Genomic DNA, 57,671 nt, shown 5'->3' with positions numbered 1-57,671 from the left:
ACGTCAGGAACCGTGGCCTCCAACACGGCACCTCCGGCCACCGTATTTCTTCTCGGCATGAATGTGTGGGGTCCGGGAGGTCGGGGCACCCGGCTTTCTGAGGAAGCGTCACCGAATTCGATGACGTCGGTAACTCCGCAGTTCGGCTGCGGCAGCAGCAAGGAATCTCGATAAAGGAGCCGTTCTTTATGAGTGACAGCATCTGGGGCTACCAGCCGACCGCCGGCTACACCGCGGGCACTGACCTGACCGGATGGAAGGTCGAGGCCACCGACGGCAGCATCGGGAAGGTCGACAAGCACTCGGACGACGTCAGCTCCTCGTACCTCGTCGTCGACACCGGTGTGTGGATCTTCGGCAAGCACGTTCTGCTGCCGGCCGGGACCGTGAAAACGGTCGACCTGACCGAGCGGAAGATCTACGTCGACCTCACGAGGGACCAGATCAAGGACTCCCCCGAGTTCGACAAGGACAAGCACGTCGGCGACGCCGGCTACCACGAGCAGGTCGGCGGCTACTACCAGACCCGCCGAGGTGTCTGACCTCGCGCACCAGCCCAGAGGTGGGGCCCGCCGGAGACGCTCCGGCGGGCCCCATTTCTCGTAGCCGCGACCAGCGCACCGGGTGAAAGCCGGGTGCGCTGGGTCGGCTGTAAAATCAGCCGGCATGCATTCTTCGAACTCGGGTACGCCGTCTGTTGCCGCCACACAAGAGGCTGGTGACGCGAAGGCTGAATCACACAGGAGGGGCCTGACATGACAGTGACGAAGACGGCAGAGGCACGGACCGTGGCGCTGCCCGAGATCGCGGACCCGTCGCAGGTCGCCCCCAGGGACGCCCGGCAACTGTCCAGGCTGTTCTTCGACCAGCTCGCCGTGCTCGAGGAGGGCACACCCGAGTACCAGTACGCGCGCAACACGCTCATCGAAATGAACATGTCCCTCGTCCAGTACGCGGCCGGGCGCTTCCGCAGCCGGGGCCAGGACGAGATGGAAGACATCGTCCAGGTCGGCACGATCGGGCTGATCAAGGCGATCGATCGGTTCGAGCTGTCCCGCGAGGTCGAGTTCACCTCCTTCGCGGTCCCCTACATCGTCGGTGAGATCAAGCGCTTCTTCCGCGACACCTCCTGGGCGGTCCATGTCCCCCGCCGCCTGCAGGAAGCGCGCATCCAGCTCGCCAAAGCCACCGAGGAACTCCGCAGCCGACTGGGGCGCATGCCCAGCGTCAGAGAACTCTCGCAGCTCATGTGCCTGAGCGAGGAGGAGGTCAACGAAGCGCGCCTGGCTTCCAACGGCTACAACTCCTCCTCCCTCGACGCCACCATCAGCTCCAGTGAGGACGGCGAAGCGGCGCTGGCCGACTTCATCGGCATCGAAGACAACGCTCTCTCGCTCGTCGAGGACTTCAACGCCCTCGCCCCGATGATCGCCGAACTCGATGACCGCGAGCGGCGCATCATCCACATGCGGTTCGTCGAGGAACTCACCCAGGCCCAGATCGGCGAGCACCTCGGTATCTCCCAGATGCACGTCTCCCGTCTGCTCAACCGCACCCTCGCCAAGCTCCGCGAAGGCATGCTCACCACCAGCTGACCGCAGCTGCCAGCAGCGAACCGGTGGTGTTTCCCTCCCCCACCAGGGAGGGAGGCACCGCCGGTTCGCGTCACGGCATGTCGGTGAGGGCGCCTTCCTCCACCTCACGTGTGGATCTTTGGGCGGACAAATCTGGCTGATCGGTGTACCGGCATGCTGGGGGCCGGGCTGAGTCTCTCTCGTGGCGTCGGCGCGGGTGGGGAGTCCTCGGGGACGAGGCGGAGCATGAGCTGGTCGATCAGTGCTTACCGCAGTCCCGCAAGACCTTCGGTCACTGTGGTGCGCTGGTGGCTGGGCGTGCTGTCGAGGGCTGGCGCACGGGGTCATGCGTTATCCATCCGCGGGGCCTGGTCCCTGATCAGGGTCATGCACGCGTCGTCGGACGGCGCCAGAGTCCGATCCGGCCAGACGAGACCCTTGGCCGTCGGCGTGGCCGACGAGTAGGCCGCGCTCTGACGTATGACGATATGCCAGCCCTTGGGGCTCGGTCAGAGCGCCGGCCCCGGATGTGTGTGCCTGCCTCACGCGCTTCTCCAGCTCCGCCAATGATTGCGTGTACGGGTGCCCGAGCAGCGCATCCGTACCACCGCCACTCCAGGGCGACCGGCTTCTGGCATCAGTGCCGCAGCAGAGCACAACCGCCGATCGGGAGCGCTCCGGTGTTCAGTGGTGGTCCTCACCGGCCTGGCGGAGTTGGTCGGCGTGGTGGGTGATGGCGGCGATGCGGGCTGCGAGGTCGGGGTGCGTGGCCTCGAGGTGTGTGTGGGTGTCTGCGAGTGGATCGATGAGGTGGGCGGCATCGCTGTCGGCGAGGGCGTTGGCGAGCCGGGCCAACGGCGTGCGGGCACGGGCCGGGAGGTCCGTGAGCGCGGAGACCTGGCCGGCGAGCTGGCGTAGTTCGGCGGCGTTGGCCCGGGCCCAGGTGGTGGTGGTGCGGTCGGCGGCTCGGCGGTTACGGGTGGCCTGTACGCGCTGTTCGCCGGTGGTGCCGGGTGTGGGGCGTACGCGCAGGTAGCGGCGCTCGGCGGCCTGGCGGCTGGCGACGCCCAGCGGGTGGGCGAGGTCCGCCCAGCTGGAGCCCGCGGCCCGGGCTGCCTCGATCAGTCCAGGTTCCCAGCGTGCGAGTTCGTAGACGGCGACGGGGGCGTCGATGGACTTGCCCCGGTTGGGTATGCCGCGCCAGTCGGCGTGCTGCTTGCCGCGTGCCTGGGCCTCCAGGATCACCGCGGTGGGGGTGTGGTGGACGTGGTGCAGGTCGTGCTCCAGGTCGGGGAAGGCGGCCTTGAGTTCGGCGAAAGTCGCCCTTCTTGATGGCTTCTTCACCGATCAGCGGTCCTTCTCCGAAGGCCTGGATGCGGTAGACGCCGCCGGTCGGCCAACTGGCGGGGCCCGGCCTCATGGACCGCATCCTCGCCCAGCTCCCGTCCGGATACGCGCTGTTGTTCGGCCGCGCCGAACTCACCCAGGCCGCCTGAGAAGAGCACAGCCGATCAGACGTTGAAACGGCCTGCAGTCGAGGCCGAGCTGCCGAGCCAGCGCATTGGCCGGGCAGGCAACAGCAAACCAATGGCAGGGCAAACGGTGATGACGTCAGCAGAGTCTCTTCCCGTTCCTACCGCGCCCTGTTGGCTGGAGGGAAGGTGAGCGGGGGCATGATGCCCCCGCTTCACACGGTCGTCAGCTGCATGACTGAGTACTGGACCGGGAGGCGGAATTGCTGGTCCAAAGCGCGTCAGGTGGCGGCCGTCGAGTTCGCTGATGCGGCGGCGCGGCGGTGTTCGGCGTTGATGCGCTGGGCCTCTTCGAGCTGGTCTTCGAGGATGACGATGCGGCAGGCGGCCTCGATGGGTGTGCCCTGATCGACGAGTTCCCGGGCGCGGGCGGCGATGCGCAGCTGGTAGCGGGAGTAGCGGCGGTGCCCGCCCGCGGAGCGCAGCGGAGTGATCAGGCGGGCTTCGCCGATGGCACGGAGGAAGCCCTGGGTGGTGCCGAGCAACTCGGCGGCCCGGCCCATCGTGTAGGCGGGGTAGTCGTCGTCATCGAGCCGGCCGAACGAATCGTCTGCTGTCATCGCACCTCTCTACGGAACGCGTCGAGGGGCCCTGGTGCCGTACTGGCACCAGGGCCCCGAAGGAACTTCTACACCATCTACCGGCCCTGATACTGCGCCGGCCTTCTGTGTCCGCACGTCCGCCCGGGAGAGGACGGGGAATGCGGGGATCGCGGTTGCTCGACCGGAGACCACCTCACTATCGATGTCCTGCGGTACCCGGGCTCAGCAATTCCGCCCGGGCGATCCTGATGGCGCTCGGCCCCTCCGTTCCATCCCTCTGGGTTCGATCACTTACCGAACGGGAACTGCGTACTGCTGGTGATACGCACCACACAGTGGCCTCTCCCAGCGCCACTCTTCGGCAGCCAGCCCCGTCGCCCGTCCTGCGACTGCTCCGGCTCAGAACCCCACTGCCGAACCTCCCGGTGCGCGCGCCCGCAGCCGACGCCTTCACCGAGGTACTGCCCACCGACTTCACTGCGGGGTACCACGAACTGCACTTACGGGTGGTGCCACTGCGGTCCCGCTCACGGCGGCCCCTGATCACTGCGGCCACCCGGTCCGGTCGTCAGCCCCGTCGCCGTCCTGCAACAAACCTGGCTCCGAAACTCCACCACCGCACCGCCCTGCGCACTGCAACTGCGTACTGCCACCTGGCAGTTCGTATCTGCCGGGTCCCGCTGTCTTCCTGACTACGAGAGAAACCATAACCAAGCCACAACCCAATGTCTACTCCGGCCAACATAGATTTCCGCATGGCCCGTGAGAAGGTAATCGAGCTCGAACAACCACGGCCGCTCACCCGGCACCGCCGCGGCACAACACAGGAGCAGTGCCAGCCGCTCCGAGTTCAGGTCGATACCATCACCAGCCGTCGTACCCCGCGGACGCGTGCCGGGACGGGCTGCCGCACACGCTGCGGCGGACGTCAATCCGGCCCGGCACGACCTACGGCGACGTCACCGTCCGATCCCGACAGTGGAGAGAGAGTTCCGTGGCCAGCGAACCGAGCCCCCAGATGTCAGCTGAGCTCGCGAGGCGGGCGGGTCACTATGCCGCTGCTGTCGCCGAGTGCCTCCTGGAAGCGGATCTGCCGGTGACCGGGATTCAGAGTTGCGGTCCCTGGCGCGACACGGACGGCGAGTACCTCGACGTCGAGGCCGGCATCTCGTTCACGCAGGCATTCCAGGACCAGCATGGCGGGGGCGACTGCGGGCTCCACTGGGCGGGCACGTCCGGCTGGTGTCTCTACACCACCGACAAAGAGGACCGGTACCTGTCCGGTGTCCGGTGGCCCGGGGCCGGCCTGCTTCCCGGGCCCCGGCTCGTCACGGCCTTCCTCGACGCTTTCCGACTCGACCCGGGCGGGGCCGGCAGCAGCGAACAGCCGTCCTACCGACAGGAGGGCCAGGACATCACCACGCTGCTGGACGGCCTGGCCCCCTACCTTCCCGCCCAGCCCTACCTGTTCGAGGAACCCCAGATCCGCTTCGCCGACCTGCACAGACGCGCCTACGAAAACCGCGTGCGCCGGGCACTGGTCTCCGGCGTCTCCGCCCCCCTGACCCACCTGCACCTCCGCCAGGGTGAGCTCACAGCCCTCCTGCACATGCTCGAGTATGCCGAAAGCAGCAACTCCAGCCCCCTCAACAGGCTGCTGGCGGCCGACCTCGGCGCCCGCGCGGGCCGGCCCCCCGAAGCCGCGGAGACATACAAGGGTGCCCTCCAGGAAGCGGACCAACGACGACAAGCGCCTTGAGAGCACGGAGCGCAGACGCAGAACGCGCCGGCCGGCCGCCCCCTCTCTGCGCCGCCCCGGCAGCTTCCCGCTCCACACGACCCCGCTCGGCGCGACGACGCGGGCGGAGCGGGGTCAGGTGCCAGGTCCGCGAGACCCCGCCCCGCGGGCGCTCGGGGAAACGTGCCGGGGTGGGAGATCATCCCAGACCGCCCAACGACCAGACGGACCAACCGGTTTACAGCCCGGCAGCCCAACGGTGCCGCACCTCGCCGAGGGAGGACGGTGGCCGAGGTCGTTCCCAGCGAACCAGGAAGGGTGTCCAAGAGAGCGGCCGGATCGTTTTGACGAACGTGACGGATGATCATTGGACGACCTCCAGCCAGGGCACACAGGCAGGCAGTGGCAAACGCAGAGCCGACGCCCGTCTTCCTGGACAAACGCGCCGAAGGCACCCCGCGCACGCCCGTGGCCAGACCCCAGCAGAAGCCCCGGACCAGGACACGCCCGTGTACACACAGCTCGCCAAGGAGTGGGCCGCCCGCGGCGCCACCGTCCCCTGCCGCCCCGACCCGCTGTGGCAGCGTCTGGCTTCTCCCGACCACCTCAGGCACGAGACAGAAAGCACCTTGCGCCAACTACACCTGGAAGGGAACGCCCACCCCGCCGACCGCACACCCGATCTACCTCAACCGGAAACACCCCGCCGTGCCGATCGATGAGCCCTGCCGAAACGTCCCCTGCAGAAATCCTCCCACGCGGCAACCGCTGTCGACGCGTGGCGCGCTGCCCCTCGACGCATTCCCGCATGCCTCCGCCTTCCAGGCGGAGGCATGCGGGGTAGGTCCGTATCCTGACGCTTCATCAGAGCAAGCGTCACGCTTCATCAGAACAGGCGCCAAAAGAGCATCGCGGCGACATCACGCGCGTGGTGACGGAGGGCGGCGGCGATGTCTCCGACACCGCCCAGCCGGAGCCGGGCTGCGATCAGTATCGAGAAGGGCTGCGACGCGGCGGGCCGCAGTCATCCCGCCACGGCTCTTCGGTTTTCAGGTGCGGACCGTCTCGCCAGTAATCTTTTCGGGGGTGATGAGAGCATCGCGCTCGTAGGTGTGGAGAGCGAGGCCGAGGGCGAAGAATGTGGCCGCCCATTCGCCGACGAAAATTCCCCAGCGGTCGGCTCGCTCGATGCCGCGTGCCTCGGCCTTCACTGAAGCGAACCAGGAAACAACAGATAGACCGATGGACGCAAACCCCGCGGTATAGGCATGCTCGCTGGTCATCCCGGCCTCATGTAGCTTTTTCACGAACATAGCTGCTCCCAAGACGCTAGAGAGAACGATGGGAAGGGGTTCCGGCGTAGCCACATCTAGGCTGGCCCGGGCACAGACCCGTAGTTCCAGGAGACCACCAGCACTCCGAACGGGCCACCGGAGCACCCGCCGGGGTTCCCCTGGCGTAGCGTGCCTACCTTCTGCTGCCTCCTGATGGCACGGCTGGTGGCAGCGCACCCCCTCCCGTCCCGGCCTTTGCACGTCGCCTTGGGGGTGTTCCGGCTACGCCTCCGTTGACGAGTCCCAGTACTCGCGGTGGACGTGCGGCCTGAGGGGGTTGGCCGTCAGAACGTCCATGTAGCGGTTCAAGATCACGGCAGGGGTGCTCGCCCAGGATGTACTGATCAGCTGCTGGATGCCGGGAGGAACCCGCTCGTCGCCGGGGGACGGACTGCCGTGTCGCGGAGCGGAGGTGGCGGGGGCGTACAGGTGCCGTGCTGCGTCCAGGTCGAGCTGGAGGACGCGAGCGAGGGCATCAAGGACGGCTGGTGAGGGGTTTTGATCGCGTCCTTGCTCGAGGCGCAGGTGTACTCGCTGCTGATGCCGGCGAGCAGGGCGACCTCCTCGCGGCGCAGGCCGGGCACGCGGCGGCGGCCCCCGCCGGGCAGGCCGACATCCTTGGGGTCAACGAGGTCTCGACGCGCTCGCGGGTAGCTGCCGAGGTGGTTGGCGCTCACGTGCTCCACGGTACGAGGCATTCGGCACCCACGCGGGTCGCCTCCGTCGGCTGATGATCTGTGGCCCGGTTTCCTGGTCCTGGCACTACCAGTGTTGATGCGGCCCTGGCTGGGGTCGAGACGCAGAGCAACGATGACGGGGACAAGAAGTACGGAATGTTCCGGTCCCCCGTGTACGTGACCCCATCTGGAAGGTGGCCACAGGGAGCAGCCCTGAACAGCAACGTTTGGCCGTCGGCTTCATCGGACGGGGAGACCAGGGCGCCCCCATGGCCCAGGCGATCGGAGACCGTGGTCCCGACCTCCACCTGTGGGCCCGACGCCCGACGTCGGTGGCAGACGCCCGCGTACCGTTCACACCACGGTCGTCGATCTCGTGGCCGCCAGCGACATCCTCGCGCTGTGCCTGCTCGACGACAACGACATCCGGGACGTTCTGAATACCCCAGGGGGACGCGAGCATCTCCGGCCGGGGACGGTAGTCGTCAATCACGGCACCGGAGATCCGGGCGAGACGTGAAGATCGCCGAATCCCTGTGCAGCCTTGGCGCCTCTGGATGCCCCGGTCAACGGCGGCGGCCCGGGGGCGAAGGCCCTGCACGCACCCTGACCACATTCGTCGGCGGCGACGAGGGCGCCTTCCTTCTCCACCCGCGTCAGCCACATGGGCCCGGTCGGAAGCGGTCAGATGACCAAACTCCTCAACAACGTCATGACGATGTCGAACCTCAAGAACGCCGTGGACCTGGTCCGCCTCGCCCAGCAGCTCAACGTGGACATCCCGGCCGTCCTCGACGTGATCTCCGACAGCAGCGGAGGCAGCGCCTCACTGCGCACACTGGGCACTGTCATCACCCCCCACCTGCAGGGCCTGATGCGCAAGGACATCGAGCACTTCGCCGATGCCGTAAGAGCCCAGGGTTTCGACCCTGCGGAACTGCGCCGCCGTGCACTGGCTGGCGCCGACGGCCTGGTGAAGGCGGTCGCCCTCGCAACCGCACCGGGCCACGCGGCCTGACCCCCCTCACCGTCTGATCCCCACCGCGCCCCTCTCCGCACCGGCACCCCGAACTTCCGCTCCCACGCTCCCGACCGGTATCACCTGCGCCGGCACCGCGAGCACGACCCGGCGTCCCGGTTGTGTGCCTGTTCCAGGCGATCCAGGAGCTCGGCCATCAGGGCACCCCTCAACATGCCACCAGGTGATTCCCCCTCCGCTGTCGGCCGGCTTCGTTCGCGCGTCCGGATTCATGGGGCGACGTTCGGCCGGCGCAGGAGCGCCGACCCCGCCAGGCTCGTCGAGGACTTCGAAGGCGTGAACCGGGACCGGCCGGGCGAGGAGTTCCCTCGGTGGGCCGTTCGGCTCTTGTTCGTGAGGTGTGGCGCCACCGTCCGCGTACGGCAAGACCCCGGACCGGCCCGAACTGCCCGCCCGGCCCCTGATGGGTACCGACCGGCCCAAGCGGACGGCAACTGTCACGCCCAGGATGGACATACAAGGTCAACCCATGCGTGGGACGGTCGCCGCGCGGCGTTCCGCTCACCGTCGGAGACCAACGGTGGTCGCGGGCCACGGTGAAGCCGCATGCCGCCTCCGCCGTCACCGGCGAGGGCCAGGCACAGAAAAGGGGTGTCATGAGAGCACTCGTGTTCCATGGTTCCGGAAAATCCGCGTGGCAGGGCGTCGCGGATCCCGCAATCCAGAACGCCACCGATGCGATCGTCCGCGTCGACGCGGTCACCATCTGCGGGACTGACCTGCACATCCTCAAGGGTGACGTACCGGAGGTCCGTCCCGGCACGGTGCTCGGACACGAGGCTGTCGGAGAGATCGCCCTCCATCGCCTCCAACGGGAAGGTATGGGTCACCAGGGACGACGTGGGCAGATGAGGCCTATGACGTCTTCTCGGGGGCCGCGGACACCGGCGCCCTGAAGATCGTCCTCGGCGGGCCGCAGCACGACGCCCTGACGGTCACGACATCCTGAGACGAGGAAGTGAACGGCCATGCCGGAACAGACATCGACGCCCGCGTCGTCCGCCACCGTGGACCACGCGTCGGGCGACATCGGGCACCGTATCGCCCGACGACGCGAGGAACTCGGCCTGACCCAGGAAGAGACCGCCTCCCGCGCGGGTACTGCTCCCGGATACATCAGGTACCTGGAGGAACAGTGCACCGCCATGCCAGGCATGAGCGTACTCATCCGCCTCGCCGACGTCCTCGAGACCAGTGTGGCGGCCCTGCGTGGCGGTGAAGCCGACCTGCCACCAGGGATCGGCAAGGCCGCCCGCCACTCCGAGCTGGTGGAACTGAGCGCCGAGGAGTGCCGGGCACGGCTGTCGACACACGGCGTCGGAAGACTCGCGACGGACACTGCCGGCGGACCGCTCGTCGTCCCCCTCAACTACACAGTCGTCGACGATGCGATCGTCTTCCGGACGGCACCCGGCTCGGTGCCCGCCGAAGTGGTCGGCAGCGACGTGGCGTTCGAGGTCGATCACATCGACGAAGCGCTCAGCCAGGGCTGGAGTGTCCTCGTACGCGGCCGTGCCCGGGCCGTGACGGACGCGGACGGCGTGCGTCGGCTGGAGGAACTCGCGTACAGCGCTCCGTGGGCCGGTGGCGAACGATCCCTGTGGGTGTGCGTCGATCCGGCCGCCGTCACCGGGCGTCGGATCGACGTGCCCTGAGTGTCGGTACCGGCGGCCGCCGCTCCGTCGTCCGGCGGGGACCGGTCGGCCCCGCGGCGTGCCGTTCCACAGGCGGCAACGCATGCCACCGCACGCCTTGAGAGTTGGACCCCGCGATGAATCCCCACGACGGCTTCCGTGAACTCGACCGCGAGGAGTGCCTGCGTCTGTTGTCGCGGGTCCCGATAGGCCGCGTCGTCCACACGCGCCATGCCCTGCCCGCCGTTCTGCCGGTCAACTTCAGCCTGGACACCGATTCCGCTGTGGTGATGCGGACTTCGGCCGACTCGGAACTGGTCGCCGCGATCGACGGTGCGGTGATCGCTTTCGAAGCGGACGAGGTGGATGCGGCAGCCCGTTCCGGCTGGAGCGTCGTGGTCACCGGACGCGCCGCGATGGTGACTGATCCAGCCGAGCATGGCCGGCTCGCCCGTACCGGCCCGCGCTCCTGGGTGGCCTCGCCCGAGGAGGTGTTCATCCGGGTCGAGCCCGAACTGGTGACCGGCCGTCAGCTGGTAGGGGGCCGCTCCGTCCACGGGCTGGGGCTGTCCTCCTCCTGATCATCGCTTCGGCACGCGAAATGCTCCGTGCTGCGGTCGAGCGACTCTCCTGAGGCATGCGCATGAGCCGAATCGGTGCCCTCCGGACGAACGGCATCAACCAGCACGATCGAACACCTATTTCTTCCGTCACCCGGCCCCGTCCGACCACAGGAGCAGCAACGTCATGAACACCTTCCATGTCGACTCCGAAGTCGGTCACCTCCGCCAGGTGATCCTTCACCGCCCCGGACCCGAACTCGCACGCCTGACCCCGCCGGGCGTGACAGCCCCAGAGCGGCGATGAGTATGACCAAGCAGCAGAGCCGACATAGCGAACCCGGTCGGTATCCCGCACCGCGGGACGGTATCCCCGTCTCCGGAGGTGGGGCAGGGTGAGCGACCTTGCCGGGGCGCAGCCGCCTGTACTCGCGCCCGGAGCGGTGTCGGCGGCGGCTTTGCCGGCGGACGACGTCCTTCGGGCGCTGGGTGTCGTGGCCAGGGAGGGACTGGGGGGCGAGGAGGTCGCGCGACGGCTGGCGCAGTTCGGGCCCAACGCGGTCGCCACGCACCGTGCCCGTGTGTTCCCCGTGCTCTGGCATCAGCTCCGGTCCCCGCTGCTCGGGCTTCTGGTGGCGGCCGCGGTCGCGTCCTTTCTGGTGGGGGAGCGAAGCGATGCGGTGATCATCGGGCTGATCGTGAGCGCGTCCGTGGGACTGGGCTTCGTCAACGAGTACCGGGCCGAGAGGGCAGCCGAGGCGCTGCACTCCCAGATCCACCACCAGACCGTGGCGCTGCGCGACGGCCGGGCCACCATGGTGGATGTCACGGCGCTGGTCCCAGGTGATCTGGTGGAACTGCGGCTGGGTGACATCGTGCCGGCGGACCTGCGGTTGACGGACGTCACGGGATTGGAGTGCGACGAGTCGGTGCTGACGGGCGAGTCGCTTCCGGTCGACAAGCACCTCGCTCCGGTCGCCGCCGGGACCCCGCTTGCCGAACTGTCCGGTTGTGCCCTGATGGGTACGGTCGTGCGGACCGGCGCCGCCCGCGGGGTCGTGGTCGCCACCGGGGCACACACCGAGTTCGGCAAGATCGCCGCCGGGCTCGACACCCATCCGCTCGACACCGAGTTCCAGGTGGGCCTGCGGCGCTTCTCTCTGCTGCTGGTCTACGTCGCGGGCGCGTTGACCACCTCGATCTTCGTGATCAACGTAGCCCTGCACAAGCCGATCATCGACGCGCTGCTGTTCTCACTGGCCATCGCGGTCGGCATCACGCCACAGCTGCTGCCCGCCGTCGTCTCGACCAGCCTTGCCGCCGGGTCGCGCCGGATGAGCCTGCGCAAGGTGCTGGTCAAGCGGCTGGTCTGCATCGAGGACCTGGGTGATGTCGATGTCCTGTTCACCGACAAGACCGGCACGCTCACCATGGGCCGCATCGAGTACATGCGCGCCGTTCCCGCGGGCGGCCACGGCCCCGACGCGGTGGTGAGGTGGGGCCTGCTCAGTACCGAGAACGCGGCACGCGACGCGGAGGACGTCGGCGGGAACCCGCTGGACCAGGCCCTGTGGCGGTCTCCGGCCGCCGCGGGCGAGCGGGCCGCGCTGGACGCGTACACACAGGTCGCGATGGTGCCTTTCGACCACGAACGGCGCATGATCTCGGTCCTGGTGCGGGATGGGGACGGCTGTTCGAGCCTGGTGACCAAGGGGGCCCCGGAGACCGTCCTGGACCGGTGCGTCGACGTCCCACCCGCGGCCCGTGACGCGCTGGCGGCGGAGTTCTCCGCGGGCAACCGGGTGGTCGCCGTCGCCACCCGGCCCGTCGACCCTGCGACGGAGGCCGTCGGGCCCGAGGACGAGTGGAGGCTGAGCCTGGCCGGACTGCTGGTGTTCCTCGACCCGCCCAAGCCGGACGCTTCCGCGGCGCTGCGCAGGCTCTCCGGCCTCGGCATCGCGGTGAAGGTGGTCACCGGCGACAACGCCGCGGTCGCCGCCAAGGTCTGCCGTGACCTGGGGCTCACCGACGCGGGCGCGATGACCGGCAGCGAGATCGACGCCCTGGACGACGCACGACTGGCCGAGGCGATCACCGGGACCACCGTCTTCGCGCGCGTGAGTCCCGAGGCCAAGGCACGTATCGTGCATACACAGCGCCGCAGCCGCGGCGGCGTGGCTTTCCTGGGCGACGGGGTCAATGACGCACTGGCCCTGCACGCCGCCGACGTGGGCATCTCCGTCGACTCGGCGACGGACGTCGCCAAGGACGCGGCCGACGTCATCCTGCTGGAGAAGGACCTCGACGTCCTCGCGGACGGTGTGGCCGAGGGCCGCCGGATCTTCGCCAACACCATCAAGTACGTGTTGATGGGTACCTCGAGCAACTTCGGCAACATGGCCTCCGCCGCGGGTGCCTCGCTGTTCCTGTCCTTCCTGCCGATGCTGCCCTCGCAGATCCTGCTGAACAACCTGCTCTACGACAGCAGTCAGCTGGCCATCCCGACAGACAACGTCGACGATGACCAGCTGCGGAAACCCTCGCACTGGGACATCGCCTTCATCCGCCGTTTCATGATCTCCTTCGGCCCGCTCAGCTCGGTGTTCGACTTCGTCACCTTCGGCGTCATGCTCTGGGTCTTCCACTCCGGACCGGCCCAGTTCCGCACGGGCTGGTTCGTCGAATCGCTGGCCACCCAGACGCTGGTGATCTTCGCCATTCGCACCCGGCGCATCCCGTTCTTCCGCAGCCACCCCAGCCTGCCACTGACCCTCGCCGCGCTCGCCGTCGTCACGGTCGGCGCAGTACTGCCGGCCACCGCACTCGCCCACACCCTGGGCTTCCAGCCGCTGCCAGGGGCGTTCTTCGCCACGCTGGTCGGCATGATCCTCGCCTACCTGGTCCTCATCGAGATCGGTAAACGACTCTTCTACGGGGCCGCGGCCGTGCCACCTTCACTTCCCGGGCACTACACAGGCCGCCGTCACCTGCGACGCCGTGCCGCTCACTTCAGCACTGCCGGGCCCCGTCCCACGCCGGTCGACGGCCCGCCTTGATGCCGACCTTCGGTCCTGCCCCGAGTTGTCGCACGCGACGCGGGCGGTGGGCGGTGGGCGGCGGGAACGCGGCCAGTGCCTCCACGGGCCTTCTCGGCCTGCGTCTCCTGGACGAAGGCGAATCCGGCGTTCAGGAGGATCACGGCCACAACAGCGACCGAGAGCGCCGGTGTTCCTCCGGCCCAGGCCGGAACGGCGGCGAGGGCGAGCAAGATCGCCAGTGGCTGGGTGAACCGGGAGAGCAGCTCGCCGGTCCAGCACCTGCTCCCGGATCGGGTCAGCCCGTTCGGGCCGTGGACCAGTTGCCTGCGGGCGGCCTCCGGCCGGTGAGGCCCGAGGGGGAGGCGCGCAAGCCGCGGAAGAGTACTGCCGGTGGCCGCAGTTCGTCGGCCTGCTCGGCGTTGTCCCGCTCACCGGCCGGGCACGCCTCTCCCCGATCAGTGCGTGAAGACCGGGCCATGAAGAACCTTCCCCGGTATGGAACGTGCCTGAGATGATGCGGATACGCCTCGCAGCCGTTGCCATCAGGTCAAACAGCTTCGCAGCCAAACGCCGTTGGGGTTCTCAGCCGGGTCGACTCCGCGTCGCTCGGGTCACGGTTCGGGGATGACGACGACCGGGCAGGGCGCGTGCTGCACGCAGTGCTGGCTGACCGAGCCGAGCAGGATGCCGGAGAAGGTACCGTGACCCCGGCTGCCCAGGACGAGCAGTTGTGCGTTGCGAGCCGCGTCCATCAGTACCTGCGCGGCATGGCCCTCGGCCACCCGGATCGACACCTCGGCAGGGTGGTCAAGCTGGCCGCGCACCGTGGTGACGGTTTCCTGCAGGGCGTGTTCGGCGGCCTTGGCGAACTTGCCTCCTTCGGGCATCGAAGGGTCCCATCCATAGCTGTACCCGTACACCTCGGGGTACTGCCACGCGGCGATCGCCTCGACGGTGCTGCCGGTCAGCTTGGCCTGTGCTAGTCCCCACCTCAGTGCCGCCTGCGAGCCGGTCGATCCGTCGACACCCACGACGACGGGCCAGGGTTTCTCGTCTGTGTGCTGGTGCATGGCGTTCTCCTGCCGATCGGTCGAGAACTGAGCCGACGCGCGAAGCGCACCGCGGGCCCGTGTCACCGGACTTTCGACGGCGGCGCCGATACATGGGTGCCGGCCCGTCGCTGGGAGACCGGAGACACGGCATCACGCTACATACTCTCGCCGAACCCGCTGACGACCAACCGGCCTCGGTACGAGGGCCGTTCGGGCCTGTCTTTCGGGTCCTGCACGTCGGCCGACGACGCTGCACGGAATCGGGGACCGTTCGGCCCCTGTCCGTGCCGCGGGAAGCGAGTCATGCTCGGGACACGGCACGAACGGCCGAGTCGGCCAGACCCGCCGCTACGGGTCATTCGCCCCTTCGGGCCCGGGAGCACCGACCGGCTTCTGTGTCTTTCGCGCTCCGGCTGGAGCGCGAAAGACCAAAGGTCTCGTGCCCTATCTGAGGAGCAGCACATGGGAGTACTGATTTTCCTGATCATCGTGGTGGCCGTGCTGGTCGTCGTGGCGATCGGCATGGCCATCAAGGTCGTCAAGCAGTTCGAGAAGGGGGTGCTGTTCCGCTTCGGAAGGCTGGTCGGGCCTCGCTCTCCCGGTCTGCGCTTCATTGTTCCGTTCGTCGATGTCCTGCACCGGGTCTCGCTGCGGATCGTCACGATGCCCATTCAGTCGCAGGGGATCATCACGCGCGACAACGTCAGCGTCGACGTGTCGGCGGTGGCCTACTTCCGTGTCGTGGACGCCGTGAAGTCGGTCATCGCGATCGAGAACGTGCACGCGGCGATCAACCAGATCGCCCAGACCACGCTGCGCAAGGTCGTCGGACAGCACACCCTGGACGAGACACTGTCGGAGACCGACCGCATCAACCTGGACATCCGCGAGATCCTCGACGTCGCCACCGTCGAATGGGGTGTCGAGGTCACCCTGGTCGAGCTCAAGGACATCCAACTGCCCGACAGCATGAAGCGCGCGATGGCCCGCCAGGCCGAGGCCGAGCGGGAGAAGAGGGCGAAGATCATCAACGCTCAGGGCGAGTCACTGGCCGCAGCAGCGCTCGGGGACGCGTCGGACATCATGATGGACCACCCCTTGGCCCTCCAACTGCGCAATCTGCAAAGCCTGGTGGAGATCGGTGTCGACAAGAACACCACCGTCGTCTTCCCCGCCCCGCTGATGAGCACGATCGGTGAGCTCGGCTCCTTCCTCGCCCGCGAGTCCGCGGCCGCAGGCACGGGCGCCGCGACAACGCCGCCGCCGGCCGACCGCGCCACGCCCGACCCGGAGCCCGCATGGAACGGGGCACCCATGCCGGTCTGATCCAACGCGTCGCCGTGGTGGCCTGCCAGGACAAGCGTTCTGACAGGCCACTGCCCTCGCCCGCGAGGGTGGTGCCCCTGTGCCCCACCTGAATGGGGCCAGTCTGAGGGGCAGACGTCCCGGACCCCGGCGACTCACTGCCAGCTGACACGGATGCACCGCAGTGGCTTGCTACGGCCACACGACGCGTCCCCAGCGGCCGCCGGCCCGATCCCGACTCTCCCTGCCGTAGGCCGCATTCACGCACGGCTGCGCTGCGCGTGGCACCCACGACCGTGTGTCCTGAGGCATCAGCAGGGTCCGGTGCTCCGGTCCTCGTCTCCCGAAGACCCGCCCACCTGCCTTCCACAACAGTGCCGGCCCACCGCTTACAGATAGCGGCACCATGCCTGCCCCTCAGGTACTCACGGCGCATCCGCACGGCAGCGAAGGCCCTGGACTGAGCAGTCGGACAGGCGGATCCGGCAGCGATCCGATCGCGCGCATCGGACCTGGCCGACCGCCTTGGCCGTCCACTCAGCCGCCGAACTCAGCCCCCGGAGTCGGCTGTGGTGACCACACCGGACAGGACCCGAACCGCGGACACACCACCCGGTGAGCGCCAGATCGAGCGTCTCCTCGCCCGCCGACGCTCGATCGTCGCCTGGTGCGACCGTCACCTGATGGCCATCCACGCCCTGTCCGCCCTCATGACGGACGACCCTGGCGTTGTCGACGCGGCCCTGTCCGAGGTGCTCAGCCATCCCGTGGAGCCTGCCCACGGCTACACCCAAGGAGAGGATCACGCCCCGTCCGTGACCACCACCCACCGAGCGTTCTCACAGCCCGCTCCCCGACACCTGCCCGCCACACGCGACCACTGTCCCCATATAGCCGCCTCCCCGTACGACCGCATCGAACTCGCTCTCCACCTCGTCGGAGAACGCTCCTGCACCGGCGTCTCCCGAATCCTGGGGCTCCCCGAACGCGCCGTCGCCGCCCGGCTGCGGTCGGGACTGTGGATGCTGTTCACCCCCTGTGACGGCGATTCCGACAAGATCAGGCTGCTTTGACTGTCTGGTTACTGGCCAGAGCCTCGTGGGTGCGGCCGCCGGGAAGTCCTACGGACCGAGGCGGTCGCATCGTGGACGCGAAGCGATGTCCGTACCGCGGGACCTTCGGCCCCATGGTGTGTACCCGTCGGCCCTCGTCATCCGGGTTCGGGGTGAGGAGGCTGGGCGGGACCGGCATGCAGGCGCTGCCAACTGAATGCGAGTCCCCCGATGGCCACCGTTCCCGTATCCAGTTCCCATGGTCTCAAGCCTGTCGTCGTCGGCGTCGGCCCGTCGGAGGCAAGCAGGGCCGGTGTTGCCTGGGCTGCGGAGGAAGCGGTACTGCGGCGTCTGCCGCTGCGCCTGGTGCATGCCCTTGAATGGCCCCCGGGGGCAGAACCCCATCCGCATGTGGCGCACCCCGAGCGCACCTGGAGCGCTCATTTCCGCGCGGGCGGTGAGATGGTGCTGCGCGAGGCAGCGGACCTCGTTCGCGAGCGGCATCCGGATCTTGAGGTCGATGCGCGTACTGCTGATGGTCCGCGCGCCCGCGTGCTGGTTCAGCAGGGAGCGGAGGCGGCCCTGCTGGTGGTGGGGGCGAAGCCGTTGAACGTGGTGGAACAGCTGTTCGTGGTCTCTCCGCTGGGTGTCACTCTGACCGCGCATGCGGGGTGTCCGGTAGCGGTGGCACGCCGGCAGCAGGTGACGGCCGTCGATCCGCACCTGGTCGTCATCGGTGTCGATGGTTCGGCCAACTCCCGTGAAGCCATGACGTTCGCCTTCGAGGAGGCGGCTCTGTCCGGTGCGCGCCTGAGGGCGGTTACGGTGCGCCACCTTCATCCCGGCCGTCCGACAGGCGGCGAAGGAGACGACGTGGAGAACCAGTCCCGGGCCGAACTCTCGGAGGCGACCGCAGAATGGCGGGAGAAGTACCCGCGGGTGGAGATCGAGTACCGGGTGAAGTACGGACACCCGGCGCGAGCCCTCGCACACACGGCTGCACACGCCCGGTGCCTGGTGGTCGGCTCCCGGGGGCTCGGCGGCTTTCGGGGCATGCTGGTCGGCTCGGTGAGCCACGTTCTCCTGCATCAGGCAATCTGCCCGCTGATAGTCGTTCCCCCTCAGGGCGGGCCGGCTGCGTACTGACCCGCCGCTTCCGGCGTGCGCCCTGTGCCGTGGGGAGGGCATGCCGAGGCCCTCACCTGCCAGGGGGAGGGGCATGACGATGGCCGCGCCACGCACACGGCACTCTCCATACGTCTCGTGGCTGCCTGAGAGGGGCAGTTCTGATGCCGCTGGGCGCCCGTCGGGGCCATCTCCGATGGGCGAGTTCGGGCTTCGCCAACGCGGTGACCAGTCACGCCGAGGAGGCTTGCAGTGAATCCGCCGCAACCGTTTGCCGCTCTGGCGCCGGAATCCGCGATCGACACCGGTCTGAGCCATGAGGAGGCCGATCGCCTCCTCGAACGGTACGGACCCAACGAACTGAGGGAGCAGGAGAAGACAGCGCTCCGGTCCCGGATCTTCGCCCAACTGCGCGATCCTCTGATTCTCGTACTGCTGGTGGCCGCTGGCCTGACCGTGGCCACCGGGGACTTCGCCGATGCCGTGGTCATCTGCGTGGTCATCTTCTTCAACACCACGGTCGGTGTGGCGCAAGAGGTACGAGCGGACACCGCCGTCGCCGCGCTCTCCGCCATGACCGCTCCCACCGCTCGCGTCACACGAGACGGCGTGGAACAGCAGATCCCGTCGTCCACCGTGGTTCCCGGTGACGCCCTCGTCCTGGCTGAGGGAGACATCGTCCCCGCCGACGCGACCCTCACGTACGCTGCGGCCCTGCTCGTGGACGAGTCCGCACTGACCGGGGAATCGGTGCCCGTGGACAAGGACACCCACGGCACAGACCCGCAGACCGGCCAGTTGCATGCCGGGACCGTCGTGCTGCGCGGCAGGGCGGTCGCAACCGTGACCGCCACCGGTGCACACAGCGCACTGGGCCGGATCGCCACCTCCCTGCACCCCCGACAGCAACTCACCCCGCTGCAAAAGCGTCTGGCAGGACTCGGACGCATACTGGCCCTTGTCACGGTAGGGCTGTGCCTGCTCGTCCTTACCCTCGGGCTCGTACGTGGTCAGTCCCTGGAAACCATGGCGGTCACAGCCATCAGCCTCGTCGTTGCCGCGGTGCCCGAATCCCTGCCGGCCGTCGTCACCCTCGGGCTGGCACTCGGTGCCCGGCGGATGGCCGCACGCAACGCCGTGGTGCGCCGTCTGTCCGCTGTGGAGACGCTCGGATCGGTGACCGTACTGGCCACCGACAAGACCGGCACCCTGACCGAAGGCCGCATGGTCGTGGAGCGCGTGTGGACCCCACAAGGGACCGCCGCCCTGGGTGGCACCGGATACGAGCCGGCCGGCGACTTCAAGGCCCTGGACCAGGACGACAACCGAGCGCCTGGCAGCATCGGGGCGGCGCGAGAACTACTTGTTGCGGCGACGCTGTGCAACGACGCCTCGCTGATCCCGCCGGAACCAGACAGCCCGCAGTGGTCAGCACTCGGCGACCCCACAGAAGCCGCGCTCCTGGCCGCCGCTGCGAAAGCGGGCTGTGCACACGATGACCTCGTCCGCACCCATCCACGAATTGGCGAAATCCCCTTCGACAGCCTCCGCAAGCGCATGCTGACCGTACACAACACCCCTTCGGGCGCGGTCCAGTCCTTCCTCAAAGGTGCGCCGGAAATGGTGCTCGACAGTGCACTGCTCGGCGACAGCCCGGCCCTGCTGGAGCAGGCGCGCCGCGAAGCCGCTGCGCTGTCGGCGTTGGGGTACCGGGTACTGGCGGTGGCATCCGGCGACCTCGACACGGTTCCTGACCCCATCGAGGACGCCGAGAGCGGGCTACGGCTCCTGGGTCTGACCGCTATCAGTGACCCGCCCAAACCGACCGCGGTCACCACCGTGGAAGCCTGCCGGCGCGCGGGGATCACCCCCGTGCTCATCACAGGGGACCACCCGGCCACCGCCCGCGCGATCGCGATCCGCGTGGGCATCCTCACTAGGGAGGACACCGAATCGGCCCATCGCATCGCCACCGGAGCGGAGTTGACCGCCGGACACGTGCCGGATCTCACCGTGGTCAGGGTGTTCGCCCGGACTACCCCGCAGCAGAAGCTGGACATCATCCAGGCATGGCAGGACCGTGGCGAAGTCACCGCGATGACGGGCGACGGGGTCAACGACGGGCCGGCCTTGAGGCAGTCGGACATCGGCGTGGCGATGGGCCGCCGCGGTACCGAGGTGGCCCGACAGGCAGCGGATCTTGTCCTCGCCGGCGACGAACTGCCCTCGGTGATTTCAGCGGTGGAGGAGGGCCGTCGTGTCTATGCCAACATCCGGCGCTTCCTCGTCTACGCCCTGGCCGGCGGGGCGGCGGAGATCCTGGTCATGCTCACCGGACCGCTGTTCGGCCTCGCCCTCCCGCTGCGTGCGGGACAGATCCTCTGGATCAATCTGCTGACCCATGGCCTGACCGGTGTCGCGATGGGTGCCGAACCCGTTTCACCGGATGCCATGCGACAGCCGCCCAGGCCGCCTCAGCAGCACATCCTCGGCGACGGGCTATGGCAACGGGTACTGCGCCTGTCGCTGCTGGTGACCGCCGTAAGCCTTGCCGCGAGCCTATGGGTCCGGCACTCCGGTGGGCCGTGGCAGACCGTGCTCTTCCTTGCGTTGCTGGCCGCTCAGCTCGGCGTGTCCCTCGGTCTCAGGGAGAGACTGTTCACCCGCCATAACCTGTACCTGCCGACAGCGGTCGCGGCGGCTGCGGCGCTTGGTGCGGCAGCGCTCTACGTGCCGTTCCTGGCGGACATCCTGGAGACCTCGCGGCCCACCGGGACCGGCCTGGCACTTCCCGCAGCCGCCGGCCTCGCCGGGTTCGCAGCCGCGCGCGCGGAGGCCCTGTGGGGTCGTACCCACCGGGCGAGCCTCCGCGCGTCTGCGCAGTGATCCCAACGGGACCAAGTCCGCAGCGCCTTCAGGGACTTCGAGACCCGGTTCGCCGACCTGATGACCGGCGTGGTCGTCCAGCCGCTGGCCGCACGCGGCACCGAGCTGTTCGCGGGAGTCGTGCAGGACGAGGTCTTCGGCCCGCTCGTGCTCTTCGGACTCGGCGGCACCGAGACCGAGGTCCTGGCCGACCACGCCGCCCGCATCGCCCCGCTGACCGACCTCGACGTGCACGACCTGATCACCGCCCCGCGCTGCGCACCACTCCTCTTCGGGGCAAGCGGCAGCGGCCCCGTCGACCTCGAGAGCCTCGAGCAACTGCTCCTGCGTCTGTCCCGCATGGCGGGCGACCTGCCCCAGCTCGCCGAAGCCGACTTCAACCCCGTCCTCGCGACGCCTGACGCGGTCAGCGTGCTCGACGCACGCGTTCGCCTGCTCCCCCGCGGGGCTCAGCACCCCTATCTGCGCCGACTGCGCTGAGGAGGAACAGACATGAAGCACGACAAGGTCGGATCCGTGATGGCGACAGTGGTCGTTCGGGCGCTGTACGGCGCCCGTTGAAGGAGGTCGCCGGCCTCCTCTCCGAGCACCAAATCAGCGGACTACCGGTGGTCGACGAGGACGAGAAGGTCATCGGGGTGATCTCCGAGACGGACCTCATGGTCCGGCAGGCGGAGACAACCGACCCGGTCAGGCCGAAGCGCCGATTTCGGCTCACCGAACTGACCCGCGGCGCACGCAGGCAGGCCACAAAGACGCAGGCCCCTACCGCCGGACAGCCGATGTCCGTCCCTCCGGTCACCGTGCGCGCCGACAACACCGTTGCCGAGGCCGCCCGAGCCATGACACAGAACCGCGTGAAGCGGCTGCCGGTGGTGGACGAGGAAAACCGGCTCATCGGTATCGTCACCCGCCGCGACCTGATCCGGGTCTTTTCGCAGCCCGACGACGAGATCCGCCGCGAGGTGATCGACGAGGTGCTGGTCCGCTCGCTGTGGCTGGCGCCGTCGAGCGCGGAGATCGCCGTGGACGACGGAGTCGTGACGCTCGCGGAGCATGTGGAGCGCAAGAGCGAGGCGGAGATCGCCTTCGCCATGATCCACCGCATCAACGGCGTCGTCGCGGTGGTTGACGAGCTCACCTACCGGCTGGAGGACTCGCACCTGAGGCCGGACGAGCTGGCCGTGCACGGTGTGACCGGGGAATGGCCGCGGAGGCCGTGAGAGGAAGGCGCACCGTCATGCTGAGCACCGCGCTGGTTGCCTACGGAACGACGAACGGTTCGACCGCGCGGATCGCCGAGACGATCGCCGAAGTCCTGCGCCAGGAAGGAGTGTCGGTCGAGGCGGTGTCCGCCCGGTCCGTGACGGACCTGGAGTCCTACGACGCCGTGGTGGTGGGTGGCGGGCTGTACGCGGGGCGCTGGCACAAGGACGCCCGCCGTTTCGTCCGCCGTCACGGCCGTGCGCTGGCCGACCGTCCGCTGTGGTTCTTCAGCAGCGGCCCGCTCGACGCCACGGCCTCGGAACGGGACATCCCGCCCGTGCCCGGTGTGCAGCGGGCCATGGCCCGGCTCGACGCCAGGGGACACATCACGTTCGGCGGCTGTCTCGAAGAGGGAGCGACAGGATTCATCGCCCGGAAGATCGTCTCCTCCGGAAAGGGCGGTGACTTCCGCGACTGCGGACAGATCGAGGGGTGGGCCGCGCGGATCGGTACCGAATGCGCGGCCGCGCCACAAGAGAGCTGAACCATCCGGGCTTTCCCCGCCCCCGGTCGCCGTCTTTCTGATGGGCCCGTCCGCCGGACTTCGCCACGGCGGACGCGCTTGTCCCGGTCAGGGGCCCGGAGCTGCTGGCGGAGCGCGAGCGCGCCGTGGTCGCCGCGCTGCGCCCCTGGTGCGACAAGTTCCCCGAGGTCACCGTCGTCGAGAACGTCACCGAAGGGCGTGCGGCCGACGAGCTGATCAGCGCCTCGGCCGGCGCGGCGCTCGTCGTGGTGGGACGCCGGATGCGCGCATCCCGTCTCGGCACCCACCTCGGCCCTGTCACCCACGCGGCGCTGCACCACGCGCCCTGCCCCGTCGCCGTCGTCCCGCACGCCTGAACAAGCCCAGAGCGTCCTTCTTCCGAAGCCCGGTCCGAAGTTCGGCGTCTGCGGAGAACACGGCGGCGCGCGGACTCCATCCAGTTCTTCCGCGACACCGGCCTCGACCACGTCTCCTGCTCGCCGTCCCGCGCCCCGGCCGCCCGTCCCGAAGCGGGCCGAGCCGCCCTCGCGAACCGGGCCGACGGCATGTCGGCGGCCACCTGGACAGCACCAGCCGAGGGAAGGGACAGACATGACCACCCGTCATGTGACAGTAGGCGTGGACGGTTCGCTCGTCGCCGTACGGGCGCTGGACCGGGCTTCCGAGGAGGCCGTGCTGCGCGGCGCCGTGCTGGACATCGTGTACGCCGTGCCCGACCTCGACGAGGCCGGTCCGATACTGGCTTCCGCCGTCTCACGGGTGCGTGATCGCCACCCCGGTCTGCCGGTCACGGCCTGTGCCGTCGAGGGCGGACCGGTCCGGGCACTGGTGCGTCACGGCCGGGACTCCGAGCTCACCGTGGTCGGCACCCGCGGGCTGGGCAGCGTAGCCGGTCTGCTGTTCGGCTCGGTGGGTCTGCGGCTGGCCGCGCACACGTACGGCCCGCTGCTCATCATACGAGGAGACCGCCGGCCCACGAGTCGTGGCGAGGTGTTGCTCGGCCTGGAGAGCAACACCGATGCGGACGCCGCCGTGTTCGCCTTCGCGGAGGTTGCGCGGCGCGGAGCCCGGCTGCGCGTACTGGACGCCCGGCCACGTCGACACCTGGCGCCCGAACTCGCCTCCCTGGCGCCCGGGCGTCAGGTGGCGAACGACGGCGCCAGGCATGTTCGTCTTGCGGTGGCCGGGCCAGGGCAGCGCTCTGAGGGAGCGACCCGCGCCTTCCGAAACGGTCCGGCGACCGAGCTGCTGGAGGCTACCCGCGAGGCCGCTGTCGTGGTCGTCAGTGCCCGTCGCGGACCCCAACGGCTCGGTCGGCAACTGAGCACAGTCACCCACGCCGTGCTGAACCACTCCCATTGCCCGGTCGTGGTCGTCCCCACTCGGGCGGGCCGGCCGCGAGGGGGCGAGAAGTCACGGACGCCCTGAGGGTGACGGAGGGATCCACAGGCTCCGCGACATCGCCGTCGGCCTGGACGGCACACCGGCGAGCCTCGTCGGCCTCCAGGGTCCTCTCGGAGGGGGCAGACACGAGCTCGCCCCAGGCGTGAGTCCGCCCGAAGGGGGAGGCGCGACAGAGACGATCGCAGGGCCCGGTCCGGCAGCCGTGCGGCTTCGCGAGCGGTAAGGGGAAGGGACGTTCGGCCCCTGCGACGGTACCTGTGGGCCCCTGTGGCCCGACTGGTCCGGGCAGGACATTGAACTCAGCACGACGACGGCACGCGCACAGATATCGCGTTACGCCTACCAGAGCCCAGACAGGGATGAACATCATGGCAGTACACGAAACTCCCGGCCGGCGCACGGGATTCCACCTCCCGTCGCGGCATCGGGCCAGGACGACCCGGAGGTCCGGCGAGACCACTACCGACACCACGGCCACGGCCATGGCCGCCCAGGTCTTCGCGGGGCTGCGGATCGTGACCGGGTTCGTCTTCCTGTGGGCATTCCTCGACAAGACCTTCGGCTGGAGCTACGCCACCCCGTCCGGCAAGGGCTGGGCCGACGGCGGTTCACCCACCCAGGGCTTCCTCAGCGGCGTCGCCGCCGGACCCATGCAGTCCACGTTCCACTCCTGGGCCGGAGCGGGCTGGGCGAACTGGCTGTTCATGCTCGGCCTGCTCGGCGTCGGCCTCGCCCTGATCAGCGGCATCGCACTGCGGCTCGCCGCGATCGCCGGCACCGCCCTGATGGCGTTCATGTGGATCGCCGAATGGCCGCCCGCCAAGCACCTGGCCGATGGCTCGCCGAGCATGTCCAGCAACCCGCTCATCGACTACCACGTCCTGTACGCCGTCGTCCTGATCGCCCTCGCGGTCGCGGGCGCAGGCGTCACCTGGGGACTCGGCAGGACCTGGGCCGCCCTCCCCGTGGTCCGCGACCACCCATGGCTCCGCTGACCGCGGCACGCGGCACGCATGCCGCGGGACCGTCGATCCGGTCCCCACGACCCACTTCTGACCGTGAGCAGCAGAACCGCGGGGTCGCACCGGGCAGGGCCGGATGGGCTGGTCCTCCCCGGCCGCCGACAACGTAGCCGACGGCAACACCTCTACTCGACAGGGAAGTTGGCAGCATGTCTCGTATCATCACCGCAGGCCTGGACGGCTCGCGGGAAAGCCTCGCTGCCGCGGACTGGGCGGCCCGTGAGTCCCTGCTCCGTGATCTGCCCTGCCGCCTCGTACATGCATGGGAACTGCAGTCGTACAACTACCCGACCGCCTACGCGCCGTCGGTGGGGCCGGCCCTGCAGCGCAACTGGGCGGAGCGCGTGCCGCGCGAGGCCGAGGAGGATCTGCGTCGCCGCTACCCCGACCTGCGGATCAGCGCCGACCAGGTCGACGGGCAGCCCGTCCCGGTTCTGCTGGCGGCCGCCGCCGACGCCGAACTACTGGTCCTCGGGTCGCGGGGGCTGAGCAGCATCGGTGGATTCATGGTCGGCTCGGTGGCCCTCTCGGTGGTGGCCCGCGCCGCCAACCCGGTGGTCCTGGTCCGCGCCGAGGAGCCGAACGGCTCCGACCCTCGCCCGACGGAGCCCCCGTTCGGCGAGGTCGTCCTCGGCCTGGACCTGCGGCGGCCCGCCCACGCGCTGTTCGAGTTCGCCTTCGACGCCGCCGCCCGACGCGCGTCGGCGCTGACGGTCGTGCACGGCTGGACCCTGCCGGCCTATTACGGCCTGGACGCCGGTTTCGGTTACACCTCCGGCGCCGTCACTCCGGGGCTGGGCGGTGAACTGGCCGTGCAGGAGGCGATCGGGCTGACCGACGCGCTGCGCCCGTGGCGGGAGAAGTTCCCCGGAGTCGAGGTGACGGAGAAGTCCGTAAGCGGCGGGGCCGCCCACCACCTGGTGGAGGCCGCTTCCGGCGCAGGTCTCGTGGTCATCGGCCGCCGTAGCCGGGATTCGGCGATCGGTACGCACCTCGGCCCGGTCGCGCATGCGGTGATGCACCATGCCGCGGCCCCGGTCGTGGTCGTCCCGCACGACTGACCCAGGCAGCCCGGGCCCCGTATCCACCCCCACGACGGGCGGGTCAGCGGACGCTGACCCGGCGTCCGGTGGGGTGCACGCCTTCGCGCGCCGCTGACAGGCGACGGGGCCGCTCGCCGAGTTCTACGACCGGCTGCGCGACCGCGTGCGGGAGAAGGAGGGCCGGGCGGTGGACCCGACGGCCGCGGACTCGCAGTCACTGCGGGCGGCGGCGAACATCCCGCGGGCGGCGTCGAGCTGGGACGGCGGGAAGGAAATCGGCGGCCGCAAGCGGCATGTGGTGGTCGACTGCCTCGGCCTGGTCCTGGCCGTCACCGTGACCGCGGCGAGCGTCCAGGACCGCGATGCCGCCGCCTGCCTGCTCGAGCGGCTGCGCACGATCTACTTCTCGATCGGTCTGGTGTGGGCGGACGGCGGGTATGCCGGGAGGCTGGTCGACTGGGCGGCCGAGGCCCTCCAGCTCACCCTGGAGGTCGTCAGGCGCCGCGACGACACTGCGGGATTCATGGTGCTGCCCCGCAGGTGGCTGGCGGAGAGGACGCTCAGCTGGCTGATGCGTTCGCGCCGCCTGGTCTGCGACTACGAGACCCTGCCCGTCATGCACGAGGCCATGGTCCTGTGGCCGATGACCATGCTCATGAGCGGCCGCCTCGCCGACCGGCGCCCGACCGGGTTCAGGCGGCCTGCTCCAGGGCGGTGAACACTCCCGGCCGCACCTGACGGATCCAGCCCCGCTCCGCCAGCCGCTGGTAGTCCACTGCCAGCACGGATGCCGCCATGCCCGCGGGACAGGCCCCCTCACCAAGATCCGGGCCATACACGGCCCAACCCCACTTCACCACCTACGCTTTCACTCATTTCCGCAGGTCAGAAGCGGTCAAGACCATGTACCACCAGCAGACCAAGAATCTGCTGGTGAGCTACTCGCCGAAGAAGCTGGGCTTCTTCTAGGCCCAGAAGAGGGGCGCCCGACCTGGGTTTTCATCCGTCAGGCGCCCTTCGCCCACTCCACTCTCCACCGAACCCGGCTCGCGCGCCGACTCCCGGTTCCTCCAACCCTCGACCCTCACCAGAGGCGTGACCCAGGAAGTACGGGTCTGGTTGTCGTCACCTCGGGCTCCTGGAGGTCCCTCGTGTGTCGGTCCGAGTCCGGGGTGGTCCCCGCGGCCTCCGGCCCCCCGACGTCGGGATCCGAGACGACGGCACCGGGCCCGTCGTGGCTCCGTCCGGCTCAGCCGGTCGCGGTGAGCAGGCCGCCGGGGAGGAAGTCGTCCCAGTGACCCGCGGGGAACAGGTCGTGTGCCAGCTGCAGCAGACGTCGCAGCGGCTCATCCACCCCGGTGACGGTCAGTATCCGCCCCGCTTCCTGGCAGCCCTGGCGCAGATGCACCAGGAGGTGCAGGCCCGCGACATCCATGAACCGTGTCTGCCGCAGGTCCCACGTCACCTCGGTGACCGACGGCGGGAGCTGCTGGAGAAAGGCGTGCAGGCTGGGTGAGGTGACGAAGTCGATCTCTCCCTGGGGAGTGATGACCGCCGTGACGCCGTCGCCGGTGATGGTGAAGAGCATGAGGGGCAACCCCCTTCAAGAGGGTCGTGAGCCCAAAGACGCCAGAACGCGAGCAAGAGCGGCCCGGCAGCGATGGCGGAACCCGGATGCCCGTGAAGGGGGCGATTCCCGGAACCCGTCAACCAGCCCCCCGCCACCACAGCCAGTACGGCGGCCAGGACACCGGTCGATCTCTTGTCCCTCCACTGTGGCACAGCCCTCACCCTCGCAGGCACCGTGCGCGGTGCTGTCATCACCACGGGTGACCACGATCGGCCGGGGCGCGGTCAGCCTTGCCGTTAGTGCGGGAAGCTTCGGGGTGGGCGAGTGACTACGGATTCGCGGAATTCGGCGATCCGCGCGTGGACTTGGCGCATCAGATGGGTGTCCTCGATCCGGTCCAGGTAGAGGCAGCGGGCTGCCAGGCCCGGCAGGTCGAAGGCGAAGTACAGGGACATCAACGGGTTCACGAACAACTCGCTGCCCCGGGTGCGGTCAGTGAACCGGACATCGCCGAACGCGCCGCGCACGGCGGCCGCGATGGAACCGTTCACGATGCTGGGGTGCTCCGGGGTGTGGCGCTGAGCGTGCGTCACCGCGTCGAGGTAGAGCGCGCCCTCACGGGTGGCGCGCGGTATCGAGAACGCACCGAGATAGGCGCCGTCGCGCTCCAGGGCGGCGATGTTCTCCAAGACCTGTACGTGGTTCACGCCGTGGTACGCGTCCACACCGAAGCCGACCGACACGACGAGCCGGGTCGGAATGTCGTCCAGTGCGGCCAGCGCCGCCACGCTCGTCAGGTCCTCCTCCGGAGTGCCCAGCCCGGCTTCATCGCCACGCATCAAAATGTCCGTACCGCCGTCGACCAGCACCACGGCGTCGACGCGGTGCAGCTCGATCAGTGCTTGGTAGGCGGCGCGCAGCGGGCGTACCCCGGTCTGGGGGAAGGCGTACACGGTGGACGGGCAGCCGTGCCGGTCCAGCCACTGGGCGAGCGTTCGCTCCGGGAAGTAGCCCTGGTGCAACGCGGAGTCGGGAGTGACGGCGGCCAGGTCGGGCGCGACCCAGTGGTCGATCGGGAGACCGGCGAGTGCGCTGAAGGAGAGGTTCGCGAGATGTACCTGCTTGCCCTGATGCATGAGGGAGAGCGCCAACGGCAGGCCGGAGTAGATGTCGAAGCCACCGCCCGCGCCCGCGACGAGGATCCGTTCGGCATCAGCGAGCCTCGTGAAGAGCGGGTTGGAGTGGAGAGACGTCATGACGATCATTGTCCGGGGACCCGCCCCTGGGCGCTCCCGAGTTGTCGACGCGACGGCGGGGCCACGGAGCGCGGGGTCCGACAAGGATCAGGGCTCCGACACCCCCTAGGCTCGTCCGCATGCTGAACCAGCTTCCGTTCGACGAAGCGCTGCGGTCCACCGTCGGCACTCCCAGGCGAAGCGAGCTTCTGGACAGCAGTCCGCGATCGCGGGTGTGGCGGGTCCAGTTGGCCGATCGGAGCCCGGTGATCGTCAAGCAGATCACCGACGACGGGGACACGGGCGCCGACGCGGACACGCGCTTCGCGCGGGAGGTCGCCGGACTGCGCCTGGCCGGCCGGGCCACCGAGCCCGCCGTGGCTCCCGCGGTGCTCGCCACGGATCAGCCCGCGCGGGTGATGGTCCTCGATCACCTGGACGACCTCGGCAGGACCGACGACTGGATGCCCGGGTACGCCGAGTCGCTCGCCCGCCTGCACGCTCTGACCGGCCCCGCCGACGTGGGCGCGCTCCCGGCCTGGTCGGGTCCCACGGCCGCCGACGCGGAGTCCTTCCTCGCCCTGGCCCGGACGCTCGACGTCCCCGTCCCCTCCGCGGCGCCCGACGAACTCGGCGCTCTCCTGGACCGGCTGGACCCCACTCCCCATCATGCGCTGCTGCACGGCGACCCGTGCCCCGGCAACGACCTGCGCACCACCGGCGGTGTCCGCTTCGTCGACTTCGAACGAGCCTCGCTCGGCAACGGACTGGTCGAGCTCGCCTACTTCCGCATCGGCTTCCCCACCTGCTGGTGCGCGATGTCGGTCACCGGCGCCCCGCTCGCGGAGGTCGAGGACATCTACCGCACCACCTGGCGCGTCCTCACCGGCGGCGATGTGCCGGGCGACCTCGCTGACGCGTGCGCGAGCTGGCTGATCCAGGGAGACGCGCTCGTCGAGCGTGCCCACCGCGGCACGGCCGACCAGCTCGCCCGGGTACCCACCGAGGACTTCGAGTGGGGCTACGTCTCCGCCCGCGAGCGCCTCGTCCACCGCCTCGGCGTGGTCGCCGACATAACCCGCGACCACGACCACCTGCACGCCGTGGGCCACCTCAGCTCCGCGTTGGCCACACGCCTGTTGGAGCGCTGGCCCGCACTGCGGCCGCTGCCCGCGCACGACGCCCGCCCTTGGCACTGAGCCCTGTCAACGGTACGGGCCGAGACCTGACCACGCGGGCGCGGGCTACCACCGGCGCCATTCGCGCGTCCGTTCGGAGCGCGCGTCTCTTCTCCGCCGCGCCCGCCGCCGGGCGGAGCGTCGTTCGGGGTCGTCAGGTGGTGGGGCGGGGCAGGACGGCGAGGGCGGTGTGGGCGATGCCGGTGAGTGTCTTCTCGTCGGCTCCGGCTTTGCCGAGTGCTTCGATGCCACGCAGGACGGCGAGCATCAGTGCGGCGAGTTGTGCGGGGTCCGCGTCGGCGGCGAGGTCGCCGTTGCGCCGGCAGGCGGCGATGTCGTCCTCGAGGAGTGTGCTCAGTGCGTCGATGGCGGTGTGGGCGCGCTGGGCCACGGTCTCGTCGTGTTCGGTCAGCTCGGCGGCACCTTTGGCGAGGAGGCATCCGCGCTGGGCGGTGTCGGCGGCGGTGGCGGCGGCCACCGCGTGGACGTAGGCGGACAGCCGGGCGTAGGCGCCCTCGTCGTCGCCGTGCAGCTGTTGGGCGGTGGCGTCGACGACCGACCTGCAGTAGTCGTCGAACACGCGGTGGAAGAGTTCCTGCTTGCCGCCGAACGCGCCGTACAGGCTGCCCTTGCCGAGGCCGGTCGCCGCGGCGATGTCGTCCATGCGGGTGGCGGCGAAGCCACGCGCCCAGAACTGTTCCCGAGCGGTGTCCAGGACCTGCTGTTCGTCGAATTTCCGGGGTCGTGCCATGGGGTGAGCCTACGCTTATTTGACTGGCTCGTCCACAACGGTTAACGTTATGGACGAACCAGTCAAGAACTAGGGAGGAGCGACACGTCATGACGAAAGCACTCGCAGGCAAAGTGGCCGTGGTCACCGGGGCGAACAGCGGCATCGGACGGGCCGCCGCACAGCGCTTCGCCACCGAAGGCGCCCACGTGATCATCACCGGCCGGCGCCAGGACGCACTGGACGCGGCCGCGGCCGAGATCGGCCACCACGTCACCGCCGTCCGCGGAGACATAGCCGACCCCGCCGACCTCGACCGCCTCTTCAAGCTCGTCGCCGACCAGGGCCACCGCATCGACGTCCTCTTCGCCAACGCGGGCGGCGGCGAATTCGCCACCCTGGAGAACGTGACCCCGCAGCACTTCGACGACACCTTCGACACCAACGTCCGCGGGACCCTCTTCACCGTGCAGAAGGCACTGCCGCTCCTCAACGACGGCGCCTCGGTGATCCTGACCGGCTCCACCGCCGCAACCACCGGCGCGGAGGCGTTCGGCGTCTACGCCGCCTCCAAGGCCGCCGTCCGCTCCTTCGCCCGCACCTGGGCCAACGAACTGCGCGGCCGCGGCATCCGCGTCAACACCCTGGTCCCCGGACCGATCAAGACCCCGGGCATCACCGGCCTGGCACCCGACGAAGAAGCCGCCAAGTCCCTCCGCGCCTCCTTCGCCCAGCAGGTCCCCCTCGGCCGGATGGGCGAGCCCGCCGAAGCCGCCGCGGCAGCACTCTTCCTCGCATCCGACCAGAGCAGCTTCATCACCGGGACCGAGCTCTACGTCGACGGCGGCCTCAACCAGATCTGAGCGATTCTCCGCCGTGGAGCGCTGCGCCGGTGGACTCCCGGAGGCACCCGGCTCCGTCCGCCCGGGAGCCGGGGCCGGGGCCGGGACCGGGACCGGAGCCAGGATCGGGGGCCGGAGCCAGGATCGGGGGCCGGTGCCGGGATCGGTCCCGCTGGCAGGGAATTCACGGCGCGCCGCTCCGGCGCTTCTCAGGTAGCGTTTGTCTCGATGTGCATTGTTGATCGTATTCGCCAGGAATCAGCTACCGAGTGACATCCGTCCTCCACGGGTTCGACCGGACCCAGTGCCACCCCGGCCCGTGGTTGCATGACGGCGACCTCAGCTCCCATGCGACGCCCACGGTCGACACGTGCCGCACCGCCACGCGCGCACCGGCGACCTGAGGCCTCTTGTCTGGAACACGCGGTGAGGGCGGGCGCGCTGCGCGCTCAACGGCCGGACCCCGCTCACCCCTCAGGGCCGCCGAAGCGACCCTGCACCTGGATGTCATGTCGATCGATGCAAAGGACGCACATGGGCTCCGACGAAGGCGTGCTGATCGTGGGGGCGGGCCCCGCGGGACTGATGCTCGCGGGCGATCTGGCCGAGGCGGGGATCGCCTGCACCGTGGTGGAGCGGCGCGAAGGGGAGTCTCAGCTCACCCGGGCGTTCGCGGTGCACGCCCGGACGATGGAGCAACTCGACGCCCGCGGGATCGCCGACGACCTGCTCAAGACCGGGCTGCGCAATCCGGTCCTGCAGTTCCTGCAGATCGACCTGTCGCGGCTGCCGACCCGCTACCCGCACGTCCTGGTGACCCCGCAGTACAACACCGAGCGACTGCTCCGCTCCCGCGCCCTCGGCCACGGAGTGGACATCAGGAGCGGCTGCGAGGCGACCGGTCTCCGGCAGGACTCCACAGGTGTCGACGTCGAGGTACGCGCCGCGGACGGCACGATGCAGACCCTGCGCGCCGCCTACGTGGTGGGCGCCGACGGCCGGAACAGCAAGGTGCGCGAGTCCCTCGGCCTGCCCTTTCCCGGCCGGTCCGCGGTTCGTTCGATGATGCTCGCCGACGTACGCCTGGCCGAGCCGCCGAGAAAACCGCCCACCGTCGGGGCGGTCGGGGACGCCTTCGCCATCGTCGTGCCCTTCGGCGACGGCTGGTTCCGCGTCATGGCCTGGAACCGTCGCCACGACATGCCCGACGACACGGCCGTCGACCTGGACGAGATCCGCGCGGTCGCCCAGCGGGCGCTCGGGACCGACTTCGGTATGCGGGACGCACGCTGGCTCTCCCGGTTCCACAGCGATGAACGCCAGTGCCCCCGTTACCGCGTAGGCCGGGTGTTCCTCGTCGGCGACGCCGCGCACGTGCACTCACCCGCCGGTGGGATGGGCCTCAACACCAGCATCCAGGACTCGGTCAACCTCGGCTGGAAACTGGCGGCCGTCCTGCGCGGCCGGGCTCCGGACGCCCTGCTCGACACGTACGAGGCCGAGCGGCACCCGGTGGGGCGCCGGGTACTTCGGATGAGCGGCGCACTCCTGCGCGGGGTGCTGACGACGCCGAAGGCGCTGTGCGGATTCCGCGACCTCTTCGCCCGCACGGTGCTGCGCATTCCGCCCGTGGCCCAGCGGGCGGCCCGGGCGATCTCCGGGATCGACATCGCCTACGCCGCTCCGAGTGGCGCACCCCCGCTGGTCGGCAAGCGCGTTCCCGACCTGCCGCTGACCGACGGAAGGCGGCTGTACGAGGCCCTGCGCGCCCGGCGCTTCGTGCTCGTCACCGCCGCGGACGCGCCGCTTCCTCCCTCGGTGACCGAAGGCTGGGCCGACGAGGTCGAGTTCGTGTCCGCGCCCGGTCTGACGAGAAGGGCCGTATTGGTCAGGCCGGACGCATACATCGCGTGGACCACCTCCGAGGAGCAACCGGAGCGCCGGGCCGAGGACGTCCGACGGGCCCTCACGGACTGGTGTGGTGCGGGCTCTCCGGCCCATGAAGGCACCTCTGCCTTCGGATAGGCCGTCTGCTGGTCCGGCCACCGCGCCACTCTCTGGCCGACATCAGCACGGCTGCCGGCGTCCGGCTACGACAGAGGCATCTGACGCGAGCCCGCGGAGCGGCCCGCCCTGCGGACGTGCTCGTGCGCTCCGACGGCGGCAGCAGCAGTGCCGTGTCCGACAGCCGTAGCCACGGAAGGCATGTCCGGAGCGGCCCGATCAACGGGTAGGCCCAGCAGACGCGATCCGGAACCTCTTCATGCCAATCAGGAGTGCGTGATCCGCCCACTCCGACAAGTCGAACAAGCAAGAGCGCACGGGCACGCTCGTACCGTGAATGACGCACCCTCCGAAATCCCTTGTCCAAAAATCGCCGGAGCCCCTTCATGACTTCTGTCCATTCCTTCTGGCTCGCAGGACGCGCAGCCGAAGGCGACAGCACCCTCGACGTGACTTCTCCTTGGGACGGCCGCCGAGTCGGTACGGTGTCCGTGCCGACCGACGGACAGGTCGAAGAGGCTGTCGCCGCCGCCTACGCGGTACGGGACGAGTTCGCCGCCACCCCGGCGCACCTGCGGGCCGCCGCCCTGGACCATGTGGCCAAGCGCCTCGCCGAACGGACCGAGGAGATAGCACAGTTGATCTCCGCCGAGAACGGCAAGCCGATCAAGTGGGCCCGCGGCGAGGTCGGCCGGGCCGTCTCCGTCTTCCGGTTCGCCTCTGAAGAGGCCCGTCGCTTCAACAGCGGCGACGCCCAGCGCCTGGACACCGACCTCGGCGGCCAGGGCCGTCTCGCCCTGATCCGGCGCTTTTCCAGGGGCGTCGTCCTCGGCATCACCCCGTTCAACTTCCCGCTGAACCAGGGCGCCCACAAGGTGGCTCCCGCCATCGCCGCGGGTGTGCCGATCATCCTCAAGCCGGCCCCGAACACTCCTCTTTCCGGGCTGCTCCTCGGCGAGGTGCTGGCCGAGACGGACCTGCCGGCCGGTTCCTGGTCGATCCTGCCGGTCTCCAACGACCGCATGCCCGCCCTCGTCCAGGACGAGCGCCTGCCCGTGATCTCCTTCACCGGCTCCGAGAAGGTCGGCTACGCGATCATGGACTCGGTGCCCCGCAAGCACTGCACCCTGGAACTGGGCGGCAACGGCGCGGCGGTCGTGCTCGCCGACTGGGCGAGCGACCAGGACCTGGACCGGGCCGCGACCCGGATCGCCACCTTCTCGAACTACCAGGGCGGCCAGTCCTGCATCTCCGTGCAGCGGGTGATCGCGGACGCCTCCGTCTACGACCGGCTCCTGCCCCGCATCGTCGCCGCGGTCGAGGCCCAGGTGACCGGTGACCCGTCGGACGACAGGACCGACGTCGGCCCGCTCGTCAGCGAGGACGCGGCCAAGCGCGTCGAGACCTGGGTCGACGAGGCGGTCGCGGCGGGTGCCTCGCTCCTCACCGGCGGCACCCGCGACGGCGCGTCGTACGCGCCCACCGTGCTCACCAGCGTGCCGACGGACACCACCCTCGCCTGCGAGGAAGTGTTCGGCCCCGTCCTGACCGTGACGAAGGTGGACGGCGAGGCGGAAGCGTTCGCCGCCGTCAACGACTCCAAGTACGGCCTCCACGCCGGGGTGTTCACCCACAACGTGCAGGCCGCATTCCGCGCGCACCGGGCGCTGGAGGTCGGCGGCGTGATCATCGGCGACGTCCCGTCCTACCGCGCCGACCAGATGCCCTACGGCGGCGCCAAGCAGTCGGGCGTGGGCCGCGAAGGCGTGAAGTTCGCGATGGAGGACTACACCTACGACCGCGTCCTGGTCCTGACCGACCTCGAACTCTGACGCGTTGGTACGCAGCGGGCAGGAGAGCGTCCCGACCCGGGCTGGACCGCTCCCAGAATCCATTGTGCGGGACCAGCCTCCAACCGGCATCCCGCAGAGTGTGGGCCTCGTGTTGGCCTCCGCCTTTGCGCACCTGCCCCGAGCCGCACCGCGCGAGCGGTGCGGCTCGTAGCGATGCAGACTCGATAGAAAGAACCGACGGATTCGCGGACGGGATTCCGCGGCGGCGAACGCCTCGTGGGGGGGGCCGTCCTCGCCTGGCCGGGTCCCGCACGAAAAGGACGCCGGTGAAGCCCGAAATGGTCCTTGGAACCAGAGGTTTTGGATATGGCCGCGCCACGCATACCTCTCGCCTTCTTCGAAATATCTCTGGGCCTCGCAGGCCTGGCCGGCACCTGGCTCACGGCAGCCCGTGAGGGCCATGTGCCGATCGACGTGGGCCGTGCCCTGGTCGCCCTCGCCGCGGCCGTCTGGTGCGTGACGCTTCTGCTGTATCTGCGCCACGCCGCGTCGGTCCGGGGAGCCTTCAGGGCCGACATGCTGGACAGTGTCGGAAGCCCGTTCGGCTCACTGGCGGTCATCACGCCGATGCTCCTCGCGGCGCAGGGCATAGCCCCTTACGCCCCCGACGCCGGCCGCGTAGTGGTGGACGTCCTGATCGTCCTGACGCTGCTCGTGGCCGGCTGGTACACCGGGCAGTGGATATACGGCCCACTTGAGCTCGACCAGCTGCACCCGGGCTACTTTCTGCCCGCCACCGGCGGTGGTCTCGTCGCCGCCTTCAGCGCCGTGCAGATCGGACAGGAGCGCGTGGCCGAAGTCATGTTCGGTCTGGGCATCATCTCGTGGGTCGTCCTGGGTTCCATGATCCTGGCCCGGCTCTTCTTCCGGCCTCCGATGCCGTCGGCCCTGACGCCGACGCTCGCCATCGAGGTGGTACCCGCCTCCATGGGAAGCGTCGCCTGCTTCGCGCTCAACCACGACCGTATCGACCGGCTCTCCGCTGTGCTCGCCGGCTACTGCCTGTTGATGATCCTCGCCCAGGTACGGCTCCTCCCCCTGTTTCTCCGCCTCAAGTTCACATCCGGCTTCTGGGCTTTCACCTTCTCCTGGACGACGGTGGCGACCACCGGACTGCACTGGATCAGCACCGGCCATCCTCCCGGCGAACTCGTTCTCACCTACCTCCTCCTGGCCGCCGCGACCGCACTCGTGGGAGCCATCGCGGTACGGACGCTGCTGGCCATGGCGCGACACCAGTTCCTCCCCCCGGCGGCGCCGACGCCTCCCGCCGCGTAGACACGGGCCGCTCCGCGCGCGAGGAGGTGACCTGTACGACAGCGCCGACCCATTCTTGACCGGATCGTCCATATGTGTTTTGCTGAGGATGCGACCGAGACGGTTATGCCCCGGTATGCGCCCCCCCGTATCGCTGGATCCGGCGAGCGCCGGCCGGGCCGCAGCCCACGCGCGTGACTCGTGTTCGTGACCTGCGCGGCGGGCGCGGCGGGCATTGCTCAGAACCCGGCGGCGACCACGTGAGCGTCGCTCAGGGATTCAAGGTTTTCACCGTCAGGTGATCAGAAATGCCAGCGCACGCCAGAAGCGCACCGGCGGTATCGCCGTCCAGAACCGCAATCAAAAAAGGGAGTTATCACTATGAGCAGCAACATCCACGCAATGGTCGCGAACATCGAGGTGGAGAATCTCGAGGACGCGATCCCTCTGTACCAGGAACTGACCGGAGAGGAAGTCCGCCGGTTCCCCTACCGCGATCTCGAGCTGGCACTCGTGGGTCCCTTCCTCCTCTACTCCGGGCCGCTCGAGAACTACGTCTCGCAGAACGGGACCGTCATCGTCGGCTCCCTGGCCCCCGTTCTCGAAGCCCTCGGCAAGGCGGGCGCCGAGATCCTCGAAGCACCCAACGAAGTACCGAACGGCACCAGGATCGTCGCCCGCCACCCGGACGGCTCCGTCTTCGAGTACATGCAGCTTCGCGCCTGACCCCTCCACGCCCGGCGATGCTCCGAGGGGTTCGGCTCGGGGGTCAGCGGGGGGCGGGCAGGCCGGGGTAGAGCTGGGAGAGGTCGCCGCTGAGGGCGGCGCGCGTCCTGCGGCTGTTGTCATCGGCCAGGACCTCGAGGGCGCGTTCCTCGATACCGTCCAGTGCGAGACGGGCGACGACAGTGGGGTCGACCTTGTCCGACGCGGGAACGTAGTCGGCCATGTCGGTGTCCATGTAGCCCACGTGCAGGGCGGTGACGTCGATGCCGGAGGGGGCGAGTTCCTGGCGCACCACGTTGGTCATGGCCCACTCGGCGGCCTTGGCCGCGCAGTAGGCGCCGTACTTCGGGTAGTGCACCCAGCTCAGCACCGAAAGCATGTTGAGAACGGCGCCGCCGCCATTGCCGCTGATCACCGGGGCGAAGGAACGGATCATGCCGAGTGTGCCGAAGAACGCCGTCTCCATCTCCAGTCGGATGTTCGCCATGTCCCCGGTCACCAGCTCCGTGTGCGTACTGACACCGGCGTTGTTGACGAGCAGGGTGACGTCCGGAGCCGCCTCCGCCGCCCGGCGCACGGAATCCGGGTCGCTGATGTCCACCTCGACGGGTTCGACACCGGGAAGGTCGACCGAGGAAGGCTTGCGCGCGCCCGCGTAGACCTTCGCCGCGCCACGCTCCAGCAGCTGTTGGGCGAAATGCCGGCCCAGTCCGCGGTTCGCCCCGGTCACGATGGCCACTGCGTTCCTGATCTCCATGGGTCCCTCGTTTCGAAGGAGAATCCACTCTTCAAACGTAGGACCACCGGAACGGAGACGCAACGCCGGTGACGCGCTGCTGGATCTCAGCGCCGTCGCCCGGCGCTTCCTCGGCGAGTCGACGATCCGGCGATCCGGCGACTCGGCATGCACCGGCCTTGTCGAGACCTGCGGCCTACGGACCGGAAACGCCGACGCCGTCGGCGGGACGCCCCTCCGCGTCCCGAGTTCCGTGACCCTTGGTGCCCTCGGAACCCTTGGTGCCCTCCGCGTCGGGCGCCGCAGGGACTCTGATGTTGTCGGACCCCCGACCTACCCTGATGACCACTCCGTTGCCCTGCCTGTCGGCTTGCTCGGTTCCCGCTCCGCCCCCTCCGGGTCCCCCTCAGGCCTGGCGGGCCTCGAAGCGGCTGATGCGACCGTCCGTCGAGACGGTGAACTGCCAGGCGGTGCGCATCGGACCCCAGGTGTCGCTGCGGTAGTCCGCGACAAGGGCACGCCCGTCGCGGCTTGCGACACGACGTCCACCCGACCGAGGCGGAGAAGATCTCCCGCTCGGCCCATGCGTGCAGATCGCGGTCCGAGCCGTCGTCGGACATGGTCGCATCAGGAGTCAGAACAGCCCTGAAAGCGTCCCGGTCGCCCGCGTTGACGGCGCTGACGAAGGCGCGGACGGCCGGATCGGTGAGCTGTGCCGTCTGAATCACGACGCCGTTCGCACGCCGATCTCCGGCGTCCCGTGCGAGTGGCGGACGGCGTGCGCCAACTCGCGCACGCCTGCTGCGCCTGGCCTCCCGCATGATCTCGGCAGAGCCCTCCGTCCGCGCGTCGGTGGGACGCGCGGAACCCGCGTCTACCTCCTGCCGCGCCTCTGAAGCACGATCAGGACCGCCCTGCCCTTGTCCATCTCGTTCACTGCCCCTCCCCGGCCGCACGTCAGCGTGCCGGGACTTGCCTGACACCGTCCCGTTCCTCTTCGTCGCCCTCCGCGGTGAGGATGACGCGGCCCGCGGGCGGAGGCGCTCGCCGCGAGAAGCGACGGGGCCGCGGGCATGGCCCGAGGCCCCTCCGTCACGTGACGTCGATCACAGCGCCAGGTTTTGTGGCTCCCACGTGTAAGAAGCGGGCCGTTCCACGCATTCCTCGGTGAGAGATCCGAGAGGAAGGGAGAGCGCGTGACGACTGTCGAGCGCTTTCGGGGCGTCTACGAGGAGTGCCATCCGCGCGTCCTCGCCTACGCCACGAGCCTGGTCGGACGTGAGCTGGGAGAAGACATCACCAGCGAGACGTTCACCGTCGCCTGGCGGCGGATGCCTGACATTCCCCACCCTGCGCTGCCGTGGCTTCTCGGCGTGGCCCGCAACCTGGTGCGTGAAGTGCGCCGCCGGGATGCGCACCAGTACCTCGTCGCCGCGGAGGAGGCACAGCGCATCAGCAGTGGCGCCGGGACCCACGTCAGTGATGTCGCGGCCGTGGTCGCCGACCGGCACATCGCGCTGGAGGCCCTCGCGAGCCTGCCGGAGGCCGACCGGGAACTGCTGACACTGATCGCCTGGCACGGCCTGAGCCCCAAGGACGCCGCTCGGGTTCTGGACTGCACCACCGCGACGCTGACCGTCCGCCTGTACCGGGCCCGCCGCCGTCTGGAGAAGGCGCTGGAGACGGCACAGGCAGCGGAGACGGCGTCAGCGGCCTCCCCGGAGGCCGCGATTCCCCCTCACCACCAAGGAGCCCCTGCATGAAGATCGAACCCGAGCGGCCCGGGCGGCCCGACGTCATGAAGGTGCTCGCGGACGCACGGCCCGACGCACTGGATCCGTCCCTGCTGACAGACCCGGCACGGCAGGAGGAGGCCTTCGCCCGCATCGTCACCGACGCGGCGGACGCCCGCGTGACACGTTTCGCCGTACCGCGCCGCAGAAGCGGTTTCCGCCCGCTGGGGGCGGTGGCTCTCGCGGCCGTGGCGGCGTCCGTCGCGGTGGCCGTGGGCACGTTCGACGGGCAGGGGCCGGCCGACCGGCCGACCGCGCGGCCGCAGTCCTCCGTCCCGCCGCGGACGTCCGGCTCCGGGGCGGACCTTCGCGTCGACGGCCACATCGAACTGCTCGCCGCGGCCCGGAACGCGGAATCCGCGCCCGCCGAGGGAACGTACTGGCAGACCACCACGGAGTCGCAGCACGTGGACGTCGCCGACGCGAACGGGCACCTCATCGCCGTGCGCAGCACGGGAACCGACCTGTGGTCGGTGGGAGTCCGGCCTGGAACCGACAGCCTGATGGTGTCCGGGGAGAATTCCGCGACCGGGCCGAGGACACCGGCGGACAGGAAGCGCTGGAACGCCGCCGGCTCGCCCCACACGGTCGTGGCCGAGGTCGGGAAGGCCTCCGGGAACGCCAAGATCGCCTACACCATCGGGCCCGGTCGGCCGATGGTCATGCACACGAGTGTCGGCGACAAGATCTACGCCGTCGGGCCGGACAACGTCTCGTACAAGGACCTGCGTGCGCTGCCCTCCACCAGCGACGGGCTGCGCCGCCACCTGGAGGCGCTGTACGCGCGGGACAACGGCGCGGACAACGGTACGTCGGGCCGCGCCGCCTGGATGCTGCGTCAGGCGGGCAACCTCATCACGATGCCCGTGAAGCCCGGCGTCCGGGCGGCGGCGTACCGGGTGATGGCCGGCCTGCCCGGAGTCCGGGTGGTCGGGCATGTCACCGACCCGCTGGGCCGCACGGGTGTCGGAGTCGAGTTCCCCAAGTCCTACCGGACTCCGCTGGGGACCACCAGGGAGCGGCTGGTCGTCGACCCGTCGACCGGCGCGATGCTCAGTGATCAGACTCTGCTGGTCGCCCCCTCGGCCAGGGCCGAGACGGCCGGTCTCGCCGCGGGTGCGACGGTCGACAACACGGCGACCACCCGGATGGGCTGGGGCGAACGGCAGATCAGCGTGCCGAAGAACGCCCGCGGCTGAGCCGGAGGCTCTGCCGAACTCCGGCGTCAGGGGTCCGTCGTGGGCAGGTCAGCCTGCCCACGACGGACCCCGGGGCGCCGTCTCGCCGGGGGGGGTGACCGATGCGCCGCGGCGGGTCTCCGGCATGTCGACCGCCCCCGGCCGGTTCCACGACGACCGGCGGTGGTCCGGCGGAAGCCCGTCCTCTTCTTCCCGACTTCTTGAGAAAGCCTGCACATGCACCTCCACAGGGCCTCCCTCTCGGTGACCGCCGCGGTCGTCGTCTCCGCACTGGGCGTCGCCGCCTGCCAGTCGATACCTCACGAGAATTCCACGGTGGCACCGGGCAACGCCTCGGTCGCGGCCCGAGCCGCGGCCGGACAGCCCGCGCCCACTCCCGCCGCGCCTCGGGTGACGGTTCAGCCGCGACCGGAGTTCCCCGCCCGGCTACCGGGGCTCGGTCCGAAGACGCTTGCGCACGTCCCGGAGAACACCCGGCAGGTCCTCCTCGTGACGGGAGCCGGGAGGACTTCCGCGTCCTCGAAGGTGGTGCTCTGGCGACGGTTCGACGGGCGCTGGCATCCTGGCGCGGTGTGGGCCGCGCACAACGGCTACCGGGGCTGGACCGACGACCATCACGCGGGCGATCTGCGCAGCCCCATAGGCGTGTTCGGCCTCACCGACGCGGGTGGCCGCCTCGCCGACCCCGGCACCAGACTGCCCTACCACCACTCCGGTGCCTTCTCCACCGACGAGACCGGCCTCCAGGGCGAATCGCTCAACGGTGTGTTCGACTACGTCGTCGCCATCAACTACAACCGACGGCCCGGTACCTCCCCCATGGACGGCACCCGTCCCTTGGGCGGGAACCGCGGCGGGGGCATATGGCTCCACGTCGACCACGGCGGTCCCACTCATGCCTGCGTCAGTCTCTCCAGGGCTCACATGAGGCAACTCCTGCGCGCGCTCGATCCCGCCGACCACCCCGTCGTGGTCATGGGCGACGCGGCCGCTCTCGCCCGCTGACGGCCGCGGCTCCGCACCGTCCGGCCGCGCTTCAAGTGCGCCGCGCCTTCCCGAACCCGGCCACGCGCCGGCACTCGTCCGCGGCGCGGCCGCTCGGGCTCGGCGGTGGTCGACCGAACCGGTCCGCCAAGAGCCCGAGTTGCCCCTCCCTCAAGGTCCGCGACGCGGCGGGAGGGACCGGCGGAGCGAACGCCCGCGTCGACCGGTCGCGGTCGACCAGGTCGCTGCCGGTCGGCCCGGTCGGTCGGGCCGCCGGTCGGGCCGGTCAGGCAGCACGCCCCGGGGGCCTGACGCCCAGCGCGGCAGGTCCTCTCGCGATCCCCGTACGGAGTCCCGGCCGAGGTGCGTGGCCCGGTGGCACGACGGACGATGTTGGTTGGGGGCGTACGGCGGGAGGAACCTGATGATCACCCTGAACGTGTACTTCGACGTGGCTCAGGAGCATGAGGCGGAGTTCCTGAAGCTGCTGCACCACATGGTGGTGGAGTCCAAGAGGGAATACGACGAGTACCACTACGAAGAGATCCCGCGCCGAGCCGAGTGCCCGCACAGCCTCCGCCGACGCCGCCTCCGGTGGGGTCCGGACCTCCCCGGGCGACCCGCTCGAAACCGCGGGCCGGTACGGACGGCAGACCTCCTCCACCGAGCTTCCGGAAGGTGTTCATTCCATGACCACTGAGATCTCTGCAACCGACTCCCTGGCCGGCCGGGTGGCCGTCGTCACCGGCGCGTCGAGCGGTATCGGTGAGGCGTCGGCCGAGCACCTCGCGTCCTTGGGCGCGAAGGTCGCCGTACTGGCCCGGCGCGCGGACCGGCTCGACGACCTCGCCGCCCGCATCACGAAGAGCGGCGGCACCGCGCTCGCGGTCACCGTCGACGTGACCGACGCCGCCGCCGTCCAGGCCGCGGCCGACCGCGTACAGGCGGAGCTGGGGGACGCGGACCTGCTCTTCAACAACGCCGGCATCATGCTCCCCGCACCCGTCGAGGAACTGCGCGCCGACCAGTGGCAGCGCCAGATCGACCTGAACATCTCCGGCCTGATGAACGTCATCGGAGCCTTCACCCCGCAGTTGGTGCGGGCCGCCGCCGAACGCGGTGTCGCCGACCTGATCAACAACTCGTCCAGCGCCGCCCGGAACCTCTACCCGACCTTCGCCGTCTACGCCGGCACCAAGGCCTTCGTCACCCACCTGTCCAAGCACCTCCGGATGGAACTGGGCCCCAAGAAGGTACGGGTCTCCGCGATCGAGCCCGGCATCGTCGGCACGGAACTGCAGGACCACGTCACCGACGAGGGCGCCACCGCCTGGCTGGAAGGCTCGAAGGAAACCGTCGACTGGCTCCAGCCCCACGACATCGCACGCACGGTCGGCTTCATCGCCTCCCTGCCGCTGCGGGTCAACCTCCCGCAGGTCTTCATCATGCCGACCGCCCAGCCCAGCTGATCCGGACCGCCATGATCTGCCTGATGCCGCGGGACATCCACGGCGCGGAGCAGGGCGCGGGCCGCGACCGAGCACCGTCACCGTCGGCCAAAGGTCCACAAGGGGCACCGAACCATCGGACGAAATCTTCCCGACGCTCACTACAGCGACCACGACCTCCATTTCATGGAGAACACCGGACACTTCAGCCCCGTCGACTCCCCGGAGACCTGGGGGGAACACATCCGCGCGTACGTACAGGCCGCCGCGGAGTGACGGACGTACACCAAGTAGGCCCGGGAGCACGCGCGTTCAGGTCGGCAGAGAACGACGGAGACCGGCTCGCGACCGGTTCGGAGGCGTGCACGGGCCCGTCGCGCGACGCCGGTCCGTCGCCTGGCAGCCCGCCGGCCGACTGACGGAACCTCACCCCAGGGGCTGCTGCCAGACCCCGTCGGGAGAAGCGCGATGCCTGATTTTCACCACGACATGTTCGGGCACGAGTCGTCGCGCCGGACGTCCGGGGCGCCGGCGGCTCGTCGAAGCCCGCAGGAGGCTACGACAAGCAGACCATGGCAGGCGACATCAGGGCGTTGCTGCACCACCTCGGCGTGCGCGAGCCGATCACGATCGTCAGCCACGACCTCGGGATGCTGGTCGGCTACGCCTACGCGTCCCTCTGACCCGACGAGGTCACGCGCCTCATGGTCTCCGAGGCACCGATCCCGGGCAGCGCCGGATACGAGAGTGCCGTGGCGACGGGCAAGTACAGCGAGAACAGGATCTGGCACTTCCACCTGCACGGAGCGGCGGACAACGCTGCCGAGTTGCTCATCGGGGGGCACGAGTTCCCGTACCTGCGCTCGTTCTACGTCAGGCTGAGTGCGGGGAACAGCCCGAGAAACTCCTGGAGCGCCTTCGCACGTGGTTCGAGGAGACCGGAGGGTGACGGCGGTGCGGCAGCCGAATTCCGTGACGGCCCTGCGTGGGCCGCCGCCCCTGTTCTGGCCCGTGTACCCGAACCACCCGCACGAGCCCGGCCGCCCTCGCACCCACCCGCGCCCCGCGCGCCACCGAGATCGCGGAAGGCATCCCCATCGCCCTCGCGCCGGCGGCAGCCTTCGGGCCGGGACGATCGTCGCGGTCGGCCGCAAGGCGGAAGGAGCGCTCGCCCGCAGCGGCGTCGCGGCGATTCCCCGCGTCATCCGGCCCAGGGCGGTGCCCGCGTCTTCGCCGCCCGGCTCGCCCGGCTCGACGAGGAGGAGCAGCGGGCGACCCTGAGGCGGCGGAACGGGGCCCCGGGCATCCAGCGCGTCGACCGGCGCGCCGCGCCACTCCGCCGCCCACCCCGCCACGCCTCTGCGTTCCGGCCAGGGCAGTCCACAAGGCGTTCCTCAAGGCGTTCCTCGCGTCCGGTTCCGAGCGCGGCATGTACGCGATGGGTACGATGGTGGGTGCGGTGGGGCTGAGGAAATCGTGATCGCCTCGTCGGGGGTGTTCCAGCGGCGGGCGTCGCGGCCCGAGTGGCCCGGACCGCCGGATCTTGCCGTGCGACGCGACGTCGCAGCATTCAGCGGGAGACTCCTATGCGCGTATTCGTCACCGGAGCCAGCGGCAGCATCGGCTCGGTTGTCGTTCCCGAACTGGTCGCTGCTGGTCACGAAGTCGTCGGACTCGTCCGTTCCGACGCGGCGGCCACGGCTGTCTCCGCCGCCGGCGGGATGCCGCTGCGCGGAGACCTCGCCGACCTCGACAGCCTCCGAGCCGGCGCCGAGCAGGCTGACGGCGTCATCAACCTGGCCTTCGGCAACGACTGGAGCGACTTGGAGCCGTGCATCGAGGACGAAGCACGCGCCGTGCGGACCTTCGGGGCCGCACTCGCCGACAGTGGCAAGCCGTTTGTGCATGCCGGCCTCACGCCGATGACGCCGGGCCACGTCTCCACCGAGGAGGACCCCGACACGACAGACGGTCCGGTCGGTGGACGCGGCCACAATTCCCGGAGGGTGCTGGCGCTGGCCGCCCAGGGCGTCCGTTCCTCCGTCGTCCGGCTGCCGCGCTCCGTGCATCAGCGCGGGGCGCAGTACGGCTTCTGCTCGGTGCTCATCGCCACCGCGCAGAAAACCGGTGCGTCGGTGTACGTCGGCGATGGCACGCAACGCTGGCCGGCGGTCCACCGGCTCGACGCCGCCCGGCTGTTCCGTATCGCACTCGAGGATGCCGAGCCCGGCACGGTCCTGCACGCGGTGGCCGACACGGGTGACACGATGAGGTCGTTGGCCGAGACCATCGGCGGGGCTCTCGCGGTGCCGGTCGAGTCGGTGTCACCTGATGACTTCGGCGTCATCGGCCGCCTGTTCGCCCTCGACATGCCGTCATCGAGTGCGCTGACCCGGGAACGGTTCGGCTGGGAACCCGCCCACCCGAGCCTGATGGCCGACCTCGCCGCCGGAGGCTATCCCGCTCCGGTCTGAGCCCCCGGAGATCCCGGCCGGCCGGGTCAGGGGCCGAGGCGGATCGGGCGGTGCCTGTCCGGTCATGCGGGGATGAGCACGATCTTCCTGCCGCCGGCCCGTCCGGCGACCACCTGGGTGAACGCCGCCGGTCCCTCGCTCAGCGGCCGGGCTTCCGGTGCGAGGCTCAGGGTTCCCGCCGCGGCCTGCTCCGCCAGCTGGACGAGCTGTGCCGCGTTCGGCTCGATGTAGAGGTCCCAGCTCGTGATGCCCCGTTCCTCCGGGGGCGCGTCCGAGGTCAGGGAGCACAGTCGGCCACCGTCCCGCACCAGCGGCAGGGCCGCGTCCGCAGTACCTTCGGCGACGATGAGGGCGGCGTCGAACCCGCCGCGCACCTTGGCCGGCCAGTCCGGGTCGTGGTAGTCGACGACCTCGGTGGCTCCCAGGCCCAGCAGGCGCTCAGTGGCGCCGGCGGACGCGGTCGTGGTCACCTCGATGCCGTCGGCCGCGGCGAGCTGGACGGCCAGGGCTCCGGTGCCCCCGCCTCCGTTGGTGATCAGGAGCCGCTGTCCCCGGCCGAGGTCCAGCTTCTCCAGGGCCTGCACCGCGGTGAGTCCGTTGACCGGCAGTGCCGCCGCGTGCGCGGCGTCCAAGCCGGGCGGGCAGAGTGCCGTGTGTTCCGCGCTGATCAGAACGCGTTCGGCCCAGAAACCGCTGCCCCCGGGCAGCGGGGCCTCGTGTGCGAGCACCCGGTCGCCCACGGCGAACCCGGTGACATCCGCACCGACGGCCAGCACCTTGCCCGCGCCCTCGACTCCCAGTGCCGCCGGGGGGCGCAGCCCTACGTCCCAGCGGGCGTCGATCTCCAGTTCGTCCCACGGACCGACTCCGGCCGCCTCGACCTGCACCAGGATCTGACCGGGCTGGGGAGATGGCGGTTCGGGCAGTTCCAGCAGGACGACTTCCTTCTCGGCCGTGGATACTCCGCATGCCTTCACAGCAGATCGTTGTCCTCTCACTCGGTCCGGCCCACCAGGAGGTTCGGGCCGGGAACGCACATCCGGCAGCGGTGTCGAACGGGACATTCCGCACGCCTTCACAGTAGATCTTCGGTCTCGCACGCGGCCGTGCCGACGGGTTCCGGATCACCGGCGCCCCGGGCAGCGGCGTTCCGCCGACGGCGGCCACCGGTCCCGTGATGCGGGGTGGGCCGGCATCGGGGACCGTGGGTGTCCGCCGTGTGCGGGCTTCGGGCTCGGGGGGGTCCCCGCGGCGGGACGGTTCAGACGAAGGTGAAGAGCCGGTCGGTCTCGAAGCGCGAGATCGGGCTGGCGTACACCTTCGCCGGGTCGGGATAGCCGAGGGCCAGCAGCACCGTCGTGGTGTGTCCGGTCTCGCGGATCTTGAACGCCTTGTCGACACTGGTCGGGTCGAACCCTTCGAGCGGCATGGCTTCGACACCGAGCTCGGCGGCCGCCATCATGGTCAGCCCCATGGCCAGGTAGGTCTGCTTCTCCATCCAGTGGTTCAGGTCCTTGTAGCCGTAGTTGCGCAGGTTGAGGAAGTCGCGGGTCATGGACTCCCACAGGGCCTGCTTCGCCGGGTCGGGGAACCGGCCGTCGGCCCTCTCCTTGCCGAACACCGCGTCCAGGTGGCTGTCGGGGAGATCCGCTCTGGTGGTGAGGATGACGGTGTGCGAGGCGTTCAGGATCTTCTCGGCGTTGTCCTGGAACCGTTCGCCGAGGTTGGCCGCCAGCCGCTCCTTGCCCTCGGGCGTGGCGAGGACGTAGAAGTGGTTGGGCTGCACATTCGTCGACGACGGCGTGGAGCGCAGGAATCCCAGCAGTCGCTGAAGCGTGTCCTCGGGAATCGTCCTGCCCGGGTCGAAGTACCGGGTGAGGTGCTTGTTCATGAGCTTGTCGAGATTCATGTCAACCTGCCTTTGTCGTGCGATCGTTGGAAGAAACGTCGGTGATCTGTGCTGTTCGGGTCAGTTCTCGCCGCGGTCGAGCAGTTCGTTGACGCGCGCGAAGCTCATGCCTGTCGTCGCCGAGGCGAGGTCGCCCGCGAGGAGCGCCTGCGTGGCCTGTTCGACGGCCGCCATCGCGTGGGTGTAGAGCAGCGGGCCCAGACTGATGCGCTTGACCCCGGCCTCCTGGAGTTCGGCGACGGTCAGCGCCTTGTCCGCCGGGGACACCAGGACGTTGACCGGTGTCGGGGCGACCGCGGTGACGATCGCGACGAGTGCGTCGCGGTCGGGTGGGAACGGCGCGTAGACCACGTCCGCGCCCACCTCGGCGAAGGCCGTCAGACGCCGAATGGTGTCGTCGAGGTCGGGCCGTCCCTGGATGAAGTTGTCGGTGCGGCCGGTGACGACGATGCGTCCCCTGGAGGCGCCGACGGCGCTCCGTACGCGGGCGACCGCCTCGTCGAAGTCGCGGATCGGCCTCCCGGGATCACCCGAGGTGTCCTCCACGCCGATGCCGGCCAGGCCGGACTGCACGGCGGCCTCGACGGTCGCGGCGACGTCTTCCGGCGTGGCGCCATACCCGTCCTCGAAGTCTCCGTTGACGGGCAGACCGGTGAGGCGGCCGAGCAGCCGCGCATGACCGAGGTGCTCTTCGCGGGTGACCGCGTGACGCCCGTCGAGGCGGCCGAGCGTGGCGGCGATCGCCGCGGACGATGTCGCGATCGCCTCGATGCCGGCATCGGCCAGGATCAGGGCCGAGAGACCGTCCCACGCGTTCGGCATGACCAGGCCGCCGTCGCGGGTGTGCAGCGCCATGAAGCGCTCATAGAGTTCGGAGCCCGGCATGTCGAGCCTTCCTGAGGGATCGTTGACTCACTGAGGGGTGTGCCGGCCGCGCGCAGCCGGGCCACGTCGGGACTCCGGACTCCCGCCGGTGGGTGGGGTGTTGGCGGCGGTATCGGTTTGTCGAGGATGTCGGTGAGCGGGTACCGCACCGCCACCGTGACGCTCGCGAGCAGGACGCCGTCCGTAACGCGAACGCGTCCGTCGAGGAGGACTCCCCCGCGAGCCGGCGCCCCCCGGAACACCCGGCACTCCGTACGGCCGCGAGCTCGGCGTCGCCGTCCGCGCCGACGTCCTTGATCTCCTCATCGCGCCGGACACCACATAAGAAGGACTATACAGACCAGAAAATTCCATGCAACCCCCCTCCGGGACAGGCCGGCCCACCAGGCAGCTCACAGGCGCGGCAATGTCGCATCAGATCACCAACTCAGCAGGTTGGAGACCTATACAGGCTGTTCCATGACTGATTCAAGCGGCCGGAACGAGCGACTTCAGACGGTCCGGCGCCGGTCCCTTCCGGGCTCGACCCCGCCGAATTTTGTGGACTGTTTAGTCCAACCTCAGATGAGGGCGGAACCAGAACGAAGGCACCGGCTCCCGGACCCCCCTCGGCCTCGGCACCTGCCCGAGGACTCACAGCACCGCCGCCTCCCACCGGTCGGTGTATATGCTCGTATGGGTGCCAGAACTGATCCGGACCGCTCTCCGCGCGGAGAGCGAGGCCACCGCCCTGGTGGTGCACCCCGCGGCCGAGCAGCGCGCGTGAGTGACATGCCCGAGGGAGGCGTCGTGCCCGGAACCAGCGGTGCCCGCCGCACGCCACGCGGCCTTGAGACCCGTTCACGGATCGTGGACGCGGCGGCCAAGCTGTTCTACGTCCGGGGCGTCAGCGCCACCACGCTCGACGACGTCCGGCTGGCGAGCGGCACGAGCAAGTCCCAGCTGTACAACCACTTCGGGGACAAGCTCGCGCTGGTCCACGCCGTGATCGACGTGCAGTCGGAGTTCGTCCTCGCCCGCGAGGAACAGCACCTGCGCGGCGTGCGGACCCTCGCCGGACTGCGCCGCTGGCGTGACGCCCTGGTCCAGGCCAACTCGCTGCAGGACGGTTCGTACGGGTGTGCGCTGGGCGCGATGTCGATCGAACTGTCCGACAACGACGAACGGTCCCGCCAGGCGCTCAACGCCACCATCGATGCCTGGCGGCGGATGCTCGTCGAGACCCTGAGTCGGCTCCGCCGCCTCGGCGTGCTCGCCGAGGACACGGACCCGCAGCGCCTGGGCACGGGCCTGCTGGCCGCCCTGCAGGGTGGTTACGTGCTGGCGCAGAACGCTCACAGCTCCGAGTTGATGGCCGTCGCGCTGGACATGGCCCTGGACCACATCGCGTGCTTCGCTCGCGACTGAGCCCGCGTTCGCGGCTCCACGAGGGCGTTCGATCCACGGCGCACCCTTGAGGACGACGATGCGACCGTCCGGGTCGTCCCGGTCGCCACGCCCTCCAGCGCATCCAGGTCGTCCGGGGCGTCCAAGTCGTCCGGGGCGATCTCGAAGACTCTGGCCGGCATCTCGTGGACGCCCGGCCGCCCGGCGCGAGGGAGCCCTCAGCCCTCAGGCGTCGAGAGCAAGGCCCCGGGCACCGTCAATGGAGTCGATCTGGCGTTCGATGCCCGCGGAGCGCCACAGCGCATCGCTCCGCGAGCGTGGTCCATGAGCGAAGAACCCTGACGCCCCCTCCCCCGTCCCGAGGTGCGCCCGGCCGACCGCCCGAGCCCGGCCGCAACCGGACGCGACCCGCACCGCGCCGGATAGTCTGGTGAAGGACGAGGTCATATCGCTCGACGATGGAGAGTGAGCGGCAATGGACGCCTCGGACGAACTCCTTCAGATGGCTACACCGTCGGCTCTTCTGACCCCCGACGGCGTCATCCGCTCCCTCAACGCCGCGATGGCCACTCAACTGGGCAGGCCGCGGCAGCAGTGCGCGGGGGCCGGCTTCGTCGATCTGCTCCCCGAGGACCAGCGCATGTCGGCCGAGGGGCTGCTGACGCACGGCGCCACGGCCAAGAGCCTCGCGATGCGCGTGCTGGAATTTCCCGGTTCGGGCGTCGCGACGGTGGTCTGCCTCGTGGAGGCGCGAGCCGTGACGGATCCCTCGACCGGCGAGCGGCTCGTGTGGGTGCATTCGCTGGACGCGAGACGCGACCGTGCCGGTCTGCTGATCCCCTTCCAGCTCGCGGCGAAGGCCGCCGACCTCGGGCTCTGCATGTGCTCCCCCGATCAACAGGTGGAGTGGCTGGGCGGCGCACCCGCCCTGGCCGCGCTCTTCCCGCAGACGTCGATGCCCCGGTCCAAGATGATCGGTCGCGTGCACCCCGACGACCGGAAAGACGTGCGGCGGGGACTGCGCGCGGCCGAAGCGCAGTCCCCGTGGATCAGGTCGCGGTTCCTCACCGAACACGACGGCTGGCGGGTGCTCGCCGGCCAGGTCCGCAGGGTCCAGTTGGGGTACGGCGGACCCGAGCGGGTCTTCGCCGTGATCCGCGACGACACCCGGTCCGAGGCACGCCGCCAGAAGACGCTGGCCGAGGCCGGCGCGGAGCGGGAGCGCGCGGACGCGATCACGGCCTTCTCCTCCGCCCTGTTCAGCGCCGCCACCGAGCAGGAACTGCAGCAGGTCGTCCTGGCCCGGCTCGCCGCGGCCGTCGGCGGCTCCGGCGCTCTGTTCGCACTCGTCGACGAGGGCCGCCTGCGGGTCGCCTCGGATGCCGGGATCCCCCCATGGGAGGTCGATGCCCTGCTCGGCCTGTCGCTGGACGACGACGGACCGTTGCCCTCCGTGATGCGTACCGGTCAGGGGCAGTTCTTCCGCGACCACGAGGAGCTTGCCCGCCGGTGGCCGGACGCTGACGGTCTGCCCCTGCTCCGGTCCGCCCCCGGCACCGCCTTGTCGATCACCCCCCTCAGCCCGGAGGGCGACCGGCCGCTCGGCGCCTGGGTGGTGACGTACGACGGTGAGCGCCCCTCGTCACCGGAGAAGCTCGCCTTTCTGACGACGCTGGCCGACCTCGCGGGTCAGGCGCTGAAGGCCATCAGGCTGCAACAAGCTCACGTGGAGCTGTCGATGGCGCTCCAGGAGAGCATGCTCCCGACGCTGCCGCACCGCCTCCCGGGCCTGGAGATCGCCGTCCGCTACCAGCCCAGCCAGGATGGACTGGATGTCGGCGGAGACTGGTACGACGCGTTCTTCCTGCCCGACGGTGCGGTCGCGCTGGAGATCGGCGACGCGCAGGGGCACGACGTGGATGCCGCGGTTCTGATGGGCCAGGTGCGCTCGTCCATGCGCGCGATAGCGGCCCACGAGCCCGACCCGGGAACGGTGCTGACGCGTACGAACGAACTGCTCGTCGCGATGGACTCACCCCGCTTCGCCAGCTGCACCATGCTGCACCTCGATCCGCGTGACGGACTGGTCGTCGGCACCACCGCGGGCCACGTGCCCTTGCTCCACGCCCGCGACGACGGCAGCCACACCGTCCGCACCCTTCCCGCCGGACCGGTCCTGGGCATCGTGCCCGGCACCGAGTACCCCGAGGAGACCTTCACCCTGGAAGCGGGCACCGCGCTGGTCATGGTCACCGACGGGGTGGTCGAGGGGCCCCGCCTGACCCTGGACGCCGGACTGGAGCGCGCGGGAGCGCTGGCCGGCCGGGCCCTCCGGGACCGGCTCGGCGTCGAGGAGACCGCTGACCGCGTACTCGACGCGGTGGCCGGAGTGGACCACCTGGACGACGTGGCCGTGCTGGTCATCCGACGCACCTGAGACCCGCTCCGCCCCCACGCGGAACGGGACCGTGGTGACTCCACAGCTGCTCCGTGGACCTCCCCGTTCGTACGCGCCCGTCGGGCCCGGATCGGGCGGTGGGGTCCGTACGGCCGGGCGCGGAAGCGTCCGATCGGTTCAACGGGAATCGCCGTGCGGACTGTTGGCGCGGTAATGAGCGCGGCGGGACCGATACTCCCCGGGGACCGACCGAGCTTCAGGAGCAGCCATGAGCTTCAGGCGTCCGGGAGCCCTCCGGGGCCGGATGCCACTCGTCGTCCTCACGGCCGGCGCCCTCGCACTCGCACTCGGGGGCGGGACGCCGGATTCCTCCGGCGTGGCGGCGGACGGGAAGCCCCGCTGCATCTCCACACCACGCGCCTACCGGGCCGCATGGGAGGCGCGGCAGGTCCGATGCGTCTCGCGGTCGCTGTTCGGGACCACGCACACCCGCGGCAGCGCGTCGCCGTACCCCAGCGGCTGACTCCCGAGCCATACCGACATCGCGGCGCGCGATCCCGGCACGAAGGCGCCGCCGTCCACGCCCGCTCCCCGGATCGCCCCCGGTCGGCAACGCGCGCGGCTCTCGTCAGGACTCCTGAAAAAAGGACCTTGAGGTCCCTTTTGAATCCTGCTAACGTACGCGCCGGTAATCTGGCCGATGTGGCGGAACAGGCGCGCGACCAGAACGACTCCCGGCTGACCGAGCGCGGTCGGGCCACTCGTGAGCGCATCTTGAGGGCTGCCGCCGACATGATGTACGTCCGGGGCGTGTCCGCCACGACCCTCGACGACGTCAGGGCGGCCAGCGGAACGAGCAAATCCCAGCTCTACCGCCACTACCCCGACAAGGATGCACTGGTGCGGGACGTCGTCGCGTTGCAGGCCGCAGAACTGCTCAAACGCCAGCATCAGCTGCTGCAGCGACTGAACTCCCTCCGCGGCCTGGAGCGCTGGCGGGACGCGATGGTCGAGCACAACGCGCTCCGGAACGGGGCGTACGGCTGCCCGCTCGGCTCCCTCGCGAGCGAGTTGGCCGATCAGGACGAAGAAGCGCGCAAGGCGCTCGCCCGGCACTTCGACAGCTGGGCGGGGCTGCTCAGGGCCGGGCTCGAGCGCATGAAGGACTCGGGAGTCCTGCGCGCGGACGCGGACACCGGAGAACTCGCCACCGGCCTCATGGCCGCCCTCCAGGGCGGCTACCTCCTCGCGCAGACGACCCAGGACGTCAAACCCATGAAGATCGCCCTGGACATGGCGATCGGCCACATCAGGGCCTGCGCCACGCCCACCGAGGACGCCGATCCGCCGGCGGAGGGCTCCGCAGGGCGCTGAGTCGTCCGCGGCGGGGCGGCACCGAGAAGTACCGGTGCGACCTTCGAAGGACTCCTCACGCGGAGGCGCGCCGCCAGAACAGAGGACTATTTAGTCCCGAAAGACGGCCACCTGCGGTACGTTTGGAGAGCGGTCCCCTGCGGACACCCGAGCGGTCGAGCGCCACCAGGATCTCCGGGGCGGTACGCACCCTGCACGTGGACATCCGGTTCTCCACGGCCGGTCCGGTCCGGCCGCGCGGGCGGAGAGGCAGGCCCAGGTACTCGGACCGACAGAGGAGTTGACCGTCTTGGACGCACAGGAACTGCGGAGGATCGCGGACGACTGCGCCGTGGAACTGCCCGGCGCCGACGTGGAGCATCGCACCGGCCCCGACTGGGACCTCTACAAGGTGCGCGGCAAGGTCTTCATGCTCATGACCGACATGCCGGGGCGCCCCGTCGTGATCCTGAAAGCTGATCCGGACGACGCCGCGGCCCTGCGTGAGCGGCACCTGGACATCACCCCCGGGTATCACATGGACAAGAGGCACTGGATCACCGTGGACGGCGGGGGCACCGTCGACGAGCGCCTGGCGAGGGAACTCGTGATCGACTCCTACCGTCTCGTGGTCGGCGGGCTCCCCAAGTCCGAGCAGCCCGTGGATCCGCACGCCTACGGCCGCCGGGCCTGACCTTCGTCATGACCGGCGAGCCCCTCCGCGCCCGTGGCACGACGAGTCCGGCACGGCTGCGGCAGGCTTTCGAGGGTGAGGCGGTCCGAGCCGGACGAGGGGTGCGCCGGACGCTGGCCACGGCCGTGCGCGAGGCCGTCCGCGGCGGCCGTCTGGCGCCCGGGACACGGCTGCCCTCCTCCCGCCGGCTCGCCGCCGAGCTCGGGCTGGCCCGCAACACCGTCGCTGACGCCTACGGCGACCTCGTCGCCGAGGGATGGCTCACCGCCCGCAGGGGGTCGGGCACCCTCGTGGCGGACAGGACGGACAGGACGGACAGGGCCGACAGGGCGGCGGACACGCGGCCGATCGTGTCCCGCCCGGCCGACGGTCCCTCCCGTGCCCCTCGCCACGACCTGATCCCGGGCAACCCCGATCTGTCCGCCTTTCCCCGGGCGGCCTGGCTGGCGGCCACCCGCCGCGCCCTGGCCGCGGCTCCCGACGACGCGCTCGGCTACGGCGACCCGCGAGGGCGGCCGGAGCTACGGGCCGCGCTCGCCGACCATCTCGCGCGGGCCCGGGGCGTGTACGTGAGTCCGGAGCACGTCCTGATCTGCGCCGGCGTCTCCCACGGCCTGCGGATCGTGAGCCGCGTCCTGACCGGGCGGGGAGCACGGAGTGTCGCCGTCGAGTCCTACCGCCTGGACAGGCAGTACGGCCTGCTGGAGGCCGCCGGGCTGAAGACCCTTCCGCTCCCCCTGGACACCCACGGGACCGACCCGGTGCCGCCCGTCGGCACCGATGCGGTCCTGCTCACGCCCGCCCACCAGTTCCCTGTGGGCACGGCACTGCGACGCGATCGCCGGACCGCCGTCGTGGACTGGGCCGGACGGACCGGCGGGCTGGTCCTGGAGGACGACCACGACGGTGAGTTCCGGTTCGGCCACCGGTCGGTCGGGGCGCTCCAGGCACTCGCCCCGGACCGCGTGGTCTACCTGGGTACCGCCGGCCAAACCCTCGCTCCCGGCCTGCGCCTGGCCTGGATGGCGCTGCCTCCCGCGCTCGCCGAGGAGGCCGCGGCGGCCAAGGGACGGATCGACTCGTCCGAGGTGGTGAGCCAGCTGACGATGGCGGAATTCATCGCCTCCGGCGCGTACAGCCGTCACGTACGTGCTGTCGGGCGGCGCTACCGGGACCGGCGGGACTCTCTCGTCGCGGCCCTGGCCCGGCACGCCCCACAGGTGCGGGTCCTCGGGACGGCGGCGGGCCTGCACACCGTGCTCGGTCTGCCGCCCGGTACCGAGCAACTGGTCGTTGAGTCGGCCACCCGACAGGGCCTCCGCGTGGCCGGCCTGTCCCGGTACCGCCATGAACGGGCCCCGAACGGCATGACCGACGCCCTCGTCGTCGGATACGGGGCGCCCTCCGACGGGCAGTGGCCTCAGGCGCTCTCCGCACTGATGCGGATCCTTTCCTGACGCACCCCCGAGGGGCCGGGTACACGAGCAGATCTCCCTCGTGGACGCGACTCCACGCCGCGCCCGCCCGGGCCTCGCCGTCGGGGGGCAGCCGCGGAGTCACGGCGCGCACCGCGGCGGACGGCCCTGGCCGCGGTGGAACCAACGTGGCTTCACCGCCCCGACGGCGTACGGCATCACGCGTGCGGCACGAGGGGCGGCCTCCCGGTGACGAGGGGATGCCGCCCGCTCGTGCCGGCCGTGCCGGACCTGCCGACGCGTCACGGGCTGAGAGACTCCGCGATCATCGGGGGTCGTCGGCGACCCTGATGATCGTCCTGCCGGGGACACGCTGCCCGGGGGCGAAGGCGGCGACCGCCTCGGCCAACGGGCGGACCGCGCCGACCCGTACGTCGAGCCGCCCGTCCCTGACCCGCTGCGCCAGGTCCGCGAGACGTGCCCGGTCGGGTTCGACGACGAAGAAGATCGCCTGTCCGTCCCTGGGGCGGACGGTGGGCGGCTGGGCGATCGAGACGAGCGTGCCGCCGGCACGTACGAGCGAAGCCGAGCGGTCGAGGACGTCACCGCCGATCACGTCGAAGACGACGTCGACCTCTCCGGCGCCCTCCGCCCAGCCGGCCTCGAGATCCAGGAACATGTGCGCGCCCAGCGCGAGGACGTCCTTCCCGTCGGCGGGCCGACCGGTGCCGATCACCCGGGCACCGGCCGCCAGCGCGAGCTGCACCGCGATCGAGCCGACGGCACCCGCGGCGCCGTGGATCAGGACGGTCCGGCCCGCCACGAGCCGTGCGTGGTCGAACAGGCCCTGCCAGGCGGTCAGTCCGGAGATCGGCAGGGCGGCCGCGGTCGTGTGGTCGACGTCGGCGGGCAGGGGCGCGAGATTACGGGCTTCCACGGCGACGTACTCGGCCAGCGAGCCGTCCCGGGCCCAGTCGGTGAGTCCGAAGACCCGCTGGCCGACGGTGAGACCGGTGGTTCCGTAACCGAGTTCCGCCACGACGCCCGAGACCTCGTGTCCGGGCACGCTCGGAGTCCGGTCCCGGCCGGCGCGATCCGTCCAGGTTCCGGGCCAGTCGAGCTCTCCACGGGTGAATCCCGCCGCGTGCACCCGCACGACGACGTCGTTCTCGGCGGCATGGGGATACGGCAGGTCGGTCAGGGTCAGCCCGCTGACTCCGGCTTCGCGGTCTGGGGCGGTGATGGCTTGCATGACTGGTTCCTCCGTCTGGCGTTCAGGTTCAGAAGGGTGTGTC

47 protein-coding genes and 8 pseudogenes are annotated in these 57,671 nt (G+C 70.0%); 40 read left to right on the top strand and 15 right to left on the bottom strand.

Annotation, left to right across the window (positions count from 1 at the left end):
- Window positions 1-188 precede the first annotated feature (188 nt).
- Both OG776_RS35010 and OG776_RS35005 read left to right on the top strand, forming a co-directional pair.
- The gene (locus tag OG776_RS35010) at window positions 189-542 is read left to right on the top strand and encodes a PRC-barrel domain-containing protein (protein WP_148009630.1); all 354 of its coding nucleotides are present in this window, start codon (window positions 189-191) and stop codon (window positions 540-542) included.
- 213 nt (window positions 543-755) lie between these two features.
- Complete coding sequence (locus OG776_RS35005; protein WP_329323113.1) at window positions 756-1,595, top strand: RNA polymerase sigma factor SigF; 840 nt, start codon at window positions 756-758, stop codon at window positions 1,593-1,595.
- Between the two features lie 663 nt (window positions 1,596-2,258).
- On the opposite strand, the gene OG776_RS35000 is transcribed toward OG776_RS35005, so the two are convergent.
- The gene (locus OG776_RS35000) at window positions 2,259-2,918 is read right to left on the bottom strand and encodes a type III effector protein (RefSeq protein WP_329323112.1); all 660 of its coding nucleotides are present in this window, start codon (window positions 2,916-2,918) and stop codon (window positions 2,259-2,261) included.
- A gap of 47 nt (window positions 2,919-2,965) precedes the next feature.
- Here OG776_RS35000 and OG776_RS34995 point away from each other — a divergent pair.
- Window positions 2,966-3,070 (top strand): annotated as a pseudogene (locus tag OG776_RS34995) (DUF2267 domain-containing protein); the annotation flags it as partial.
- 257 nt (window positions 3,071-3,327) lie between these two features.
- Here the strand turns inward: OG776_RS34995 and OG776_RS34990 are convergent.
- Entirely contained in the window at window positions 3,328-3,666 is a 339-nt protein-coding gene (locus OG776_RS34990; RefSeq protein WP_148009632.1) for a helix-turn-helix domain-containing protein, read from the bottom strand.
- A gap of 1,000 nt (window positions 3,667-4,666) precedes the next feature.
- On the opposite strand from OG776_RS34990, the gene OG776_RS34985 reads away from it, so the two are divergent.
- Window positions 4,667-5,407, top strand: a complete 741-nt coding sequence (locus OG776_RS34985; RefSeq protein WP_329326582.1) for a hypothetical protein — start codon at window positions 4,667-4,669, stop codon at window positions 5,405-5,407.
- 1,028 nt (window positions 5,408-6,435) lie between these two features.
- Here OG776_RS34985 and OG776_RS34980 read toward each other — a convergent pair.
- Both OG776_RS34980 and OG776_RS34975 read right to left on the bottom strand, forming a co-directional pair.
- A complete protein-coding gene (locus tag OG776_RS34980; RefSeq protein ID WP_148014574.1) occupies window positions 6,436-6,699 on the bottom strand; it encodes a hypothetical protein in 264 nt (87 codons plus the stop codon).
- Between the two features lie 467 nt (window positions 6,700-7,166).
- A pseudogene (locus OG776_RS34975) lies at window positions 7,167-7,418 on the bottom strand (helix-turn-helix domain-containing protein); the annotation flags it as partial.
- Between the two features lie 355 nt (window positions 7,419-7,773).
- On the opposite strand from OG776_RS34975, the gene OG776_RS34970 reads away from it, so the two are divergent.
- The 6 genes and pseudogenes from OG776_RS34970 to mgtA all read left to right on the top strand — a co-directional run bounded on the left by OG776_RS34970 (window position 7,774) and on the right by mgtA (window position 13,686).
- Window positions 7,774-7,917, top strand: a complete 144-nt coding sequence (locus OG776_RS34970) for a hypothetical protein (RefSeq protein ID WP_222723883.1) — start codon at window positions 7,774-7,776, stop codon at window positions 7,915-7,917.
- A gap of 168 nt (window positions 7,918-8,085) precedes the next feature.
- Complete coding sequence (locus OG776_RS34965) at window positions 8,086-8,415, top strand: NAD-binding protein (protein ID WP_329323110.1); 330 nt, start codon at window positions 8,086-8,088, stop codon at window positions 8,413-8,415.
- A 617-nt stretch (window positions 8,416-9,032) separates the two neighbouring features.
- Window positions 9,033-9,230: pseudogene (locus OG776_RS34960) on the top strand (alcohol dehydrogenase catalytic domain-containing protein); the annotation flags it as partial.
- Between the two features lie 174 nt (window positions 9,231-9,404).
- On the top strand, window positions 9,405-10,091 hold the full coding sequence (locus OG776_RS34955) for a helix-turn-helix domain-containing protein (RefSeq protein ID WP_329323109.1): 687 nt from the start codon (window positions 9,405-9,407) through the stop codon (window positions 10,089-10,091).
- 116 nt (window positions 10,092-10,207) lie between these two features.
- Window positions 10,208-10,651 carry a pyridoxamine 5'-phosphate oxidase family protein gene (locus tag OG776_RS34950; RefSeq protein ID WP_329323108.1) on the top strand — a complete coding sequence of 148 codons (444 nt, stop codon included), beginning with the start codon at window positions 10,208-10,210 and terminating at the stop codon, window positions 10,649-10,651.
- A gap of 374 nt (window positions 10,652-11,025) precedes the next feature.
- On the top strand, window positions 11,026-13,686 hold the full coding sequence (gene mgtA, locus OG776_RS34945; protein WP_329323107.1) for a magnesium-translocating P-type ATPase: 2,661 nt from the start codon (window positions 11,026-11,028) through the stop codon (window positions 13,684-13,686).
- Here mgtA and OG776_RS42500 read toward each other — a convergent pair.
- A pseudogene (locus OG776_RS42500) lies at window positions 13,635-13,997 on the bottom strand (cation-transporting P-type ATPase); the annotation flags it as partial. The gene mgtA and the pseudogene OG776_RS42500 overlap by 52 nt on opposite strands.
- A gap of 282 nt (window positions 13,998-14,279) precedes the next feature.
- Window positions 14,280-14,738 (bottom strand): universal stress protein, encoded by a 459-nt coding sequence (locus tag OG776_RS34940; RefSeq protein WP_148010732.1) that lies wholly within the window; start codon window positions 14,736-14,738, stop codon window positions 14,280-14,282.
- A gap of 444 nt (window positions 14,739-15,182) precedes the next feature.
- Here OG776_RS34940 and OG776_RS34935 point away from each other — a divergent pair, with 444 nt between their 5' ends.
- The 12 genes and pseudogenes from OG776_RS34935 to OG776_RS34880 all read left to right on the top strand — a co-directional run bounded on the left by OG776_RS34935 (window position 15,183) and on the right by OG776_RS34880 (window position 27,025).
- A complete protein-coding gene (locus tag OG776_RS34935) occupies window positions 15,183-16,046 on the top strand; it encodes a slipin family protein (protein WP_329323106.1) in 864 nt (287 codons plus the stop codon).
- 551 nt (window positions 16,047-16,597) lie between these two features.
- Window positions 16,598-17,098, top strand: coding sequence for a hypothetical protein (locus tag OG776_RS34930; RefSeq protein ID WP_329326580.1), 501 nt, complete (start codon window positions 16,598-16,600; stop codon window positions 17,096-17,098).
- 210 nt (window positions 17,099-17,308) lie between these two features.
- A complete protein-coding gene (locus OG776_RS34925; protein WP_329323104.1) occupies window positions 17,309-18,223 on the top strand; it encodes a universal stress protein in 915 nt (304 codons plus the stop codon).
- A gap of 231 nt (window positions 18,224-18,454) precedes the next feature.
- Window positions 18,455-21,088 carry a cation-translocating P-type ATPase gene (locus OG776_RS34920; RefSeq protein WP_329323103.1) on the top strand — a complete coding sequence of 878 codons (2,634 nt, stop codon included), beginning with the start codon at window positions 18,455-18,457 and terminating at the stop codon, window positions 21,086-21,088.
- A 12-nt stretch (window positions 21,089-21,100) separates the two neighbouring features.
- Window positions 21,101-21,568, top strand: a pseudogene (locus OG776_RS34915) (acetate--CoA ligase family protein); the annotation flags it as partial.
- 77 nt (window positions 21,569-21,645) lie between these two features.
- Window positions 21,646-22,311: a CBS domain-containing protein gene (locus OG776_RS34910; protein WP_315986910.1), complete on the top strand. Its 666-nt coding sequence runs from the start codon at window positions 21,646-21,648 to the stop codon at window positions 22,309-22,311.
- A gap of 17 nt (window positions 22,312-22,328) precedes the next feature.
- Complete coding sequence (locus OG776_RS34905) at window positions 22,329-22,838, top strand: flavodoxin domain-containing protein (RefSeq protein ID WP_148010734.1); 510 nt, start codon at window positions 22,329-22,331, stop codon at window positions 22,836-22,838.
- A 71-nt stretch (window positions 22,839-22,909) separates the two neighbouring features.
- A pseudogene (locus OG776_RS34900) lies at window positions 22,910-23,194 on the top strand (universal stress protein); the annotation flags it as partial.
- A 235-nt stretch (window positions 23,195-23,429) separates the two neighbouring features.
- Window positions 23,430-24,266, top strand: coding sequence for a universal stress protein (locus tag OG776_RS34895; RefSeq protein ID WP_329323102.1), 837 nt, complete (start codon window positions 23,430-23,432; stop codon window positions 24,264-24,266).
- Between the two features lie 344 nt (window positions 24,267-24,610).
- Window positions 24,611-25,237, top strand: a complete 627-nt coding sequence (locus OG776_RS34890; RefSeq protein WP_329323101.1) for a hypothetical protein — start codon at window positions 24,611-24,613, stop codon at window positions 25,235-25,237.
- 176 nt (window positions 25,238-25,413) lie between these two features.
- Complete coding sequence (locus OG776_RS34885; protein ID WP_329323100.1) at window positions 25,414-26,325, top strand: universal stress protein; 912 nt, start codon at window positions 25,414-25,416, stop codon at window positions 26,323-26,325.
- Window positions 26,326-26,494: 169 nt separating this feature from the next.
- Complete coding sequence (locus tag OG776_RS34880) at window positions 26,495-27,025, top strand: transposase (RefSeq protein WP_329323099.1); 531 nt, start codon at window positions 26,495-26,497, stop codon at window positions 27,023-27,025.
- A gap of 531 nt (window positions 27,026-27,556) precedes the next feature.
- Here OG776_RS34880 and OG776_RS34875 read toward each other — a convergent pair.
- Both OG776_RS34875 and OG776_RS34870 read right to left on the bottom strand, forming a co-directional pair.
- Window positions 27,557-27,895: an STAS domain-containing protein gene (locus OG776_RS34875; RefSeq protein ID WP_148010739.1), complete on the bottom strand. Its 339-nt coding sequence runs from the start codon at window positions 27,893-27,895 to the stop codon at window positions 27,557-27,559.
- A 278-nt stretch (window positions 27,896-28,173) separates the two neighbouring features.
- Window positions 28,174-29,133, bottom strand: coding sequence for a DUF1152 domain-containing protein (locus tag OG776_RS34870; RefSeq protein WP_329323098.1), 960 nt, complete (start codon window positions 29,131-29,133; stop codon window positions 28,174-28,176).
- Window positions 29,134-29,252: 119 nt separating this feature from the next.
- Here OG776_RS34870 and OG776_RS34865 point away from each other — a divergent pair, with 119 nt between their 5' ends.
- The gene (locus tag OG776_RS34865) at window positions 29,253-30,311 is read left to right on the top strand and encodes a phosphotransferase (protein ID WP_329323097.1); all 1,059 of its coding nucleotides are present in this window, start codon (window positions 29,253-29,255) and stop codon (window positions 30,309-30,311) included.
- 133 nt (window positions 30,312-30,444) lie between these two features.
- Here OG776_RS34865 and OG776_RS34860 read toward each other — a convergent pair whose 3' ends face one another.
- On the bottom strand, window positions 30,445-31,041 hold the full coding sequence (locus OG776_RS34860; protein WP_148010741.1) for a TetR/AcrR family transcriptional regulator: 597 nt from the start codon (window positions 31,039-31,041) through the stop codon (window positions 30,445-30,447).
- A gap of 89 nt (window positions 31,042-31,130) precedes the next feature.
- Here OG776_RS34860 and OG776_RS34855 point away from each other — a divergent pair, with 89 nt between their 5' ends.
- The 5 genes from OG776_RS34855 to OG776_RS34835 all read left to right on the top strand — a co-directional run bounded on the left by OG776_RS34855 (window position 31,131) and on the right by OG776_RS34835 (window position 37,702).
- Window positions 31,131-31,883 carry an SDR family oxidoreductase gene (locus tag OG776_RS34855; RefSeq protein WP_329323096.1) on the top strand — a complete coding sequence of 251 codons (753 nt, stop codon included), beginning with the start codon at window positions 31,131-31,133 and terminating at the stop codon, window positions 31,881-31,883.
- Between the two features lie 513 nt (window positions 31,884-32,396).
- A complete protein-coding gene (locus OG776_RS34850) occupies window positions 32,397-33,887 on the top strand; it encodes an FAD-dependent monooxygenase (protein WP_329323095.1) in 1,491 nt (496 codons plus the stop codon).
- Window positions 33,888-34,252: 365 nt separating this feature from the next.
- Window positions 34,253-35,698, top strand: a complete 1,446-nt coding sequence (locus tag OG776_RS34845) for an aldehyde dehydrogenase family protein (RefSeq protein WP_329323094.1) — start codon at window positions 34,253-34,255, stop codon at window positions 35,696-35,698.
- 327 nt (window positions 35,699-36,025) lie between these two features.
- Window positions 36,026-36,997 (top strand): TDT family transporter, encoded by a 972-nt coding sequence (locus tag OG776_RS34840; RefSeq protein WP_329326578.1) that lies wholly within the window; start codon window positions 36,026-36,028, stop codon window positions 36,995-36,997.
- Window positions 36,998-37,357: 360 nt separating this feature from the next.
- A complete protein-coding gene (locus OG776_RS34835) occupies window positions 37,358-37,702 on the top strand; it encodes a hypothetical protein (protein WP_148010746.1) in 345 nt (114 codons plus the stop codon).
- A gap of 43 nt (window positions 37,703-37,745) precedes the next feature.
- On the opposite strand, the gene OG776_RS34830 is transcribed toward OG776_RS34835, so the two are convergent.
- Window positions 37,746-38,459 carry an SDR family oxidoreductase gene (locus OG776_RS34830; protein WP_329323093.1) on the bottom strand — a complete coding sequence of 238 codons (714 nt, stop codon included), beginning with the start codon at window positions 38,457-38,459 and terminating at the stop codon, window positions 37,746-37,748.
- Between the two features lie 385 nt (window positions 38,460-38,844).
- Window positions 38,845-39,166, bottom strand: a pseudogene (locus tag OG776_RS34825) (nuclear transport factor 2 family protein).
- A gap of 468 nt (window positions 39,167-39,634) precedes the next feature.
- Between OG776_RS34825 and OG776_RS34820 the strand changes: the two are divergent.
- The 6 genes and pseudogenes from OG776_RS34820 to OG776_RS34795 all read left to right on the top strand — a co-directional run bounded on the left by OG776_RS34820 (window position 39,635) and on the right by OG776_RS34795 (window position 46,336).
- On the top strand, window positions 39,635-40,201 hold the full coding sequence (locus tag OG776_RS34820) for an RNA polymerase sigma factor (protein ID WP_329323091.1): 567 nt from the start codon (window positions 39,635-39,637) through the stop codon (window positions 40,199-40,201).
- The gene (locus tag OG776_RS34815; protein WP_148014701.1) at window positions 40,198-41,430 is read left to right on the top strand and encodes a CU044_5270 family protein; all 1,233 of its coding nucleotides are present in this window, start codon (window positions 40,198-40,200) and stop codon (window positions 41,428-41,430) included. The genes OG776_RS34820 and OG776_RS34815 overlap by 4 nt, the downstream gene beginning before the upstream one ends.
- 216 nt (window positions 41,431-41,646) lie before the next feature.
- Entirely contained in the window at window positions 41,647-42,435 is a 789-nt protein-coding gene (locus OG776_RS34810) for a L,D-transpeptidase family protein (protein WP_148014700.1), read from the top strand.
- Between the two features lie 668 nt (window positions 42,436-43,103).
- Window positions 43,104-43,883 (top strand): SDR family oxidoreductase, encoded by a 780-nt coding sequence (locus tag OG776_RS34805; protein ID WP_148014699.1) that lies wholly within the window; start codon window positions 43,104-43,106, stop codon window positions 43,881-43,883.
- 485 nt (window positions 43,884-44,368) lie between these two features.
- Window positions 44,369-44,545: pseudogene (locus OG776_RS34800) on the top strand (alpha/beta fold hydrolase); the annotation flags it as partial.
- Between the two features lie 903 nt (window positions 44,546-45,448).
- On the top strand, window positions 45,449-46,336 hold the full coding sequence (locus OG776_RS34795) for an SDR family oxidoreductase (RefSeq protein WP_148014704.1): 888 nt from the start codon (window positions 45,449-45,451) through the stop codon (window positions 46,334-46,336).
- Between the two features lie 62 nt (window positions 46,337-46,398).
- Here OG776_RS34795 and OG776_RS34790 read toward each other — a convergent pair whose 3' ends face one another.
- From OG776_RS34790 to OG776_RS34780, 3 genes are all read right to left on the bottom strand, one after another.
- A complete protein-coding gene (locus OG776_RS34790; RefSeq protein WP_187286101.1) occupies window positions 46,399-47,313 on the bottom strand; it encodes an NADP-dependent oxidoreductase in 915 nt (304 codons plus the stop codon).
- Between the two features lie 284 nt (window positions 47,314-47,597).
- Window positions 47,598-48,245: a nitroreductase family protein gene (locus OG776_RS34785; protein WP_148014540.1), complete on the bottom strand. Its 648-nt coding sequence runs from the start codon at window positions 48,243-48,245 to the stop codon at window positions 47,598-47,600.
- A gap of 60 nt (window positions 48,246-48,305) precedes the next feature.
- Window positions 48,306-49,130, bottom strand: a complete 825-nt coding sequence (locus OG776_RS34780; protein WP_148014539.1) for an isocitrate lyase/PEP mutase family protein — start codon at window positions 49,128-49,130, stop codon at window positions 48,306-48,308.
- Between the two features lie 789 nt (window positions 49,131-49,919).
- Here OG776_RS34780 and OG776_RS34775 point away from each other — a divergent pair.
- From OG776_RS34775 to pdxR, 6 genes are all read left to right on the top strand, one after another.
- The gene (locus tag OG776_RS34775) at window positions 49,920-50,537 is read left to right on the top strand and encodes a TetR/AcrR family transcriptional regulator (RefSeq protein ID WP_261995064.1); all 618 of its coding nucleotides are present in this window, start codon (window positions 49,920-49,922) and stop codon (window positions 50,535-50,537) included.
- Window positions 50,538-50,991: 454 nt separating this feature from the next.
- Window positions 50,992-52,953 (top strand): SpoIIE family protein phosphatase, encoded by a 1,962-nt coding sequence (locus OG776_RS34770; protein WP_148014538.1) that lies wholly within the window; start codon window positions 50,992-50,994, stop codon window positions 52,951-52,953.
- A 229-nt stretch (window positions 52,954-53,182) separates the two neighbouring features.
- Window positions 53,183-53,437, top strand: a complete 255-nt coding sequence (locus OG776_RS34765; RefSeq protein ID WP_148014537.1) for a hypothetical protein — start codon at window positions 53,183-53,185, stop codon at window positions 53,435-53,437.
- Window positions 53,438-53,616: 179 nt separating this feature from the next.
- Complete coding sequence (locus OG776_RS34760; RefSeq protein ID WP_261995063.1) at window positions 53,617-54,288, top strand: TetR/AcrR family transcriptional regulator; 672 nt, start codon at window positions 53,617-53,619, stop codon at window positions 54,286-54,288.
- Window positions 54,289-54,577: 289 nt separating this feature from the next.
- Entirely contained in the window at window positions 54,578-54,961 is a 384-nt protein-coding gene (locus tag OG776_RS34755) for an MmcQ/YjbR family DNA-binding protein (protein WP_148014535.1), read from the top strand.
- An 8-nt stretch (window positions 54,962-54,969) separates the two neighbouring features.
- Window positions 54,970-56,418 (top strand): MocR-like pyridoxine biosynthesis transcription factor PdxR, encoded by a 1,449-nt coding sequence (pdxR, locus tag OG776_RS34750; RefSeq protein WP_148014534.1) that lies wholly within the window; start codon window positions 54,970-54,972, stop codon window positions 56,416-56,418.
- Between the two features lie 283 nt (window positions 56,419-56,701).
- On the opposite strand, the gene OG776_RS34745 is transcribed toward pdxR, so the two are convergent.
- Window positions 56,702-57,628, bottom strand: coding sequence for an NADP-dependent oxidoreductase (locus OG776_RS34745; RefSeq protein ID WP_148014533.1), 927 nt, complete (start codon window positions 57,626-57,628; stop codon window positions 56,702-56,704).
- Window positions 57,629-57,671: the final 43 nt, after the last annotated feature.

The organism is Streptomyces sp. NBC_01689, assembly GCF_036250675.1.
Taxonomy (GTDB): domain Bacteria; phylum Actinomycetota; class Actinomycetes; order Streptomycetales; family Streptomycetaceae; genus Streptomyces.
Note: the sequence above shows the minus strand (reverse complement) of the source record. Positions and strands in the feature narration are given on the sequence as shown.

Excerpts from the sequence above, each read along its gene's own strand:
- OG776_RS34770 (WP_148014538.1), top strand. The coding sequence starts at position 50,992 with ATGGACGCCTCGGACGAACTCCTTCAGATGGCTACACCGTCGGCTCTT.
- OG776_RS34940 (WP_148010732.1), bottom strand. The coding sequence starts at position 14,738 with ATGCACCAGCACACAGACGAGAAACCCTGGCCCGTCGTCGTGGGTGTC.
- OG776_RS34860 (WP_148010741.1), bottom strand. The coding sequence starts at position 31,041 with ATGGCACGACCCCGGAAATTCGACGAACAGCAGGTCCTGGACACCGCT.
- OG776_RS34810 (WP_148014700.1), top strand. The coding sequence starts at position 41,647 with ATGCACCTCCACAGGGCCTCCCTCTCGGTGACCGCCGCGGTCGTCGTC.
- OG776_RS34865 (WP_329323097.1), top strand. The coding sequence starts at position 29,253 with ATGCTGAACCAGCTTCCGTTCGACGAAGCGCTGCGGTCCACCGTCGGC.
- OG776_RS34980 (WP_148014574.1), bottom strand. The coding sequence starts at position 6,699 with ATGTTCGTGAAAAAGCTACATGAGGCCGGGATGACCAGCGAGCATGCC.
- OG776_RS34785 (WP_148014540.1), bottom strand. The coding sequence starts at position 48,245 with ATGAATCTCGACAAGCTCATGAACAAGCACCTCACCCGGTACTTCGAC.
- OG776_RS35005 (WP_329323113.1), top strand. The coding sequence starts at position 756 with ATGACAGTGACGAAGACGGCAGAGGCACGGACCGTGGCGCTGCCCGAG.
- OG776_RS34890 (WP_329323101.1), top strand. The coding sequence starts at position 24,611 with ATGGCAGTACACGAAACTCCCGGCCGGCGCACGGGATTCCACCTCCCG.
- OG776_RS34885 (WP_329323100.1), top strand. The coding sequence starts at position 25,414 with ATGTCTCGTATCATCACCGCAGGCCTGGACGGCTCGCGGGAAAGCCTC.
- OG776_RS34875 (WP_148010739.1), bottom strand. The coding sequence starts at position 27,895 with ATGCTCTTCACCATCACCGGCGACGGCGTCACGGCGGTCATCACTCCC.
- pdxR (WP_148014534.1), top strand. The coding sequence starts at position 54,970 with ATGACCGGCGAGCCCCTCCGCGCCCGTGGCACGACGAGTCCGGCACGG.
- OG776_RS34855 (WP_329323096.1), top strand. The coding sequence starts at position 31,131 with ATGACGAAAGCACTCGCAGGCAAAGTGGCCGTGGTCACCGGGGCGAAC.
- OG776_RS34895 (WP_329323102.1), top strand. The coding sequence starts at position 23,430 with ATGACCACCCGTCATGTGACAGTAGGCGTGGACGGTTCGCTCGTCGCC.
- OG776_RS34990 (WP_148009632.1), bottom strand. The coding sequence starts at position 3,666 with ATGACAGCAGACGATTCGTTCGGCCGGCTCGATGACGACGACTACCCC.
- OG776_RS34985 (WP_329326582.1), top strand. The coding sequence starts at position 4,667 with ATGTCAGCTGAGCTCGCGAGGCGGGCGGGTCACTATGCCGCTGCTGTC.
- OG776_RS34835 (WP_148010746.1), top strand. The coding sequence starts at position 37,358 with ATGAGCAGCAACATCCACGCAATGGTCGCGAACATCGAGGTGGAGAAT.
- OG776_RS34845 (WP_329323094.1), top strand. The coding sequence starts at position 34,253 with ATGACTTCTGTCCATTCCTTCTGGCTCGCAGGACGCGCAGCCGAAGGC.
- OG776_RS34745 (WP_148014533.1), bottom strand. The coding sequence starts at position 57,628 with ATGCAAGCCATCACCGCCCCAGACCGCGAAGCCGGAGTCAGCGGGCTG.
- OG776_RS34830 (WP_329323093.1), bottom strand. The coding sequence starts at position 38,459 with ATGGAGATCAGGAACGCAGTGGCCATCGTGACCGGGGCGAACCGCGGA.
- OG776_RS34765 (WP_148014537.1), top strand. The coding sequence starts at position 53,183 with ATGAGCTTCAGGCGTCCGGGAGCCCTCCGGGGCCGGATGCCACTCGTC.
- OG776_RS34950 (WP_329323108.1), top strand. The coding sequence starts at position 10,208 with ATGAATCCCCACGACGGCTTCCGTGAACTCGACCGCGAGGAGTGCCTG.
- OG776_RS34850 (WP_329323095.1), top strand. The coding sequence starts at position 32,397 with ATGGGCTCCGACGAAGGCGTGCTGATCGTGGGGGCGGGCCCCGCGGGA.
- OG776_RS34905 (WP_148010734.1), top strand. The coding sequence starts at position 22,329 with ATGCTGAGCACCGCGCTGGTTGCCTACGGAACGACGAACGGTTCGACC.
- OG776_RS34840 (WP_329326578.1), top strand. The coding sequence starts at position 36,026 with ATGGCCGCGCCACGCATACCTCTCGCCTTCTTCGAAATATCTCTGGGC.
- OG776_RS34805 (WP_148014699.1), top strand. The coding sequence starts at position 43,104 with ATGACCACTGAGATCTCTGCAACCGACTCCCTGGCCGGCCGGGTGGCC.
- OG776_RS34780 (WP_148014539.1), bottom strand. The coding sequence starts at position 49,130 with ATGCCGGGCTCCGAACTCTATGAGCGCTTCATGGCGCTGCACACCCGC.
- OG776_RS34815 (WP_148014701.1), top strand. The coding sequence starts at position 40,198 with ATGAAGATCGAACCCGAGCGGCCCGGGCGGCCCGACGTCATGAAGGTG.
- OG776_RS34925 (WP_329323104.1), top strand. The coding sequence starts at position 17,309 with ATGGCCACCGTTCCCGTATCCAGTTCCCATGGTCTCAAGCCTGTCGTC.
- OG776_RS34935 (WP_329323106.1), top strand. The coding sequence starts at position 15,183 with ATGGGAGTACTGATTTTCCTGATCATCGTGGTGGCCGTGCTGGTCGTC.
- OG776_RS35010 (WP_148009630.1), top strand. The coding sequence starts at position 189 with ATGAGTGACAGCATCTGGGGCTACCAGCCGACCGCCGGCTACACCGCG.
- OG776_RS34795 (WP_148014704.1), top strand. The coding sequence starts at position 45,449 with ATGCGCGTATTCGTCACCGGAGCCAGCGGCAGCATCGGCTCGGTTGTC.
- OG776_RS34965 (WP_329323110.1), top strand. The coding sequence starts at position 8,086 with ATGACCAAACTCCTCAACAACGTCATGACGATGTCGAACCTCAAGAAC.
- OG776_RS34870 (WP_329323098.1), bottom strand. The coding sequence starts at position 29,133 with ATGACGTCTCTCCACTCCAACCCGCTCTTCACGAGGCTCGCTGATGCC.
- OG776_RS34955 (WP_329323109.1), top strand. The coding sequence starts at position 9,405 with ATGCCGGAACAGACATCGACGCCCGCGTCGTCCGCCACCGTGGACCAC.